The sequence below is a fragment of the Streptomyces sp. TM32 genome, from assembly GCF_004122755.1.
In the GTDB taxonomy this organism is placed as follows: Bacteria; Actinomycetota; Actinomycetes; order Streptomycetales; family Streptomycetaceae; genus Streptomyces; species Streptomyces sioyaensis.
On record NZ_SDIG01000023.1, the window covers coordinates 1 to 57,671 of the forward strand.

Genomic DNA, 57,671 nt, shown 5'->3' on the forward strand with positions numbered 1-57,671 from the left:
GCCAGACCCGGTGGGCGGGTGGTCCCTGGCCGTCGAGGCGGCGGACGATGACGTCCAGGACGGTGTCGGCGAGGGCGTCGTCGGCCTGTGCGGGGACCTCGGGGGTGGGCTGTGCGGCCGGAGTGGCGGAGGCGGCGGGGACAGGGACGGGGACGGCGGTGAAGAGGGCGGCGCGCTGCTGGACGGGGAGTGCGCCGTGGTCCGTGTGGCTGTTGGGTGAGCGGTAGGGGCCCGAGACGTAGGCGGCCTTGAAGCGGGTCATCTCGTCCGTACCGCATGTGAGGTAGCCGGAGCCGGGGACGGAGGGGAGATGGTAGGCGTCGGGGACGCCGAGGGCGACGCGGGATTCGGCGGCGGAGAAGGTGCGCAGGCCGATGCGGTAGGAGAGGTAGGTGTCCAGGCCGCGCAGGCGGCCCTCCTCCAGGCGCTGGGAGGCGAGGAGGAGGTGGACGCCGAGGGACCGGCCGATGCGGCCGATCTGGATGAACATCTCGATGAAGTCGGGCTTGGCGGTGAGCAGCTCGCTGAACTCGTCGATGACCAGGACGAGGGACGGCAGCGGGTCGAGGGGGTGGCCGGCGGTGCGGGCCTTTTCGTAGTCGTGGATGTTGGCGAAGTTGCCGGCCTGGCGCAGCAGCTCCTGGCGGCGCTGGAGTTCGCCGCGGATGGCGTCGCCCATGCGGTCGACGAGGGAGAGGTCGTCGGCGAGGTTGGTGATGACGGCGGCGACGTGGGGCAGGGCGGACATGCCGGCGAAGGTGGCGCCGCCCTTGAAGTCGGCGAGGATGAAGTTGAGGGTTTCGGAGGAGTGGGTGACCGAAAGCCCCAGGACGAGGGTGCGCAGGAGTTCGGATTTGCCGGAGCCGGTGGCGCCGATGCACAGGCCGTGCGGACCCATGCCGTTCTGGGCGGCTTCCTTGAGGTCGAGCATGACGGGTTGGCCGGATTCGTCGATGCCGAGGGGGACGCGCAGGCGTTCGGCCTGGGAGCGGGGGCGCCAGGTGCGGGCGGTGTCGACGTCGGCGGGGTCGCCGAGGTCGAGGAGGTCGGTGAAGTCCAGGTTGGCCAGGAGCGGTTCGTCCTCGTCCGTGCCGTCCACGTACAGGGGCGCGAGCTTGCGGGCGAGGGTGTCGGCGCGTTCCAGGGAGAGCAGGTCGGGGGTGCCGTCGTAGGCGGAGACGGCGGACTCCATGCGCAGGCGGGCGGGGTGGACGGATACCGACAGGCCGCCGCGGGGTTCATCGAGCTCGCCGGAGAGGACCTCGATGACGGTGACGCCCTGGAGGCCTTCGGGGGCGGCGAGAGCAGAGTCCGCGGGGACCATGCCGCCGTCCAGGATGACGACGAGGTGGGGCCGGTCGAGGAGGGGTGGGGCGTCTTTGCTGAAGCGGGGGCGGTCGGCGAGGTGGCCGGCCAGGAGCGATTCGAGTTCGTTGAGGTCGTCGCTGAACAGGCGCCGGGTGCCGGCGCCGTCAGCCGCGCCGGGCAGCTGGGTGTGGGGCAGCCACTTCGTCCACTCCCAGCGCCCGATCGCGTGGGGGGCGGCCACCACGGCGACCAGGAGGTCGGCGGGGGAGTGCAGGGTGACGAGCTGGCCGATCAAGGCACGGGCCGCGCCCTGGGCGCAGGCCGGGTCGCCGGAGACCGTGAGGTGGTAGAAGGCGCGCAGGGAGACCGCGACCGGCATGTGGTGCAGCGAGCCGTGGGCGGCGAGGAAGCGCTGCATGATGCCGGCGGTGAGGGGTTCGAGTTCGTCGACGGGGGCGGTGTCGGGGGCGACGAGCGGGGTGGCCAGTTGCTGGGTGCCCAGGCCGATGCGGGCCTGGGCGAAGTCGGCGTCGCCGATGCGGCGTTCCCAGACGCGGCTGCCCTCGGCGACGATGGACCACAGTTGGTCGGGGGCGGGATGGAGGTAGTGCTGGGTGCTCTGCTGGGCGGTGGCCGTACGGCGGATCCGACGGCGAGTCTGCGCCAGGTATTTGAGGTAGTCCCGGCGGCTCTGCGCCATCTCGCCCTGGGTGCCTCTGCGGTAGCGGACGACCTGGGCGATGACCATGCCGATCGTCGAGACGAGCATCAGCGCGCCCATGATGCGCATGAAAGGAGGCATGCCCGGCATGAAGAAGAACACCACCGACGAGCCCATACCGATCATCGGCAGGAGCTGCATCAGCACGCCCTCCTGCTGGCCGCGCGGCAGCTCCGGCGGGGCCTGCAGCTGCAGTTCGTCCGTGGCAGGGCCGGGCGGAAGCGCCCGCGGCGGGCGCTTGACGACGATCTGGCTCACCGAGCATCAATCCCTCGATACGGAGGAAAGTTCCGTACCGGTCGCCCCCTGGCGACGGCGCCCCCCGCATCAGGCGATCCTACTGCCGACTAATGTGACGGGTGGGGAAGAGCTTCAGGTGCAGTGACGCAAAGGTGCGGTGGGATAAACGTGCGGTGGCACGATGGCGCCCCGGCACAGGCCGCGTACGGAGCGACCGTGACGGTGATCAAGTGAGTGAGCGGCCATGTGACCGAGTGGCCGGATGACCAGGTGAGCAGGGGGAAGAACTGAACACGGTGAGCATGAGCGCGGGGACCGGCTTCCGCAGGGTCGCGGTGGTCGCCCCCGACAGCCGTATCGACGTGGCGCTGCCCGAGAACATCCCGGTCTCCGACATCTACCCGGAAATCCTGCGCCTGACCGGCCAGCGACAGCCCCCGGGCGCGCCGACCGGCTACTACCTCTTCCGCGTCGACGGCAGTGCGCTCGACAGCGCCCGTACGCTGGCCGACCAGCGCGTCATCGACGGCGAGATGCTGCATCTGCGCCCCTTCTCACAATCGCTCCCACCGGCAGTCTTTGACGATGTCTCCGATGCCGTGGCCGCCGCCGTCACCCGCGACCGCCGCCTGTGGAACGACGGCCTGCTGCGCGGGGTGGGGCTGGCCGGGGTCGGGGTGCTCCTCGTCCTCCTCGCCCTCGTGCTGTGGTCCGCCGACCCGGTACGGCACGACATGCAGACTCTGCCGGGCGTGATCGCCGGCACGGCCGGTGTGCTGCTGGCCGCATTCGCGGGGGTTCGGGCCCGGGTCTACGGGGACCAGCCGTCCGCTGTCGCACTCGGCCTGGGCGCGCTGCCGGTCGTGCTGTGCGCAGGCTCGGGGATCGTCGGCCCGGACGCCGGCCAGGGGGCCGGGCGGCTGCAGTTCCTGCTGGGCTGTCTTGCCGTGCTCGTAGTCTCCGTCGCGCTGGTCGCGTTGTCGCCGTACGGCGATGCGCCGTTCATCGCTGCCACGTTCGTCGCGGCCGTCGGCACCCTCGCCGCATTCCTCGCCATCATCAGCGAGGCGACGGCTGTCCAGACCGCCGCCGTCTGCGCGCCAGGGATCATCGGCCTGATGGCCTTTCTGCCGGGGCTGGCCACGCGCCTGGCCCGGCTGCCCATCGGGTACGTCACTCCGCGCAGCCTGAGCGAGGAGCGGGAGACAGGGGCAGAACTGAGGGGCAGTGAGGAGCCCGTCGGCCTGGACCCCGTCGACGAGGAGCGCGTCGCCGCCCAGGTCCGCCGAGGCCATGAGCTGCTGCTCGGGTTGCTCGGCGGGTGTTGCGCGGTCCTCATCTGCGCCGCGGGCATCCTCGGTTTCTCCCACTCCGCATGGGCACAGCTCCTCGCCCTCGCCACCGGCCTGGCGACGCTGCTGCGCGCCCGGCTCTTCCGCTACACCACCCACGTCGCCTGCGCGGTCGTCGCAGGCCTGGCCGCGCTCTCCCTCCTCGTACTGGGCGTGGCCTTCAACCCACCCACCGGGATGCTGAACGACTTCCTTACGGGAGACCGCACCCCGCTGGACCTGCGTACGCTGTGGCTGGCGCTCATGGTCCTCAGTGCGGTGGCGCTGGTCACGACGGTCGCGCTGAGCGTGCCGAAGAAGGGGCTGACGCCTTTCTGGGGCCGGGTGCTCGATCTCGTCGACGGATTCCTGCTGCTGTCCCTGATGCCGCTGTGCCTGGCGGTCCTGGACCTGTACAGCCGGGCGCGGAGCATGACGAGCGGGTGAGGGAATCGAGGGGCCCGAGGCCCGAGAACATGCAGGACCGGGCGGCTGCGGAACGGCCGCAGGGGGAGCAGGGGAGAAGCGCAGCGTCATGGCATCACGGCGGGACGAGCTCAACGGCTACACCTTCGCCAAGAAACGGCTGGTGGCCGCCTTTCTGCAGCCTTCCCCGGACCGTACGGACGAGGGCGCCCCGAGCCCGCTGCGCGCGGTGCTGCCAGGTTTGATCACCGCCGCCCTGATCCTGGCCGGATTCGGCGCCTGGGGCATGTTCCGACCCAAGGCACCCAAGGGCTGGGACACCCCCGGCGCACACGTCATCCTGGGCAGCAAATCCACCACTCTGTACGTGGTGCTGGAGACGGACGGCAAGAAACAGCTGCACCCCGTCCTGAACATGGCTTCCGCCCGGCTGCTCCTCAAACCCGACCGGTTCGACGTCCTCAAGGTCGACGAGAGCGAGCTGGACAACGGAAAACTCCCGCACGGCCCGACTCTGGGAATCCCGTATGCCCCTGACCGCCTCCCAGACGGCGCCGAGGCGGCGAAGAGCAAGCGCTGGGCGGTCTGCGAACAACCCGGCAGCAACGGCAAGTCCGTACAGAAGGCCACCTTCCTCTTCGCCGACCGCGACACGGACAAGGTGGAGGGAACGGGCCGGCTGCACGGCGGTCATGCTCTCTACGTCCAAGAGGCCAGGGGATCCGGGGAGTCCGGCGGGGCGCGCTATCTGATCGACCCCAAGGGCACCAAGTACCTCATCAACGGCGGCAGAGACACGGAACTGCTGCTGCGCGCCCTGGTGGGCAGCCGGCAGCCTCAGCAGGTCACCAAGGACTGGCTCGCCACCTTCCACGACGGCACACCGATCGCCTTCCCCACCCTGCCCGGTACGGTCAACCAGCCTGCCCACGTCGAGGGTCTTGGCGAACGCGAAAACCGCATCGGCATGGTGCTGCGCGCGACAACCGGCGCCGGCACCCAGCACTACGTCGTGTTGCAGGGCAAGGTCGTCCCCGTCTCCGACTTCGTGGCCAAGCTGCTCCTGTTCTCCCGGCAGACGGCCCCGCTGGAGCAGCACAACCGTCCCACCGAGGTGGATGCACAGTCCTTCACCCCGCAGGCCCAGCACCTGTTCGCCGAGAAGCAATGGCCGCAGCAGATCACCGAGCAGGTCAACACCGCCACGGCACAGGGCGATCGCCATACGGTCTGCAGTGTGCTGCGTGCGGTGTCGAAGACCGGCGGTACGGAGCTGAGTACCTGGGCCGGAGCGGACTTCCCCCAACAGATCGCCAACGGCGGCACCAGCGCGTACGTCACCCCGGGAACAGGCCTGTTCTACAAGCAGATCCAGCCAGGAGACGCCGCCTCAGGGGCACATTTCCTCGTCACGGACACGGGCCTGCGCTACGGCGTTCAGACGAACAACGACAGCAGCGCCAAACAGTCCGGCATCGGCACCCCAGGCACAGCCAAGGAACAGCACTCCGGCGAGCGGTCGCAGGAGACCAACCGGGCGCAGATCCTCCTCGGTTACAAGGACATCAAACCGGTGCTGGTGCCGACGAGCTGGTCGCAGTTCCTGCCGATGGGGCCCCGGCTGGATGCGAACGCCGCCCGCCAGCCCCAGGGATCCTGAGAAACAGGGAGACACAGTGAGGAGGACAACACCCACCGCCTGGGCCGCGGCCACCCTGCTCGTGGCCCTGATCGGAAGCATTGCATCCGTGGCTCCACCCGAGGTCGCTCACGCAGCGGACGGGGAGGGCGTGACCCCGGTCCCCCAGGGGAACGGCATATGTACCTTCCCCATGAAGCAACAGATCAAGGAACGCCCCTGGGCCCTGCAGCGCATCGTCTTGGACCAGCTGTGGCAGGACACCAAGGGCCGGGACACGCACGGCCGCCCGGTACGCGTCGCCGTCATCGACACCGGCGTCGACAACACCAACCCGCAGCTGGCCGGCGCCGTCGACACCAAGCACGGCTGGGACTTCCTGCACCACACCAAGGGCGGAAGAAACGCAACCGCAGGAGATCCGAAGGCGCCGACGGACGGCACGTACGACCCGGTGGGCCACGGCACCAAGGTCGCCGGCATCATCGCTGCCCGCCCCCGAGCGGGCACCGGCTTCGTCGGGCTCGCCCCCGAAGCCACGATCATCCCCCTCCGCCAGAACGACGAGAACGGCAGCGGCACCGCCGCCACCCTGGCCCAGGCCATCCGCAAGGCCATAGCCGCCGACGCAGGCGTCATCAACATCTCCCAGGACACCACCAAGCCGCTCTCCCCCAACTCCGACCTGGCGGCCGCCGTTAAGGAAGCCCGACACAGGAACATCGTCGTCATCGCATCCGCCGGCAACGACGGCCTCGACGGCCAGCTCAAAGACACCTACCCGGCCGCGTATGACGGGGTGCTGGCCGTCGCCTCCTCCGACCGCAACAACGAGCGCGCCCCCTTCTCCCAGAGCGGCGACTTCATCGGGGTGGCCGCCCCCGGCGTGGACATGGTCTCCACCGTGCCCAAGGGCGGCCAGTGCGTGGACAACGGCACCAGCTTCTCCGCCCCCTACGTCGCCGGCGTCGCCGCCCTCCTGAAAGCCAAGCACCCGGACTGGCAGGAGCACCAGATCGTCGCCCAGATCGAGCAGACCGCCGAACGCACCGTCAACGGCAAGGACACCTTCGTGGGCTGGGGAGTAGTAGACCCGGTGCGCGCCCTCACCGAGGACGCCCACCCCATCGACCGCCCGAGCGCGGACAGCGGTCTGGCCAAGGCCGCGCCCCCTGACCCCACTGCCTGGCCCGACGGCGAGAGTCCGCAGGAGCGGATGGAGCGGTACGCGACGTATGGCGTGGGGGCCGGCGGCGTCGCGGTTGCCGTCATCGCGGGCACGGCGGTCGTCTGGCGGGATGTACGCAAGCGGGATGCACGCGGGCGGGCGCCGCGCGTCAATGAGTAGCCGTACTCACTTTGATGGGGCCGCGGCCCATGAGCCACACGGCGCGAACGACTACGCTTCCGGACATAGGAGAGAGCTCCCCGAACGCATGGACGCAAGACACACGGTCGTTGTCAGAGGTGATGGATAGAGTGGCTCCTGACGTTGGTGACTTACGGGTAGCGGTATCCGGGGGGAAGGACACCATGCGGGCCGACGAGACAACGGGCATGCAGGTGAACGGGGCAGCGCCACAGGGCAAGAGCGCCGATCTGGCCGTCGAAGCCGAGACGCTGGAGAAGTTCAAGAAGCGGGTGGATGACCTGCTGGCGCGTTTGAAGAAGTCGAACGCGGACCCGGGGACGCTCGGCCACCGCACGATCGCCCATGCTTCCTTCGGCCAGGGATTCGCCGAGGCGCAGGGCCTGGCCGGCGCGTACGAGAAGGTGCTGTCCCAGCTGGAGGCGTTCTCCAAGGCGTTCGGCGACCAGATCGAGACGCTGAGCATCGGCTCCCGGGTCGCCGAAAGCGGATACGAGGCCATCGATGCCGACGTGAAGAACCGCCTGGCAGCGATCCAGCGCCGCACCCAGGAGCTGTACCAGGCACCACGACCGGAGCATCGGCCCATGTCTTCCGATGCCGCAGGCTCTGCCGCAGCCGGCATGGGCGACGGGCAGTCCGCAGGCGCCGACGGCATCTGACGCGAGGGGAAGAAGAGAGGGATGGCGGGGAACTCCAGCTCGTCCGGCAACAGCAACTTCGAGAACGCAACGCACCAGGCCCTGTACGACATGGTGGCCAGCGGGGACCACATGGTGATCTCGTTTACGGGTGCCTGCCTGGTCCAGGCAGGCAAGGAGATCGACCAGATCGCCACGGAGCTCAAGGCACACGTCGAACGCGTGCAGTGGGAAGGCGAGGGCGCCGACGCCTTCCGCGAGTGGAGCCACGACACCGTCAAACAGAGCCACAACCTGGCCCACTTCGCCTCAACCACCGGCAACGCCATCTCGGATGCCGGCACGGCGTTGTGGGAGGCGAAGACGATGCCTAAGCCGAAACAGGACAACTCCGTGAAGCTGGACAGCGCGGCATCGCCTACAGCGCGCAGCGCGACGGGCGCTCCCCTGATGACGGACCCGGACCGCGAAGCGGCGGTGGCGGCGATGAACCGGCTGGCCTCGTACTACCGCACGGCCCAGGAGAAGATCGAGAGCCAGGAGCCGCCCAACTTCAAGCCGGCGTCGGGGTTCGTACCGGATCCGCCGCCCTTGAAGGACGGAATCAGCAAGCGCTACACGTTTGTCGATCAGTCGGGCGGCAGTAGGGCTGGGTATGGCGCAGGTAGTGGGACCGCTTCTTCGACGGGGAGCAGCGGCAATGAGCAGCACGCAGGAGTCTCCCGCTCGACTGCCGGTGGTGCGCAGCACGTTCCGCAGGTTGGTACGTCTGTCGACTCTACGGCCCCCGTTGTCGTGCCCGGTAAAACACCGTCGCAGGGGGGCACCATCCCCGCCACTCCCGAGCACTCCGGCATTCCCTCCAGCCCCGTCGTACCCGGTCTGCCGACGATCCCTGGGCCGACTAAGGCCCCCTCATGGAGTGGAGGTACGACACGGCATCCGCAGCCGGATACCGCCCGGCCGGGCGTGACGCAGGAACGCCCCCGCAGCGCTGGGGAGAACGGTGTTCCTGGCGCAACCACTCAGCGGGGCGGCACTGCATCTGGACGTCCCAGATTGCCGGGCGGGACGGTCATGGGGGAGGAGCGCGGCGTGATCCCGCCCAGATCGGCGGGGACTGGCGGGAGCCCTTCCACCGCCGGAAGCGGGGCGAATGGCGATGGCTCGGGACATTCTGGACAGCGAATTGCCCCTCCTCGCAGGGAGGCTGTCGGAGCGCCTCGGGGGGCAGTCACGGGCGAGGATCGCAGCGCCATGGCGCGTGGCGTCACGGGCGGAGGCCGCCCGGGAGGCCCCAGCAGCGGTGGGAGCCGGGGCGTTCCTGGACGACGTTGGGCGTACGAGCCCGGTGGCACCGTAGGCCCGGCGCCAGGCGGATCGCTGATCGGCGGCGAGCAGCGACCCGCGCCGCCCAGCTCCGCGATAAGCCAGGGCGGTTCAGGCGGTGTAGTAGAGGGCACCGCGTCTGGAACACCGCCGTTCACGGAGCGTAGCTCGGCCGCTGAGCTGGGCGAGGCACGCGGACGAACTCAGGCACCGAGTGGCCGGATATCTGAGTTCACACCAGGTGGCTCTGGTCTGGGACGAGGTAACTCCACCGACAGGCTGCTCCCCATGCCCGGAGGACCGTCGACCTCACGGGGCAGGCGCAGCGGCGAGCAGCGACCGGACTATCTCCACGAGGACGATCAAACGTGGGTGGCGCAGGACCGATCGGTCGTACCTCCGGTGATCGAATAGATCTGACGTGATCGCTCAACGACCCGGACGAAGGGAAGGACACCGCACCGTGAATCGGGCGGCAATTCGCATGCGGCGGAACCAGTTCCGGCTGGCTGCGCTCGCCTGCCTCTCGGCCCTCTGCCTGGGCTTGCTAGCGCCGACCGCTGCCGCCGCGGACATGAGATCACGTCAGTGGCATCTGGACGCGATGAAGGCCGAACGCATGTGGCAGGTCAGCACGGGAGAGGGCGTCACGGTTGCTGTGATCGACAGCGGCGTCGACAGTTCCGTACCCGAGATGCGCGGCCAGTTGCTATCGGGCAAGGACTTCTCGGGCAAAGGTCAGGGCGTAAACCACGACAATGAAGGCCATGGCACGAGCATGGCGATGATCATCGCTGGCAGGCGGAGCGGAGACGGGCCTTGGGGGTTGGCGCCGGGCTCGAAGGTCCTTCCCCTCAAGTACGTAGGTGGGTATGGCCTCGTCAACATGGCGAAAGCCATCCGCTATGCGGCGGACCAGGGGGCGAAGGTCATCAACATCTCCCGTGGCAGACCTGCCGTTAAAGAAGCGCAGGTCGAGCTGCAACCGGCGATTGACTATGCGAACAAGAAGGGAAGCCTGATCTTTGCGGGCACGGGTAATGACGGGGATAATGGCAACGCCCCTGTCTACCCAGCAAGCCTCCCTGGAGTTGTCGGAATCGGGGCCGTGGACAAGTCCCTGAAAGTAGCCGAATTCTCGACCTATGGGCCGCAGGTAGCGCTAGCGGCTCCCGGAGTTAGTATTCCCACTCGCTGTAGTGCGGCGCTCCGGTACTGCGTCGAGGATGGAACCAGTGATGCCACTGCCATTGCTTCGGCCTCGGCGGCATTGATCTGGTCAGCACATCCCAAGTGGACCAACAACCAGGTTCTGCGCGTCATGATGGAGACCGCCGGCAAGCCGGAGGATGGCAAGGTGCCGAGCAAGTACCTTGGTTACGGGATCGTCCGTCCTCGCAAGGTACTGCTTGACAAAGAGGGCGACCCCGGACCGGCCGATGTCAACCCGCTGCTGACGGCACGTAGTACGGCCTCACCTTCGCAGACGCCTCAGTCAGTGCCAAACGATGGCCACGCTGGCAGGGCGCAGAATCAATCCGGCCAGACGGCGAACAGTGACTCCGACGTGTGGCCAATCATCGTCGCTGCCGGGGCGGTGGCTGGGGCAGCAATTATCGGCGGGCTGATGATTGCTCGGCGCCGTAGAGCCCAGCTCAACAGTTAGTTAGGAAGGGAGACGGCGGGTCGCACGACTAGAGTGACCAGTGGTCAGGCTGACTCAATGGAGCAGCCGTTAAGTGAAGTCGAGAATTGAAGAATCGCCTCGGCTTCATAACTTACTCATGGGGGAAGGTGGATCATGGCAGGGAACACCACACTTACGTATGCGGAGATCGAGAAGCTCAAGAACGAGATCCTGAGCGGCAGCCATTCGATGTCGGCGCAGCTGCGCACTTTGGTGAACGCCATCGCGGCCGTCGAAACGGCGTGGACGGGGCAGGGCGCGAGCGCCTTCCGACAGGCGCAGAACGCACTCAATGAGGACCACGCCGCTCTGCGCAGGATGCTCGACGGCATCAACGACGCTGTCGCCCGCACCAGCGTCACCAGCGACGCCAATGATGCCGAGGTGCTGTCCAGCTTCCGGGGCATCGACGTCAACGGTGGCGCGGCGGGCGGACGCCTGGACCCCGGCGCTGCCAGCGGCATCAGCAACTACTAGACGCTGCCACTAGGGCTGGGGTATCGACGCCCCGGCGGGCACGTCGCGACCACCGAGTAGCAACTCCGAGAAGTGGGGGAGAGTATGGCCGGCGACCAGAACCTTCGTGTTACCTATGGCGCTCTGGAGCAGACCGCTGCCGACATCGAGCGGGCCGCAAAGGAACTGCAGGCCGAGCTGGACAAGATCTGGGGCGCGGTCAAGCGCGTCTCCGAGTCCTGGGAGGGCGAGGCGCACCAGGCGTTCCAGGCCGCAGAGCGGCAGTGGAACTCCCGGGCGACCCACATCCAAAGCACGCTGCAGCAGGTATCGGCGAAGATCCGCTCGGGCAGCGCGGACTATCAGGCGACAGACCGTAAGGCCGCGGGCTTTTTCCACTAGCCACTGAGGTCGGCCCGATCGCAGGTTCGGGCCCTGGCTGTGGGGGGGACACCGCTCAGCGGAAGTCCACCCCACAGCGTTGTCTCCTGCGCAGCGAATCGGCCCAATTCACGCACCACCGAGGCCGAAGGTATCCGTCGCGGTACTTCTTGAGAATCGCGTTGCAGCGCGGCGGTCGGGAAAGCACGACGACGTTCAGTGAATTCGCTGGCACACTGAAAGTGTCGTGCTGACGCAGGGAAGACCATCCCGGTGGACCAGTCCGAGGTAAAGGGTGAGGCGTGATCGTTGATACACGTCACCTTGAACTCGTACGTTAGGCCGTCGACTTTGGGCTCGGGATCACTGAGGTCGTTTCATCCTGAGGTGTCTGACCTGCAACTTCAGGATGAAAACCCTCATTGGGCACGGGAAGCTACCGCAGCGCTGGCCTGCCGTGGCTGACAACGATGGTCGCATGGCCGCCGGCTCCTAGTGAGCCTTCCGCCCTACTGCCTTGTGTGCGCGAGACCGTGACTGGCTATGGATCTGCCACGATCAATACTGGTCGACGGTCTTTCCCTTGGGCACCTGGAAGCAGGCCGAGATGAGATCGACGTAGATCTTGGACTTAGGCCCGTCGGTCTTGGCTCGAACGGTCTCGTCATAAAGGTGGATGTTGACCGAGAATTTCCTCTTCGTGGAGTCAGCGACCAGCTCTAGGCTTTTGCTCGGACTCTTATCTGGTCCGTAGCTTACGATTTTCCAGCCATTTTTGGGGAGCTCCTCCTTGAGGCGCGTCATGGCCTTCTTCATGTCCCCAATGGGTACGCCTGTGAGGGACCACGGATGGTGGATTGTATAGAACCTATCGGCGTTTTCTTCTCCGCATACGGCAACCCCTGGTCCGGGTTTGCTCACTTCGCCTTGCAGGCCAATGGCCCTGAGGATTTCGCCAGAAAGTCCCGTTGCTTCCTGCTTAACTTCGGAGATCTCTCTGGCCTCAGGCGTGTAGCCGGGGTCTTTGTTGGTATCGGTCACGCTGGAGCATCCAGTTAGTGCGGTGATCGCGGCCAGTGGGAGTATGACGAGTGACTGCTTCAAGGCGCCTTGTCGGGGTCGAAAATGATTAGCCATCGGTAACTACCTTCTCGTACTGGCCCACGACGACGGCTGCCTGATTCTTCAGACTCATCGACTCGGGTTTCCAGTAATTACTATGCCCCTCCGTGTCAGTGCTCATCTGATTGGCTCCGAAGAGGTCGTCGCTGGGAATGATGCCGACACCGCCTCCGAACTTCCATTGGCTTCCACCATGGCCCCATCGACCCAAATCCGGAACAGCGTCGCCGTCGGCTTCTTCATTCCATACATGCCCCTGCGGGACGTCCAAGTCTGTGGCCTTGCCCACCTGGACACCGGGGCTTCCCGCGAATACCACGTCATCGGCATTGAGATCGCCCTGACGGGCAGCGGAGCCGACGAGTGTGGTGCCGTAGGAGTGGCCGATTGCAGTGAGGTGGCCACCAGATCCCGATTCATGCGAGGTCTTGAGGCCATCGATGAAGTTGTTGAATCCCGGTGCCCCCTCATCCGCGAAATGGCTCTGAGGAGCATCCCTCCCCAACTTTTGCGGTGCGTCATAGCCGAGCCATGTAACGGTTGAGACTTCCTGGCCGTCCGCTAGTGCGTGAGACTGTTTCCAGAGGTCAGTCATACGCTTGATGTCGCCTTCGATCCCGCTGAGGTTCGATGTCGTACCTGGTACGTAGACAGCGGTGTGGTCGGCCGTGTCGGGATTGCCATTGGCGATAACCGCGCGCCCGGTGCCGTTCGGACTAAAGCCCAACAGGTAAGCATCGGGGAGGTCGTCTTTGGCAGTGGAGTCGAGGCGCTTCTGGATGGCATCCATTCCCTTGAGGGCCGCCCTGACCTCTTCAGCGTGGTACTTGTTGTTCCAGGCCGTCCACTCATCACTCTGCACCATGCTGGCATAGGGGCCACCGACAGATACCCACTCGGGCCAGGGCTCCGGCGGCATCGCGTCGAGCCGAGTCTGGTAAGCGGCCCGTGTCTCCGTGAAGACGGCCCGGTTGGCCTCGTCGCGAACGTCGGACGGGATGCCATCCAAGGCGCCGATGCTCGCCGGGAACAGTGCGGTGTAGTCGGCCCTCTCGTCCGCGGAGAGGCTCTTCCACCACTTGGCGTTCTCGGCAGGAGACTTGCCATTCGGGATGTCATCGGGCTGCAGGTATTTGTCCGCGGCCTGGAGGGACCTCATGTCCCGCTGGGCGTCGGCCCAGCCCGAGGTGGTGACGTCGAGGTTGTTGTCCGCCTTCAGACGGTCGAAGATCTGGGAGTAGCGGGCGTCCGCCTCGTTGGCGTCCTGGATGGCCGCACCGATGCGATCTGCGTACGCCTGGGCCTTGGCCTGCTGGGGGTCGGAGGTAATCGCACTCACGGGGCCGCCTGCCCATGTGGTGTGCTCAGGATTGAATGGAACCTTCGCTCGCTGAGAAACCCAATGGACCGTGCCGTCCGGTTTGACCGTGAACTTCTCCGCCTCGGCATCCGCCAGTGCGTCGTTCAACTTCTTCTGTGCCGCACGTAGCTCCGAGGCCAGTCCGTTCAGGGCGGTACGGATCAGACCACTTTCCACCTGGGTGTACTGGAAGTTGCGGCTGAGTCGTTGCAGGCGCACCAGTGCCGCATCTCGCCCCTTGCCCTCCAGACTGTGCCGCAATGTCGCAAGGATCTCGTTGTCCACCCGGTCCTTGGCCTCGCCCGCGGCGCTGCTGACCTTGTGCCAGCCGTCGGCGGCTTCCTCGAACTCCGATGGCCTGAGCGTTCGCAGCTGTGAGAGGTTCACCGTCAGTATGCCCTCCGGTCCTGGTGAGGGTGACCGGCGCCGGCGCTCTTCATCGGTACGGTCTTCTGCTCGCGGAAGGCTTCACTGATCGCACCGTCACTCGTGTAAAAGGCATCACCGGACTTCTGCAACTTGTCCCTCAGCTCTTCGCACTCCCGGCTTACGAGATCGAGCCGCCGTTGCCATGACTGATAGGCACTGAAGTGTGAGGCTGTACTGCGCAGGCCATCGACTCCCCTGTTCCCGCTCCCGGCCCCGTCCTGCTTGCTCTCCAACTCCCGTAGCGCGGCCTTCAGGTTCGTCTGAAGCGACCCCACGCCCTGGGCGCCTTTGTGCCATACCTGCCGGGAAGAACGAAGAGTGCCCTGCCCACCCGAATTCCAGCTCGCTCCGCCGGTGCCGGCCAGGTTCATGCGGACCGAATTCTCCCGCTTGAGCTCGGCCCACTCTTCCTCGAACGTCACTCCGCCCCCTGTCAAACCACGTGCTTGTCGATGTCACGCGCGGGTGCGAAGGTAGCAGCCGTGCAGGTGCCCGCACGTGAGTATGAGTACTCAAATGCTGGCAGATCATGCCGGCTGGTAGTTCAGTCGACTGCGACCAGTTCGCGGGCGCCTGGTTTGGTGCTGCGGTGCAGGTGGGTGAACGGCGGCGGCACGTCGCCTTCGTTGTGGCAGAACCAGCACTTCGCGTTGCAGATGGAGGTCAGGGAGACCCTGAGCTGTCCTCGCAGTGCCGCGAAGTTCCGCAGCGCGGTCCAGTCCACATCGGCTCTCGGGAGCGGAATGGCAATGTCTGCTCCTTTCGTCGGGCGCTTCTGGTTCGGTGGTTCACCCCGGGCGGGGATCAGTGAGGCGGTGCGGTTGCCGCACCGGAGGGTCCGACGCGCCGCGTGTGCTGCGCTGGCAGCTTCAGAGGCTCGTATTCGCCTTGAAGGGCCGGGGCGCTGAGACGTATACGGCGTCCCTGACAATCGTGCTGGGAGGCGTCAGGACGAGAAGCTGCGAGGGCGAGCAGTGGGCGGCAGAGGGATAAGCGGGTGGGTGTTCTTGGTTGCCCGGCCGTGGGCGCGGCTCACCACAGATCACCGTCCGAGATCCGCTGCGACCGCGTCCGCATCACCGTCAGCGAGTCCGGATCCTCTGCCGGCCACTCCCTACGCCCCGCAGTTCTCAGGTACGGAATGCCCTTCCTGATGTCGGTGACGATCGCCCGGCGGCCAGTCGTGTACTCAACTTCATCGCCAACCTGCGGACGGTGACTCGGGCTAGTCATGCCCACCGCCCATGATGCCGATGATGAGGACAAGAGCAAGCGCGGCCAGGCACATCAGATAGGTGACGGTGCGGCGCTGATGCGGAGTCACGGGGCCTTCCCTTCCAGAATGGCGCTCAGGGTCGGCTGGTCGGACTCGTCGAACGTGGTGACCGTCCGGCCTCCGGCTGCGATGACGCGCTGTTGGAGCAGCAGACGGTGCGTGGTGTCGGTTGCCAGCCTTTCCCCGGTGTGCACAAGGCACAGCACCTCGACGAGGTGGTCCGCCTCTGCTCGCATGGCGGACAGCAGCGCGGCCAGCTGCGGGCGGTGCACGGCGAGTGCGTGCTCGCCGAGCTCGACCCAGCACCCGGCAATGGCCCAGCCCATGCCCTTGGCGTAGTGGCGGCAGCCCTCCAACCGCATGTGGAGCTGTCGGCGGGAGCGGCTGGCGCAGCGGTCGTAGACGAAGGCCAGCGGGGGCATCTTGGCTGTCATCGCTGGCTCTCCGCAGTGTGCCGGGCCAGCAGGTACTGGCAATCCCGAGCGAGCTGATGCACCTGGACGTGAGCGGAGAGTGCGCCGTGCCCGAGACCCTGCCTGGTCTGTTGTTCGATTCCGTCGAGCCGGGCCGTCAGTCGAAGTGCCTCGATGCTGTCGGGCCATAGCTGCCGGGCCGACTCACGGAGCTCGGGGAGAAGGTGAGTGATGTGCCCACGCAATTCCTCTTCCAGTTCGATCAGTGCGTCGGGCTCCGGCCGGCCGGAGCCGAGGCACAGCGCGAGTTCGCGTGACGGCCCGAAAGCCCGTGCCGCTAGTCAGTCACTCGGCGTCCCCCGACTCCTCCATGCCGTCGAGGAGCCGCCGGGCGAGGATGGCGAGCGTCTCTCCGTCCTGCGTAGCCCAGCGGGCGGTGCCCTGGTTTGCGACCGGACGACCTTCCCACGCGGCCAGCTCCCACATCCGTGCGATGAGACCGCTCGGCGAGTACGCGTTGCCGTCGGCGGCCCAGACGATCGGACGTGCCCGGTTGGTGTTGGTCCACTTCGCGAGTGCCCGGCGCGGGTTCGCGTCGAGCCATGCGGCGAGCGCGTCCTTCTCCGGCTGCAGGTACAGGGCCAGGTGCAGCGGTGCCCCTTCCTCCAGGGCGCCCTTGTCGACGATTACATGCACGGCGTTGGGCCTGCGGCGCTTACGGGGCTTGCTCTCCTCGCGCCGGTACTGCGCGGCGGCGTCCTCGGTCCCGCCGCCTTCGAGCGCTGCCAGAGTCGCGGTCACGAGGTCGGCGGCCTGCCCCGGATCGGCGCACACGCGTTGCAGGCTCGACCGGGTTCCCACTCCGTCCAGAGCCTGTACGAGCGCCGGGACGACACGCTTGACCAGGTCGGGCACCTGCTCCTTGGCTTCGGCGGCCCAGGTGAGCGACTGGTCCGGCTCGCCCATGCCGGCGTCCTGGGCGAGGAGTTGCCGGAACACCAGGTGGGTGATGAGGAACGTGCCGTCGTCGATGACGGCGGCCGCGCGCCCGGCGTACTGTTCGCGTTCCGCACGCAGAGCCGTACGCACCGCCCGCAGGACGTTCACGGCGTTCCAGGTCTCGTACACGCTGGGCACGGACCGGAAGAGAGGGTCGTAGATGCCGCTGCCGCCCCGTTCCCACAGCACGTCGGTGGTGCCGGACGCGACGAGCCGGGCCGCGAACCTGCTGCCGCTGTGGGCGCAGGCGAGCGCGCACGCGGCTTCCACCACGGAGCAGCCCTCGTCGTCCTGGGGTTCGAGTTCGCTGCGGCGCACGCTGTATACGAGGCCCAGTTCGGCACGGAACTCCTTGATGAGCACCGCCTGGACGGGTTCGAGGGCGATCCGGTCGCGCTCGGTGATGTGGTTCTGCCGGTTGGTGGCCTGGGTGGTGCGGCTGGCGAACTCGGTGTCGCCACCGGTGACAATGAACCGGACGGTGACCTGGGCGAGTCCGGCTTCATCGGACTGCTCGGCCGCGTCGATGACGGAACGCACCGTCTGTGCACCGTTCACGACACTGGCGCCCTTGGCGGTGATGCGGACGGGATGGCGCTCGGGGAACTTCTGCGATCCGGGCACCGCTTCCAGGGAGTCGCACAGGACAGTGACGCCGTTGTTGAAGTACCAGAAGTGGGACGGCTCGCCGGTGAGCGTGTCCAGCAGCTCCTTGTTGATGGGGGTGAGCCCCAGCGGGTCGCGGATGTTGCGAGCGAACAGCTCGTTGCCATGCTCGGCCCAGGTCGCGACCTCTTCGGCCTGTATGACGCCCTCGTAGGAGAGGTAGGGCGAGGGTACGCTGAACCAGGGGTGGAGCGTCGCCGTCAGTGTGACGGGATCGCTCTGCTGGTCTTTCAGCACCAGGGCGTGGATGTCAGGGGCCTGCAGGAAGCGGTGGTCGACGTACTCGCCGTGGGAGTTGAACTCTTTCTCGCCGTTCTTGATGACCTGCAGCACACCCGGCGAAGGCGGCTTGGTGCCCATGAGGGCGATCACCTGGGTGATCCGGGTGCTCTTCTCACCGATCAGGTCGTGTGCCCGTTTGGCGAGTATTTGGCCGCGGGGGTTGAACTGGGCCGCCTCCCCGGAGTCGATGAGGGTGAGCCCCGCGAAGAGCTTGTGCACCGCGGTCTCGTCCGCCTTGGCCGTCCCTTCGGGGCTCCATTTGGCCTGCACGAGGTAGATGTGCGCGTTCGCCTCGTCGATGGCGATGGCGTCGATCCCCTGGTCCTGGCCGCCGTCGATGACACAGTCGGCCGCCCGCTCGGGGGTCCAGCCGGTCATGATGCGCACGGCGTGCGCGGCCAGGGCGCGAGAGCGGAACGCGGGCTGGATCTTGTCCGGCGGCCGGTTGCCGAAGTCGCTCACATCGATGAGTCCGGTGTACGTCATGTCGAAGGCACGCGCGGTCTGGCGGACCGGGGCGGGCACGGCGGGCTGCTGGGGAGTCGCGTTCATGGTCTTCCTGTACGGCTGGCGGGGAGCGAGAGCTGCGAATGAGGACGGCACGGGGAACGAACGTCAGCTGAGCGAGTCGAGCACCACCTGGAAGCTCCTCTGCGCGTCGCCAAGGTGATCCACGATCGACTGGGCGATCTCGCGCGGGTCGCCGAAGTCGTCGGCCGCGTCGGCGGGATGCGCCTTCAAGTCGAGGCTGGCAGTGCGGCTGTCCAGTATCTTGCGCACGGCGTTACGGTCGTACCGCTTGAAGCGCAACGATTCGACGCGCCCCACGCGCCCCTCCTCTCCGGGCCGGTACGCCGCCAGGAACTCCGCGAAGTCCTCCTCCGTGAGCGGGTTCTCGGTGTCGGTGTGGTGCAGGTCGCGGGCGTCGTACACCCACAGCTCGTCGGTCGCCGGATCGCCGTTCGGGCGCAGGACGGACTTGGTGAAGAACAGCACGTTCGACTTGGAGCCGGTGTCGTGGAACATGCCGGTCGGCAGCCGCAGCAGGGTGTGCACGTCGCAGTTCCTCAGGAGCGCCTTGCGGATGGTGGCCGCCGCTCCGCCATGGAACAGCACACCATCGGGGACGAAGATGGCTGCTCTGGCCCCCTGCGGCAAAGTGATCGCCAGATGCTGGAGGAAGTTGGCGGGGAGCGTGGCGTTCTGAGCCCAGAAGTCGTCCCGCCGCTCGGTGTTCGCCTCGACGTTGCTCTTGAACGGCGGGTTACAGATGGCGACGGTGGCGGCCACGTCCTGCTCGTACCGGCGTACCAGGCGTTCCTTCGTGTCGAGCGAGTCCGCGCGCAGTATCGGCGGTACGTCGTGGAACTGACGCCCGGTGTTGAGGAGGACGTTCATCGTCGCCAGACGGCACATCTGCACGTCGATGTCGGCGCTCGCGATGGCGGCGGCGTCCACACGGTCCCCGTGCGCGGCCATCTCGCGGTGGGCGGCGATGAGACTGGTGCCGACCCCGACGGCCGCGTCGATGACCCGGTCCCGTGGAGTGGGGGCGAGCGCCTTGGCTATCACGGTGAGCAGGTGGGGCGGCGTGAGGAACTGACCCGTCTCCCGCTTGGCCCGGATGTCGTCCCGGCAGTCGGCTATCAACAGCGAGAAGGCGGAACCGAGCTCGTCCCGGCGCACATCCGACCAGCGGTACGGGTCGAACTCTTCGACGATCAGCCGCCCAAGATCCGCCATCTTGTCGGCCGGCCAGGGGCGGGAGTCATGGAAGAGGACACTCGCGATGGCCCGGCGGGGATCCTGCGGGTTCGGCTTGCCGAGTTCGGTCATCAACCCGGTCAGGGCACGGTGCAGATCCTCACCGCCGGCGAGTACGAGGCTCGGCCAGCTGCCCGCCGGCGCGATCGGCGGGCTCGCGAACACCCCCGTCCGCTGGGCACGTTCATGGTCGAACTTGAGGAAGAGCAGATACGCGATGTGCTCGGTGAACTCCAGCCGGGTCAGCCCTTTGAGACTCGGCTTCTGTTCGAAGAACCGCTGCCAGCGCCGGAAGATACCGTCTGCCGTCCAGTGCCCCTCCGGCCCTCTCGCCCCGATGTTCTCGCGCTCCGTCGCCATGCCCCACCCGTTCTCGAACGTCCCTGTCCGAGTGGATACGCCGACGGGCCACTCCCCTGGTCCGGCAGCGCCGGATCCGGTGACGAAGAGCTCCGAGAACACATCGGAACCGGCCGATCGGACCGCAGGCGATCAACTCCCTTCCAGGGTAGGCGCAAGGGCGGCGTCCAGGGGCCCCGAGCAGTACTTTTTTCGGCCTGCCAGACCTTGTTCTCCTACTGAGCCGGAATCCAGCAGCGCACCTGCTTACCGACCGGCGTCCCCGTTACCCGCCACCCCGGTGCGAGCAGATCGACCAGCGGCAGTCCCCGCCCCGACTCCGCCTCGGGATCGTCGAGCCGTACGCCGCCCCGCACGGGCAGCATCCGGCGGTACCGGTCGTGCAGCCTGACCCGGACACCCCGCCCCGCGTCCTCACCGCACCCCAAGGACGTGACGCCCACCTCGGCGACTAGCGGAACGAAGTCACCACACGCGCGGACCGCGTTCCCGCACAGCTCGGACATCACCAACTGCGCCGAGTACACGAGGTCTTGACTGACCCCGGCGTCAGCGAGCGTCTTGGCGATGAGGGTGCGGGTGGCGCGGAGGTGGTCGGGAGTGGCGGTGAGGTGGAGGACGAAGCCGGAGGGGATGGGGGTGTGGTACCAGCCGAGGGAGTGGGGCATGGGCACTCTTCTGCGTCGGGGGCGAACTTTCCTCGCCTCACGATGCCTTGAGGGCAGCCATCAACTCCCCAGAATCGCAACCTTTCTACCCCGATGGGTGACGGTTTCCCTTTGCTTGCCGTCAGGGCGTGGCGCAAATGGCACCATGTCGGTATGCCGAACGCCCCTTTGGCCCCAACCGTCAGGCGCCGTCGACTTGGAGGAGCGCTTCGCAGGCTCCGCAACGAGGCCGGCCTGAGCCTGGACCGCGCCGCCTCCGCGATGTCGTGGCAGAGCCCGAAGATGTCGAAGATCGAGAATGCCGTACAGGCGATCCGACCCGCTGACCTGGACAAGCTCCTCACGATCTACGGAGTGGACGACCCCGAGGTTCGCGACACTCTGGAGCAGCTGCGAAACGATGCGGCGAAGAAGGGCTGGTGGCAGGCGTATTCGCAGGTTGTCGGTCCCCTGTATGCGGACTACATCTCCCTGGAAACGGATGCCGAGATGGTCTGCTCATGGTCGCCCCTCCTGATTCCGGGACTGTTGCAGAGCGCCGCCTACGCGCGCGAGACGATCGCCGGAATCACCACCACCCGAAGCGCCGACGAGGTCACTGCCTTGGCGGAGGTGCGGATGGCGCGCCAATCCGTGCTCAGTCGGCCCGGCGCCCCTCTGGAGTTCTGGGCGATCATCCACGAGGCAGCCTAGCGCCTGAGGTTCGCGAGTCGGCCCGGCACCATGCGAGAGCAGCTGCGCAGACTCCGCGAGAATGCGGAACTTCCCAATGTGACAGTGCAGTTGATGCCTCTCGACGCAACACCCCACCCAGGGCTTGAAGGCGCCTTCTCGCTCACCAAGTTCCGGGCACCGCTGCCGAGCGTCGTCCTCTTGGAGAACCCAGGCGGAGCCACGTACGTTGAAGGCGAGGACGCGGTCCCCTTCGAGCGGGCGTACGAGCGCATTCGCGCCACCGCCTTGCCCGCTGAGGACTCACTCGTACGCATCGCCGAGCTGGAAGAAGGCTTTCGGAAGTGACCGACCGCAAAACTGAGCTGTACGACCAAGACCTCGATGGTGCCGTCTGGCGTAAGGCCACAGCCAGTGGAGCCGAGAACGACTGCGTCGAGGTCGCCGAACTGCTGCACGGCGCGCGGGCCGTACGTGATTCGAAGAACCCGGAGCGGGAACCGCTGCGGTTCACCGCGTCGGAGTGGGCCGCGTTCCGGGCGGGTGTGATCGCGGGCGAGCTCTGAACTCGGAGAGACGCGAACAGCGGATGGCCCGGTGGTTCACGGTGAACCACCGGCCCGTCCGCTGGCTCTAGTCCTCGTCGGCCGACGGTGGCACGTCCTTCTTCAGTGCGCGGGCCACGGCCGTGAACTGGGCCAGTGCCACTTCGAGTTCGTCGATGATCTCCTGGGCGATCACGTCCGGTGACGCGTACTCCGTAGTCCCGGCGGTGTCGGACTTGAGCACCGTGAGGTCAAGATTGACCTTGTCCCGGGCGATCAGCTCGTCGTAGTCGTACGCGCGGAAACGGTCGCTCGGGGTGCGCTTGCTGAAGTCCCTGCCGCCGGAGTGGTACGCGGCGACGAAGTCGTCGAGGTGCTGGCGGCCCAGCTGGCGCTGCTTGAGCGTGAAGCGCTGGTCCGTGCGGAAGTCGTAGACCCAGAGCTGGCGCGTGCCGGGGCGGCCTCCGGTGCGCTGGCCGGTCTTGTCGAAGAACAGGACGTTGGCCTTGACGCCGTTGGCGTAGAAGATGCCGGTGGGTAGCCGCAGCAGGGTGTGGACGTCGCAGAGGTTGAGGAGGTTCCGGCGGATGGTCTCGCCGGCGCCGCTTTCGAAGAGGACGTTGTCGGGGAGGACCAGGGCGGCTCGGCCGTTGGTCTTCAGCAGGTTGTAGATGTGCTGGACGAAGTTGAGCTGCTTGTTCGTCGTCGGCGCCCAGAAGTCGGTGCGGGAGGTGTACGACTCGCCGGTCACCGAGCCGACGCCGAAGGGTGGGTTGGCGAGCACGATGTCGTAGTGCCGCTTCGGCGGGCGGGCCAGGGAGTCCTGGATGGTGATGAGCGGCTTGGCCTCGGAGCTTCCGATGCCGTGCAGCAGCATGTTCATCAGGGCGAGGCGGCCGGTCTCGCGAACGAGTTCGTAACCGGTGATCGCGCCGGTCTGGAGGGCGCGCCCCTTGTCGCCGTAGAGCTCGTCCTCGTAGCTCTGGACCAGGTGGGCGTGCGCCGCAATGAGGAAGCCGCCAGTGCCGCAGGCCGGGTCGGTGATGGTCTCACCAGGCTTCGGCCGGACGCAGTCGACCATGGCGTCGATGAGCGGGCGGGGCGTGAAGTACTGGCCGGCGCCGGTCTTGCGGTCCTCGGCACCGCGCTGGAGAAGGCCTTCATAGGCGTCGCCCTTGAGGTCCTGGTTCTCGGTGGTCCAGGTGTAGGGGTCGATCAGGTCCTTGATCAGGCGGTCGAGGACGGCCGGCTCATGGATCTTGTTCTGCGCCTTGGTGAAGACCTCACCGAGCATGGTGCCGCCGCGCTGGCCGAGATCCTTGAGGATGAACTCGTAGTGGTCGAGCAGCGCTTCGGCGGACCGGGTCGTCAGGCTCTTCCAGTCCCGGCCCTCGGGGACGAGAGGCTTCTCGGGGACGTTGCGCCGGAAGGCCGCCGGGCGGTTGGCGCGCTCGTCGGCCATCTTCAGGAAGAGGAGGTAGGTGAGCTGCTCGACGTAGTCGAGGGTCGAGACGCCGGAGTGGCGCAGCAGTTCGCAGTACGACCAGAGGCGGTTGACGAGGGTGGACGTTGAGGCCGGGGTGGCGGGGGCATCCTTGGTCTTGGCTTCAGCCGTTCGGGGGACGGGAACCTCACCGGGTGCCGAGGAGGCCACTGCATCAGTGGGGTCCGTGGGGGCTGGCTTCTCGGTGCTGCTGCTCATGATGGTGCTCACAGAGGGAGTGTTTCCTGGGTGCCAAAGGAAAGCGGTCGGCCGGGGGCCTGGGGAGCGGTCGGGGACGTCGCACGAGGCACGCTCTTACGCCTGGTCGGCTTGTCGTCGGCAGCCCGCAGCGCGCGGATCCGGTCGAGGAGGACAGGAGCGGGCTCGTCACCGGGGTCCTGGGAAACCAGGACCCCGGTGAAAGCGGCGTGAAGGAGGGCGTTACGGAGCTTCGAAGCGCTCGCCCGCCCGTCACCCACCGCCTCCCCCAGTCCACGCAGATCCTCCTCCAACTCCTGAACAAGGGCAATTATATTCCGCTGCGTACCAAGAGGAGGAATTGGAATCTTGAGGTTCTGAATCTTTCCCTTATTGAGCGCCGGCTGATTGCCACCCGAAGCTTCCCGACGAGTTTCCACGTAACGCGCCATAAGAAAGTAGTATACGAACTCGGGCAGGATGTCGGTTTCAGAAACGCGAATCGATGCGCAGTTCTGATTATGCGCTGCAGCAATATCAAGGATTGCCGCCTGTCCCCTAGTTCGCCCTTCGCCAATCATCGCAATCATCACAGTCCCGGGCGGATGAATTCGACCCTCAGGATTAGCGATCGAATCAATCGTGATTGACTCTTTCGTGGATGAAATGCGAGCGAAAGACACCTCTCCGCTACTCACCCAGGGGATACCATCACCCCAGTAGGAAGAATTACCACGTGCGGGAGTCGACCCAACAGCAACCTTGAAAAGATTCCCTATAGTTGCCCATCGCCATTTATCGGGGATGTCCCAAGGCCCCTCGCTCAGGGCAACGGCGTCCGGCACCAGGTCCTGCGCATCGCCCTCAGAGAGATCCTCGGAAGCAAGTTTTCCACGCAAGGCACTACGGAGGACGGCTTGGAGCAACTGTTCCTTTTTTTCATCGGCGGCATCCAGCGACCTCTCTCCCGCCTCGATGTATGTCAACTGCTCGTCCAGTTTGGCGACGATGCGGTGCTGTTCACTCAAAGGCGGAAGCAAGGTAGGGAAATTCGAGAATTGCTCCCAGTAAGCCCGAGGGCGGTCACCCTTCGGGTTTTTCTGCATAACATAGCGGACGAAATCAGGACTCAAAAGCCGATGCAGCAAGAAGCGAGAATCGATGGCTCCACTCGGAGGGAAAACAATAAATTCCCCCGAGCAAATGCCATCAAAGTCGGCAAGAACCACCTTGTTCAGATAGGGTCGCAACCGCCCATACAGGAGATATCCTGGCCTTACGATGGGCGATGAACTTTTGATCGAAGCAGCCGAGCCGAAGTTCATCACCCGCCCCGTATGCGACTCGACGTTATCCATCCCCAGATACGGAAGGTCGTCTCCCGCGGTCGGTTTATACCTATCCGAAATCGGAGAGATGATCTCTCCGAGTGTTGTGCGAACCCACCCCCGAGGCAGCTCGCTCGTGACATCCCCCTCGGAGCCCGAACCCCCCGGCTCCACGCCCGAGTCGGTCGTCACGCGCTCAGCTCCCTGTCCAGCTCATTGATGATGTGTTCCGCCCGCGTCCCCCCGAATTCGGCGATGAACCCGTCCGTGCCGTTGCGCGAGGTGAAAGGGGCGTAATCGAGGTCAGCGGTGTCGAAGCGTACACGCTCGGCCGTCGCCGCGGCGATGCGGTCGAGCCACCAGCGCTGCCGTTCGGTGAAACGCGCGCCCGTCTGTTCCTGGCGGGCGATCCAAGCCTGATAGCGCTCGCGCACGAGCTCCTCGTACGGGCAGGGTGCCGGGACGCCCTGTGCAGCGCCGCCCGCGAGTTCGTAGCGGAGCAGGGCGAGCAGATCGGAGGCCGTGTGCTTGCGCTGGGCTCCGTCTGTCACCGCCTCGCCGACCTTCTCGTACGCCTTCCACAGTCTGTCCGGAGTCCACGCGCGCGGAGGGCGGGCGATGCTGCGGGCCACGTCCTTAAGCCGGTCCATGGCGACGCCGGGCGGCACGTCGGAGCCGGCGCTGAACGCGACGGATATCGCCGCGATCTCGTCACGGTTCTCCGCGATGTAGCGGCGCCAGTCGCGGACCGTCTCCGTCGCCGTGTCCTCGTCGTGGGCGACGGCCCCCGCGCGAAGCAGCTCGTCGGTGCCGTTCTCGTCGTAAAGGATGTCCTTCGCGCGCCGCATCTCCAGCAGGCGGGCGCGTAGCGGGGGTGTCGCGGCGAGGGGGCGGACGGACTGCTCGATGAGGTCGCGTACCGCGCGCTCGGGGTCGCGGCCCGCGCGCTCGGCGGCCTCACGGACTTCCAGCTGCCGGTCCGCCGAGACGGCTTCGACCATCCCGTGAACGATCTTCTTCAGTTCCAGCCCGCCGCTCAGCCGCTGGATCTCGGCGCGCTCCTCGTCCGTCATCTGGATGTCGAGCTTGGCGAGGCGGGCCGCGAGGGTGGAGACCTCTTCCTCCTCGATGGTGTTCGCTGCGGTCTTGCGGAGCAGCTTCTCCAGGCTGATCTGCTTCTCGGTGTGGCGTTCCAGCGGTGCCGCGTCGACCTTCGGCTTCTTCGTCACGCCGACCGCGTCGACGATCACGAAGCGGGTCTTGGGACCGACGCCGGGGGTGACCTTCTCGAAGTCGGTGAGGGACAGGGTCCGGGCGCCGCGGCCCTTCATCTGCTCGAAGTATGCCCAGCTCTTGACGTCCCTGAGGAACAGCAGGCATTCCAGCGGCTTGACGTCCGTGCCCGTGGCGATCATGTCGACGGTGACCGCGATACGCAGCTCCGGGAGGTTACGGAAGGCCGCGAGGCGCTCGGAGGCGTTGCGGGCCGCGCTGGTGATCTTCGCGCAGAAGTCGTTGCCCTTGCCGAAGACATCGCGGACGACCTCGACGATCTCCTCCGCGTGGTTGTCGTTCTTGGCGAAGACCAGAGTCTTGGGCACGTACATCTCGTCCCACCGCAGCGCGCCCGTGGCCGGGTCGTGTTTGGCCCGCTCGGGGAAGATCTCCGTGAACAGCCGGTCGTGGAAGGTTTGGACGACCGTACGCAGCTGATCCTTGCTGATGACTCCGACACCGACCTGGTTGGCGCCGTACTCGATGTCCTCGTCGATGTCCTCATAGCGCTGGCGGCGGGTGCGGCGGTCGCGGACCGGGATGGTGCCGTGTGCGATGACACCGCCCTCGGCCGTTATCCGCGTCTCGATTTCGTAGACGGAGAAGTCGACGTTGACGCGGTCGGCCACCGCCTCCTGGTAGGAGTACTCGCTGACCAGGTTGCCGTTGAAGTAGCCGAAGGTCTGGGCGACGGGGGTGGCGGTGAGGCCGACGATGGGGGCGGCGAAGTATTCGAGGACGGAGCGCCACTTGCCGTAGATGGAGCGGTGGCACTCGTCGACGACGATCAGGTCGAAAGCCTCCGGAGGGATGTCGGCGTTGTAGCCGACCCGGATGCCGCCCGGCACGTCGACGTCGTAGTCGATCTCGCCGTCGCCGCGGTCGCTGCCCGGCAGGCTCGCGCCGGTCAGCTCCATGTAGAGGCGCTGGACGGTGGAGATGACGACCTTGGAGGAGGCGAACATGCCCTCCGCGCCGAGGCGCTGGACGTTGTAGAGGTCGGCGAACTTGCGGTCGGTGTCGGGGGTCTTGAAGTTCTCGAACTCGGCAAAGGCCTGCACACCGAGGTTGTTGCGGTCGACGAGGAACAGGACGCGCTCGGCACGCGCGTGCTTGAGCATCCGGTACGAGAACGTCACCGCCGTGAATGTCTTGCCAGCGCCGGTGGCCATTTGGACGAGGGAGCGGGACTGCCCCATCCCGTGCTGGCCCTTGCCGAGCGCCACCGAGTCCTCCACGCCGCGGACCGCCGCGACCTGCGCCGGGCGCAGCGGGCGTTCGTCGAGGTCGGGCATGCGCCAGCGCAGCCGGGCCCGGTAGCTGGGGGCCTGCTCGTCCTCCTCGGCCTGGCGGACCCAGCGGGCGAGGGTGCGCGGTTGGTGGAAGGAGAAGATGCGGCGGGTACGGGAGTCCGGGTCCAGGACGGACCGGAAGCGGGTCTCGCCGCCGTCGCTCACGTAGCGGAACGGGAGCGGGGTGCGCCAGGCGTTGAGGCGCTGCTGGGCGTCGGTGAGATGGTCGGCGTAACGGTCGGCCTGTGCCTCGGCGGCGGATAGGTCGGCGCCCTCGCGCTTGGCCTCGATGACGCCGACGAGTTTGCGGTCGACGTAGAGGGCGTAGTCGGCGCGGCCCTTGGCAGTGGTGACCTCGCGAACGGCGACGCCGTTGCCCCGCCGGTCGCCCTGGACGTGGAGGTTGAGGTTCGCGCCGCCGTTTTGGACGTCCCATCCGGCCGCCCTGAGCATCGCGTCGAGCCGCTCGCGGACCTGCACCTCGGTTAGGGGTTCGCGGGAGGCCTGCTCCGCGTTGTCGAGGAGACGGGCGCGCTCGGCGACGGCGGCCGACGCGGCGGCCCGGTCGGCGCGGCTGCGGCCGATCCGCGTGGCCTCGGCGGCGGCCTGGAACTCCTTGAGCTGGTCCTGCATGGCCGCGATGGCGCGGGCCAGCTCCTCACGCTCGGCCTTTGCCTCGGCCAGCTCACGCTCGACGGCGCTCCGGGCGGCCTGTTCGGCCTGGGCCTGGGATGCCTGGTCGTGGTAGCTGAGGCGGGCGTCTTCGAGTTCCTTGCGGGCCTGGGCGACGTCCTGAAGCAGGCGCTCGTTCTCGGCGGCCGGGGTTCGGTCGGGGCTGGGCGGCACGAACGGCAGCTGCTCGCGCGAGCCGGTGAGCAGCCGGTGGTACCAGACCCCGAGACGGAAGCAACTGCGCAGGGCCCGGAAGGCGTCATCGGCGCTGTCGAGTCCCGCATGGCTCGCTTCGTTGCCGAGGGTGCGCACCTCGTGGAAGCCGGTGCTCACGTCGCCGTGCAGGTATCCCTCCCTGTCCAGCGCCCGCAGTCGGTCAAACTGGGTGCTGCCTTCCACCCGGACCCGGCCCCGGCTGACCAGGTCGGCCGCCATGGCCTCCGCGAACTGACGGGACTTGATGAGCGATGTGTTCGGGTCGCTGAAGACATGGCTCTCGGCAGCGGTTCCGTACGCCACGAGCAGTGGGAGGTGCGGCAGGAGGAACCCGAAGTTGCGGGACTGACCGGCCAGCCGGACGAGTCGGGGGTCCGGTGCCTGGGACGCCCCGCCTGCGCTGCTCATGGGGTGATACCGCCTCTCCGGAAGCGTGAAGGTCGACACTGCTTGTGGATCGTGATCGCCCGTCGAGCCTAACCGGCGGCCGGTCTTCTGCGCTGGTCTTCGGCCCTACAGCTGCAGCTGGCGTGACCTGACTCCCATCGCCATCGAATTGCCACTCGTCAGCTCCCGACCCGAACCGCCGCCGGTGGATTGACGTTGGATCTGGGGAGACCGTGAGAGGTCTCGATGGCGACCGGGATCAGGTTCTCTGGGCTGTCGCCGTGCTGGGGCAGATGCAGGTGCTGGCTGAGGCCGACGGGGGTGTCGTCGATGCGGAGCTTGTCCAGGAGGGTGCCGGCCTCGTCGAGCAGTGCGATGTCGTGGTGGCCGGTGGCCCAGTCGATGCCGCAGAACACGCTGGTCATGGCGGTGGCCTTGGGTGGGTACCGGTGGTGTGAGGTCGTCGCCGTGGCGGGGGTGCCGTCTCCCTAATGACCTGGACTACAAGTCCACGGCGGGGCCGACTGGGCCAACTACGCCGCGGAAGTCCGCCACCCTACTCACCCCGGAGGCAACACGACGCACCGTGACAACCAGCCAGCGAGTCAGCGACCTGTGATCTCACCGGAACGGACTGCCGAAACGAAAGAGATCATCGACCGCGTCACGCGGTGGGCCGCAGGCCGCCACGACGTCGTCGGTCTCCTACTTGTCGGATCGTGCGCTCGCAATGCCGCACGGCCTGACTCCGACATCGACCTCGTCCTTCTCACGACTGACGAGTCCCAGTACTCCGACAACGCATGGGCCGTCGAGCTCGCCCTCGGCAAGCTGGTCAGAACCCAGTCGTGGGGACCGATCAGCGAACGACGCTTTGCCACAGCGTCAGGGCTGGAGGTCGAGATCAACATCGGGTCTCCCGACTGGGCACAGACGGACCCGGTGGATCCTGGCACACGCCGAGTCGTCATCGACGGCGCCCGTCCCCTACACGACCCAGGCACTGTCCTTGCGTCTCTGATCCGAGCCTGCCAATCGTGACGACCCCGGCGGCAACGGCCGCCTCAAGGGGCACTCGAACAGTTCCAATACCCGACGTCGCCATTACACCTGGTGCCCGCCGCGTGGGAGCGCTGCCGGCAGGCCCTGGATCAGGCGTTGGGCCCGGTGCCAAGCGATGTGCCCGCGGCGGCGCCGGTGGCGCTCGCTCACCGGACCGCCCCGGCTGCTGGATCGTTGCTGGATCCGGTCGCCGGAATCCAAGTTCGCGCAGGTCATAGCGGTAGCGCCGACATTCCGGTTCAACGTGTGACGGGTGCCATAGCGTTGGCGTAGCGATCTGGCAAACGTGCAGGTCAGGCGGGGTCGGTCCGATTCGGGCCGACCCGTCGTCGTGCCCGGTGCTGGATCCGTGCTGGATGAACTGACGTATCGTCAGCTGTTGTCATCCCTGGCCATTCGAACCGTTGCTGGATCCGGCTGACAGTCTGGCCACTGGATCGGGACGCACTCGGTTGTGGATTTCGTCGCGGCCGGGCGGCGCGGGGCGGTCGGAGCCGCTGGGCATGCCCGTTGCCCCTGGATGTCGGCCATGGGCTGGCATGGGGCCTGTGGCGACGTAGGGCTTCGGATGGGTCGCGCAGCGTCAGTCGTATGCCATGGCGCGGAAGGTGATGCGGACGCGGGTCAGAGGCTGCCGATCGCGTTCGTCAGCCGTCGTGCCGCGGACGGTTTGCCTTCGCTCACCCGGAGGAGCCCAATCGGCTGCGAATGTCCGCGGGAAGTGGGTAGTGCACCTCTGCCGGGATTGCGGCGTCGGCTCTGTCTCGTCTTCCGGCCCGTACGTCCTCGTGGATGGCGTGTACCAGGGGCGTGATGTCGCGGAGCTCGACGATCCATTGGTCCACGTACAGATCGACGGCCTCGCCGGACAATCCCACTTGGATCGCGCGGTCGGCCAGGGGCGAGAGGTCAGTGGCGCGCTCGGGGTCCCACTGCACTCGTACCGGGCTGGTTGTCTTCAGAGACCGCCAGGCGGATTCGCTGTCGTGCAGTCCCGGTTCGAAGTGGCTCAGGCAGGCGTGGCGCAGGGCCCATTCGAATCCGGCTCGGCTGATCTGAATCGCCAGAACTCGTTCCTGGCCGGGCTTGGTTGCCCAGCCGGAGCGGTACATCATCCAGCGAAACGACGGCTTGATCCAGGTCATGCGGTCGCGTTTGAAGGGTGCCACGAACGTGCCGGCGGCGACTGCCGGCAGCGCGATCTGCGGCGGGTACGCCTGGTAAACGGTGATCGTTTCCGCGGTGTACCGGGCGCGGACGAGGCGGCTGCCGGAAACTTTCACGGGCTGGTGTGTGGGTCTCATTATCACTGTTCAGTGATTTCTTGCGCCCATTCCGAGGTGTCTGCCAGAACGGGCCCAGAGACCTCGTCCGCGCCAGCCGTGTACAGGAGCCAGCGCAATTCGTCACAAGCGAAAAAAGATTCACCCCAGCTATCGGTCCAGACGCGCACGTGTCCGTCCCCTGCCTGTGTGGCGTCCCACCATGCCCAACCCCTGAACTCGTTGTCGGGATCGAATTCGAAAAGCCACCACTGCAGGTCCCACGATTTTTCGTTGACGGCTGCGTGGTAGCGATCCATGCCGCGGCGGGAGAAATCCGCGGTCTCACCCCCGGCGGCGCCGCTCGCTACCGCGAACCATTCGGGAATGCCCTCGGTCGGCAGGTCTTCGTCGTCGAAGGACTCGGTAATGGCGAGATCGAGCGCGGCGGACAGTACCGACCGTACCCGACGGATGTAGTCCTGCGGATCGACCGCTGCAACGACATCGAAGACGGTGAGTACGGGTGGGGCTCCCTCGGTCGAGGGCCGGGCCTCCACCCGCTGCCGTTCCTGACGCAGGTCATCAATCTCGTGAAGCATCCACACTCCCATTACATAGTCTTGATCATCCTACCAGAGTTGGGTTTGATTTCCCCCATAAATTCGTCGAGCAGCTTGGCCGGAATTCCATACAGATCGGGCCCTTTGGTCGGGTCTGATATCTCTGGCTTGTCACTCTTGTACTTCTTCCAATCTTGCTTGGTGCCCTCCCAATCGTCCGGGGCGCCTTGCGGAACGGCGGTTTCGCGCACTTTTTCAAGATAGGACTTGGGCATATCGAAGGCGACGATCTCGTCGGGCCTTGATTGCCCACCCCGATATTCCGTGGTGTGCTTGATGTCGTTGCTCATGTTCACGTAGAGGGACTGCTTCCCCTGGAGGGTGACCTCGCCGTTCGGGCCGATCTTGATCCGCTGGCTTCCAGGGTGATCGGTTTGTTTCCGGTAGACGGTGATGTAGTCGGGGGAGAGGCCGAGGGGGTCCGCCCAGGTGTGCGGATTGTGTACGTAGGTGGCGGGGTTGGGGGCCGGTGCAAGGCCCAGGGGATCCGGCGTGGTGTAACGCGCGGTCTCCGGGTCGTAATAACGGTGCAGGTTGTAGTGGAGCTGGGTTTCTGCGTCGAAGTACTGGCCGGGGAACCGGATCGGTGTGTATGCGGTGTCCTCGTTGCGCCACGTGGTGGTGCCCCAGAGGGTGGACCTGGCGCGCCAGGCGATGTCGCCCGTCTCGTCGACGAGTTCCCGCGGCGCGCCGACCAGGTCGGTGACGATGGCGTAGAAGCGCCGATCGATCTCCTCTTGGGGCGCGGCGCCGGCCGGCGACTTGTGTTCGCTCTGCGCTATCGGGCCCTGGCCGTCGTAATCCCAGGTCAGAGTGAAGGTATCGGGGCGGCCGGCCACCTGCTGGGTTTCTTCGACGAGGGTGGAACCGTCCCAGGTGAAATCCGTTCGCTGGCGAACGGTGCAGCCGTCGACGCCCAGCCGCTCCTTGGCCGTCCGGCGACCCAGCGGGTCGTAGCGGTAGCGCCAACGAGTGCCGTCGGGAGTGACCACAGAAGTGAGCCGGTCCTGGGCGTCCCACTCGTAGGACCAGACATCCGGCTTGCGTGACAGCCGGTTCTTGATGCGGGTGGTGACGCGGCCCTGGGCGTCATAGGAGTAGCGGACGCGCCCGGCCGTGATCAGCCTGTTGTGGTCATAGGTCCGTTCCCCCCGCGCGTCATTGCCCGGGTGTCGGTCAGGCCACTGCCCCTCGGTCTGGTTACCCGCCTCGTCGTAGGCATACTGCTCCGACCACCCATGCGCCTTTACGGCGATGACCCGCCCACCCGCGTCCAGCTCGTAGGCCCGGCTCCCGTTCAACTGGTCGGTGACAGCGGTGAGATGGTCATCGGGTCGATAGGCGTACGTACGCGCCTGGAGCTGCCGACCGCGTCCCGTGAGCGTCTGCGTGGCGATGCGGCCCCGCGGGTCCCAACCTTGGGTGAGCGTGATCGCGTCCCCGAAGTGCCGAGCCGTCTCTTGGCCCGCGTGATCGAAGTCGAAAGTGAACGCATGCCCGGAGGCGGACATCGCGGTGCGGTTGCCGACGGCGTCATACGTCCACGTGCTGACGGCTCCGGAGGGGGTAGTGCGTCGAATGCGGCGCCCCAGGACGTCGTAGGCGGAGGAGACGGTGCGACCGTCGCATTCCTCCGCCAGGACCCGGCCGAGCTGGTCACGCTCGTAGGTCACCGTCGATTCCCGGCCAGCGGCCCTCAGTAGGTGACCGGCCGGATCGTAGAGGAACTCGACGGCATCGTCCTCGGTGTGCTTCAGCGCGATCCTGCCGAGGGCGTCACGCTCGTAACGCGTGATCTGCCCCAGGCCGTTGGAGCGTGAGACGAGCCGGCCGGCGGCGTCGTGGGTGTACTGCAGGGTGCGGCCGTCGAAGTCGGTCTCCTCGACGAGGCGTCCGGCCGGGTCGTAGTCATACGTCCAGCGCAGCCCGCGGGGGTCGGTGACTTCGGTCAGCCGCAGGTGTGCGTCGTGGGTGTACGTGTAGCGGGCTCCGTCAGGAGTGATGCGGGCGGCCAGGACGTCGAAGTGGGTCCACTCGTAGTGAGTGGTGTTCCCGGCCTGATCCGTGTAGCTCGTGCAGTTGCCCTCGCCGTCATACGTCCAGTTCTCCTCGGACGCGTCCGGGTGGATACGTGCCGTCAGCCTGCCGTCTGCCGTCCATGCCAGCCGCGTGGTGGCGCCCAGGGGGTCGGTGATGGTGATGACGCGCCCAAAGGGGTCGCGTTGACAGCCTGTCCGAGCGCCGGCCGGATCAACGGTGCTGAGCACCCGGCCCGCTTCGTCGGATGACAGTTGAGTGACCTGGCCCAGCGCGTCGGTGACCGAGGTGAGGTGGCCACGACTGTCGTAGGTGTACCGCGTGGTGGCGCCGGTGGGATCCACGACAGCGGTCCGGTTACCGCGTGAGTCGTACTCCTGCCGCCACACCGCGCCATCCGGCGCTGTGACCTCGACGGGTAGGTGCAGGTCGGAGTAGGCAACGGTGGTCTGTGTGCCATCCGGGCGGTGTATGGCTGTCGTTCGCCCGTGCTCGTCATGGTCGAACGTGGTCCGCCGGCCGAGGGCGTCTGTGACTGCCGTGATCCGGTGATGACGGTCGTGTTCGGTGCGGATCGTGTTGCCGAGCGGATCCGTCTCGGCGACGATCTGTAGCCGATCGTTCACCGTGTAGCGGGTGGTGTTCCCGTCGGCGTCGGTGGCGGTGGTGACGCGCAGCCCGGTGACGAGATCGGCGGCACTGTAGGTGAAGCGAAGGCTGACGTGCCCGTCCTCGCCGCCTTCGGCGGTGCAGCGGTCCTGATCGTCGTAGTGGTACTCGTAACGGCGATGGTTGCTGTCCGTCCACGATGTGACGCGGCCCCGGGCGTCGTAACCGAAGCTCAGCGGCTCCCCGCCGGCGTTGGTGACGGTGGAGAGGTGACCATCGGTGTAGTGGTACCGCCTGATCAGCTGGTCGCCGCCATCGGGTGCCGCCCCTGCGAGGTGGAGGGCGGTGATCCGGTCGTCCTCCGTGGTGAGGAGGAGGCGATGGCCGGCTCCGTGGCGAATGGCGGCCGGTGCTCCTGTCCGGTCGTCGTAGTCGAATGTGATCCGGTTGCCGTTGCGGTCGCTGATTTCGTCCAGCAGTGCCAGTCCGGCATCGTGTGCAGCCGGGAGGAAATACCGTGTATGGCCGGTGTCGGGCCGGTGCAGAGCCCAGTCACCCTGCTCGGTCAGCGTCAGGGGCCATTGCGGCCCGTGGACGGGCAATACCTCCTCGCCCGCTTCGGGGAGCGGGTAAGAGAGGAGAAGACCGTCTTCGGCGACGAAGATGATTCCCTGGTCGTCGATCTCCAGGCGCTGGTCGGCCGTCGACGACCACGAGGGCCCGAACCAATGGCCGGCCCGATAGCCCGACTCCACACGGCGGGTGAAGTCCAGGGGCAGGATTCCTTCCAGCGCGATATCCCGCTGAGGCAGGAACATCTTGCCGCTGGCCATGTCCACGGGGTCGCTCTTCCCGGAGTTGACCGTGTCGGACGGCCGTGTGTGGCTGTTGGGATGGCTGTTGTCGGTCTGCTCACGACCGGGCCCCTTGCCCCGCTTGTTTCCGGCGGACTTGAGAGAGGTGCCAGGGCTGTGGTGGGGTGCCTTGGGGTCTTTCGTATGGCCCTTGAGGAGTTTGTCGAGTTCCGAGGCGTGCTTGGCGTCGTTCTCGGCGTGGTTGGTGGCGACCTTCTTCAGCCGTGTGCCCGTCCCGTGGTACAGGTCCTGGACTGCCTTGCCCGCATCCTTTCCCAGTGTCTGAGCCAGCTTCGCCGCGCCGTGCTCCAGTGCCTTGACGATCGGATTGCTCATTCGAAGCTCACCCCCGCGGCCTTCGTCTCGAACTCGGCGGCATGCGACGCGATCGTCCGCGCATGCCCGTGCAGCTTCTCCGCGCGAGCGTGCAGCGCCTCCGGGTGGATGGAGAAGCTTTCCGCCGCACGGCCGCCGCCCCCGCCGGCGGTGACCCCGAGGGCTGTCTCGGCGGCCTGGAAGACCAGGCCGCCCACCGCCTTGCCGACCGTCTCGACAAGGGGATTGACGGCCGCCTCGATGACCTGGCCGATGATGTACTGCTCCAGCTGCTGTACCAGGTAATCCATGAGCTTTTCGGCAGCCTCGACGACCAGCGCCTCGGCCGCCTCCGCGATGCCGAGGGTGGCGACCGCGGCGGCCTGGTCGGCCACGAAAGTGATCGCCAGCACCGTCAGTTCGGCGATCGCCTCCAGCTTCATTGCCACGATCGTGTCCGCCGCGATATCCAGAGCGTCGGCCACCGTGTGACAGGCGTTGACCAGCTCCGTCATGTGACTGTCGGACATCTGGCCCCATTTGGCCAGCAGCGCCTCGTACGACGCGCCCTGATACACGTCCTCCAACTGCTTGACCGTGGCAGTGGAATCCTTGTGGGTGTCATCCACCTTCTGCGCGAAATCCCGTACGTGAGATCCGAATTCGCGGACCTTGTCCTCGTTGATGTTCGGCCAGTTCACCCCGATGAACTGAAGGAACGACACCACCTGCTCAGGCAGCTCAATCGCCATGCTGATCCCCCCGATCGCATCCATGACAGCTCATCAGGCGACTTTCAAGAGAGAGCAATGGGAGGGTAAATTTGCGCCCTTGAGGTCGCCATCAGTGCATACGGGGGCAAGAGTTCTGGTGATCGCCAAGCGGGGCTCGTGGGGCAGGCATACCCAGCCGGCCACCCGCAGTCCTTCAACGACCTGAGCACTTCCGGCGAGAGGTTGGGCTGCCCGACCTGAGCGGCTGCCCGGCTGCAACGGGCCGCTGGAGGGCAGCGATGGTCGCTCCGCGGGGCCGGAAGGCAGGGCCAGCGCGGCCGCTCCGGTCGGTCGGGCAGCGGCTTCCACCTGATAGTCGTGATCATCGACGGGCATACGGTCGCCGAAGCTCTCGTAGACGGCGAAGCGCTGCGCCATTCCACGGTCGCCGACCCGGCAGCCGCCCGGCTGTGGCGGCCTTGCCCGTCGCGTGGGAGCGCTGCCGGCAGGCCTTGGAGCAGGTGCTGGTCCGGCGTCGGCCGACGCGCCCGCGGCGGCGCGGCCCGGGATCGCCCACCGGTGCGCGACGTGTAGCCGCCGCCGAGCCACAGCACGGCGACCACGACACCGAAGAGCGGTATCAGGTTGAGGGCCATGCCGGCCACGCCGACGGGCACGTGGGACACCGCGTAGTTGTAGGCGAGGTAGCCCAGCGTGAAACCGACCAGTCCGATCGCCATCGCGGCCACGATATGCGGCAGTTGCGTGGTGTCGGGAACCTTCTCGGAGCCGGCGCCCCATACGAGGCCATGACGGGAATCGTGAAGAGGAACCCGAATCCGAATTGGCAGGCGGTGAGTTCCAGTGCCGACGCCTCCGCGGCGAGACGGCTGACCACGATCACCGACGCCGACGCCCCCAGGGCTCCCAGGAGCACCAGGGCGTCACCGATGCTGCCGCTGAGGGTGAAATGCGCACCGGTCAGCAACGCGGCGCCGACGGTGGCGACGAGAACACCTGCCACGCTGCGGCGGGTGACCGCTTCCTTGATGAAGATGACGCCCATGACCAGGACCAGCGCGGATTGCAGGCCGTCCAGGAGTATGGCATCCGCCGCGCCGGTGTGCTGCAGTCCCAGAAACTGGAGGTCAACTCGCTTGACTGTCAAGGGGTTTGGTCCTGCCGCCACACCCCTCGAAGAGCTGCCCTTCGGCGCCCGAGGCTGCATCTGTCACGATTGATGAATGCCCCGGCGGTAAAGACCCGACAAAGCTTGGCCCGGGTGCCACGGAATCCGTACGGTCGCCTTTCCCGGGAAATTCCGATGCCGTACTTGTTCCGTCGTCGCCGCGACAGCGTGGAACTTCGACATCAGTGGAGATCGGGGCCTGCGCGGCCGGTGCGTCCGCTGTCGTGGTGGGCCACCTCGGCATTTCGAAGCCGGAGCCGACGGTGCGAGGCACGTCCGGCCGCGCGCCATGCGCGCCACCCCGGGCGAGGTAGGGCTCTCAGTTCGGTTCGACGTGCCCGCGGAACCGGCATCGGGCACGGTGCTCGATGCCGGTTCCGCAGGTGGGATCCTTCACCAGGACGTGGTGCGGCGCCGGGCTACGGTGCCCAGACGTCGTAGATCGGGACGGCGTTCTTGTCGTTCGAGGTCATCGGCGTCAGGCCGAGCGCGTCTTCGACCGTGCGGGTCACGTTGTAGTGGTTGTAGTAGGTGTTCGACGTCGACCCGCCCGCCTTCATCAGGCCCGGGGACCCGACGAGGATCGTGGGAACGGGGTTGGCGGGCGTCCAGTTCTTGTCCTCGTCCCAGGTGATGATCAGTAGCGACTTCTCCTTCGTGAACGCGGTGGAGTTGAGGAGCTTCGGCAGGTTGTTCTTCATCCAGGTGTCGCCGGCGGTCACGCACGTCGAGAGGGTGCCGCAGTTGTTGTGCATCGTGTTGTCGCTGTTGGGCACGAACCACACGTAGTTGGGCATTTTCGTGGTGGTGCTCGCGAGGTCCGTCCAGAAGTCCGAGATCGGCTTCAGGTGGTTCTGGCAGTACGTGGTGTCGTTCCCCACGCCCTTGAAGTAGAGGAACGGCAGGTCGTCGGGGTCGTACGGGGACTTGGCGGTGAGGTCGCAGCTGCTGTTCGTGCCCTCGATGTAGCCCTTCCACGTCTTGCCCGCGTCCTCGGTGATCGAGCCCAGGTGCTTCGCGTTGATGCCCCCGACGCTGCTCAGCGAGGAGAAGTTGTTGCCCTGGATGCCCAGCTGGCCGGAGGCCAGCGCGACGTAGTTGGGGTCGCTCGGGTGCATCAGGCCGTGTGAGTTGGTGAGGGAGATGTTGTTGCAGGCGAGCTGGGAGAGGTAGGGGGCAGGTGCCGTGTTGGGAGAGGCACAGTTGGGCTTGTTGTTGCTCGTGCCGAAGATGTCGGTGGGCGCCTTGTTCTCCATCATGACCATGAAGACGTGGTCGAGGGCCGGAACCTTGCCCGCCGCAGCGGGGGGCGAACCGACGTAGAAGTGCACCGGCACGCTGTACAGATCGCCGAGTTTGGGGTCGGTGGCGAGGTCGGTGTTGTATCCGTCCTTGTACAGGTAGTACGCCACGTACCCCCCGTCCGCCAGGCCGCTCGTCGGTAGGGTCACCGTCCCTGAGGCGTGGGGTGCGTAGGCCCACTTGACGTGGTGCGCGCTGTCGACGGGGTCGGTGTCGCGGTAGATGCCGATCCAGTTGTTCGCGAGTCCCCACTGGTCCGGCACGCTGTACGTGGCGGTGATGGTGTCCCCGGCCGTGTAGCTGGACTTGTCGAGGCTCAGGGTGGGCCCCACCCAGAAGTGGCGGCTGGCCAGTTGGGTGTAGCCACCGTTCTGAAGGAGGTAGGCCACATACTCCCCTGGAACCAGGGTGGTGCCGGCTGCCTTGTTGCTGTCCCCCTCGGACTTGCCCGGGGCACCGCTGACGGCGAAGGTCAGCGTCCCTGAGGAACTCTGGGCATCGGCCCACTTGACCGAGCTGACCGATCCGGGCGTGTCACCCGCCTTGTAGATGCCCACCCAGTTGTTGTTGTTCGCCGTGGTGGTGTAGGAGACATTGATCGTCGTCCCTTGCATGTACGTCGTCTTGTCAAGGGTGAGCGTGTCCGCAGTGGCCGAGGCGGGTGCTGCGTTGAACGCGATGAGCAGCGCTACGGGCGTGAGCAACCAACACAGAAGTCTGAACCGGGTGCGTCTTCGGGAGCCAACCATGTCTCCACTCCTCATGATGGGGGCGCGTGCATGACGATGGGGTGATGTGGCCCCAGGGTGGTTGGCTCACCAGGGGGCCTGTGGGGATGCCGCCGGCCCGTGAGGGGGCACGTCGCGCGGCTGTCACCGGCGTACGGCGGTAGTGAGGTGGGGGATGGGGTGCGGGGGCGTCGAGGTGGATCACGCCCCTGTGACGCCCCCACCACCACGCCACTGTCGACCTGGCTGTCACACGCCACTGTCGAACTGGCTATCGGTCGGCCGCACCTTACTGCGGGGCGTCGGGTTGTTTCAATGGATGCGACGGAAATCGTATGGCGCAACGCCCTTCGCGGTGCTATGTGCTCTTTTACCGCGCGACGGCAACCGCCCCGAGAACGGGGCACGTCCGCTGCGTGGCGGCCACACGGCAGGTCGGACAGCGCCCGGCCACCGGGCGGATCGAGGCTGCTCAGGACCGGCCGTGCCGCAGGATCCCCGGGGCGGCGCACCACGCGCCGGGAACCGGCGGTCCGTTGACTCCAGGGGCTCGACACAGCAGTCCCCGCACGTCACTCTGATTGCCTCACGGACGGCTCTCGCCAGGAGGTGGTGCCGTTGTACCTTGCCGACAGTCGGAGTTCTCCGCCCTCGCCCACCCCCGCCGTCCATGGACGGCGGTCCGCCGTGCCCGGCACCGTGCTGGCCCTCGGCACCGTCAGCCTGGTCACCGATGTGTCGTCGGAGATGGTCACCGCCGTCATGCCGCTGTACCTGGTGGTCGGGCTCGGCCTGTCGCCGCTCGGCTTCGGCTTCCTGGACGGGATCTACAACGGGGTCGGCGCGCTGGTGCGGCTGCTCGGCGGATACCTCGGTGACCGGGGCGGAAATCGCCACAAGGCCGTGGCCGCCGCGGGATACGGGCTGTCCGCCCTGTGCAAGCCGCTGCTCCTGCTCGCCCACACGGGGCCGCTCATCGGTGCCGTGCTGGCGGTGGACCGCACCGGTAAGGGGCTGCGCACCGCTCCCCGGGACGCCATGATCTCCCTGGCCACCGAGCCGGCACAGCGGGGCCGGGCCTTCGGCGTGCACCGGGCCATGGACACCACCGGGGCGCTGCTCGGACCCTTGGCCGCTTTCGCCGTGCTGCGCCTGGCGGTTGACGGCTACGACGCCGTGTTCGCGGTGAGCGGGTGCGTTGCCGCGCTGGGCGTGCTGATCCTGCTGCTCTTCGTGCCCGGGCACCGGCGGACGGTGCCCGGTGCTCCCCGACCGTCCGGGTCCGCGCGCGGATGGCGGGCCACGCGGGAGCTGCTGAGATTGCGTGGACTGCGGCGCCTGACTGTCTGCGCGGCGCTGCTGGGGCTGACCACGATCAGCGACTCCTTCCTGTACTTGCTGATCCAGCGCCGACTCGGTCTTCCCGCGGATCTCCTCCCGTTGCTCCCGCTGGGCACTGCCGCGGCGTTCCTGGTGCTCGCCATGCCACTGGGCATGGCCGCCGACCGGATCGGCCGACGCCGTCTCTTCGCCATGGGCCATCTCCTGCTGCTCGTCGGGTACGGACTGCTGCTGGTGCCGCTCTCCGACGGGTGGCCGGGGGTCCTGCCGGTGCTCGTGTTGCAGGGGGCGTTCTACGCCGCCACCGATGGGGTGCTGGCCGCGGCCGCCGCCGACACCCTCCCCCCGGACCGGCGCGGTGCGGGACTCGCCCTGGTCGGTACGGGCCAGGCGCTGGCCCGCTTCACCGGCTCACTCGCGTTCGGTGCCTTCTGGTCCGCCTGGGGCACCGGCATCGCACTGGCCGCCGCCACGGGTGGGCTCGCTGTCTGCACCGCGGCCGCGATGGTCGTACTGCGCCTCACCGACCGCCACGTGACGACGGAGAGTGCCACGTGATGCCGTTGTCCAGCCGCTCTGTCCGCACCCGCATCCGACACCTCCGGGAGGGCCGGCCCTGCGAAGGGCCGACTCGACTCCCGCAGAAAGGCAGGGCCTGATGACCGGCAAGGGCCGCCTTCTCCTTCTCCTCGGCGCCGTTCTCGTGTTGGGTTCGGTCGCCGCCTTCGCCGTGCACCATGCCGTCGAACGGGCCGGCGGCCGCGGACGTCCGCAGCCACCGGCGGCCGCCGACGGCCGGGTATGGCTGGCCGCGCCCGCGGGCACGGGGCGGCGCATGATCTTCCGTAATACGGCCGGCGGCTCCCACCGCGACGCACTCGCCTCGGTGCCGACCGACCGGCCGGAGGCACAGCGCGCCACGTCGCAGCTGAAGTGCCTGCGCTTCTCGGCCGCAGGCGGCACCGGGATCTGCCTGCAGAGCGCGCCGGGGCCGCTGCGGGCAAGCTACCGGGCGGTGGTCGTCGACGAGCGGCTGAACGAGCGGCGCAGCTACCCCCTGTCAGGGGTTCCCAGCCGGGCCCGGGTCTCGCCGTCAGGGCACCTGGTCGCATGGACGGTCTTCGTCAGTGGGGACTCCTACGGCGCCACGGCCTTCTCCACGCGCACCTCCGTCCTGGACACCCGCACGGGGAAGCTCCAGGACAACCTGGAGGAGTACGACCTGAAGGTGGACGGCAGTTGGTACCGGTCCCTCGATGTGAACGTCTGGGGCGTGACCTTCGCCGACGACGGCCACTTCTACGCCACGGTGTCCACCCGCGGGCAGACCTACCTGGCGAAAGGCGACATCGCGGCGCACTCGCTGACCACTGTGCACGGCAATGTCGAATGCCCCTCGCTCTCCCCGGACGGCACCCGGATCGCCTACAAGAAGCGGGTGCCCGGCCTGCCGGCCGACTCGCCCTGGCGGCTGTACGTGCTGGATCTGCGGACCATGACGGAGACGGCAACGGCCGAACACCGCAACGTGGACGATCAGGCGGTCTGGGCGACGGACACCACCCTTGTCTATGCCCTGCCCGGGAAGTCCGGGACGGACCTGTGGACCGTGCCTGCCCATGGCAGCGGAACACCACAACGGCTGGCGAGCGCGGCGGCGACACCGGCTTTCATCGGTTGACCGCCGGAATCCTGCCGTTGCGGCCTCGCCGAGGCCGCCGGCTGTGCGCAGGGTGCGCGGGGGCCTGACGCGGCGCGGGACGGGTCCGTGCCCGCCCCGCGCGCGCAGTGGTACGTCAGCGGATCTCGTCCGGCTTGACCACGAGCCAGTTCTTGTCGGCCGTCACCGGCTGGCCGAGCTCCTCCTGCCGGGCCGCGTTGGCCTTCTGCATGTCCTGGATCTGCGTGAAGTACGTGTCCTTGCGGTTGACCCAGACCCGGGTGCCGCCGTGCTCCACGTCGGTGGAGTGGAAGAGCATCGGGCCGTCGCTCACCGGGGTGTCGCCCGCGACCAGGACGGGCTTGCGCCACTGGTCGATGTACGTGTTGATGGCGGCGGGCTTGCCCTCGTACCAGGTCAGCGGGGCCCACAGGGCCGGGGTCAGCTTGTCGTTCGCCAGCTTGCGCGGGTCGTAGCGGCCCTCGGCGATCTCCTTGCGGGCGGTGGTGAGGTTCCCGGTGGCCGGGTCCTTGAGCAGCATGGAGACGCCGATGACGTGCTGCGGCTTGACGCCGTAGCCGTACTTGGGGTCGGACAGCAGGTCCCGGACCAGCTCCTCGCCGGCGGCGCTGACGACGTAGACGTCGATGCCGTGGTCCTGGAGGGCGTGGTACAGCTCCTGCATGCCGCGGTAGACCTGCGGCGGCTGCACCTGGGTCTTGGTCAGCCGGTCACCGTCGTAGTACTCGGCCGGGATGGGCTTGCCGTAGGCGAGCAGGCCGTCGACGTAGCCCTTGAGCTGCTTCAGCGTGAAGCCGGAGAAGATCTGGGCGACCCAGGGGTAGCAGACCTGGTCGTCGATCTCGCAGAGCCGGTTGTAGTAGCTGTAGAGGCTTTCCTTGTGGTCCGCGGTGTCCTTGAACGGGATGAGCTTCAAGGAGCGGTCCATCGTCGCGCGCTTGAGCTTCCCCGTCATCTCCAAGTAGGGGAGCAGGGACTCCTCCAGGTCGTACCGGTAGGTGGTGTTGTCGGCGTCGAAGACCGCGTACGCGCCCTGGTGGGCGTGCTCTTCGATGACCTTGCCGAGCTTCGCGGCGACCGGAGCGGGCCAGTGCTTCAGCCGGGCCGCCGCGGCCCGCCCGTCCGCGCCCGCGGCCGTCGCTTCCTGGCGCGGCCACAGCGCGACGGCGCTCGCGATCAGCAGCGCTGCCAGCGCGCTCATCACCGCCAGCAGGTTCAGCCGTCTTCGCCCACGTCGTGTCATCTGGCCCCTCCTCAAGGAGAGTGGAACGTCCGCCCATCGCTCCGCCGCCTCGGAGTGAGGCGGGACGCTAACGAGGCTCGGTCACCACGTCAAGTGGGGGAGATCACGGCTCACGGCTCTTGCATTTCACAACAGGGATCGGCAGGGGAGCTCGACCCTTGGCCCGGAGGAGTGCGGATCAAGGTGTCGCCCGACGGCGGGCCGCCGGGCGCGGTGAGGGGGTCGTGGTCTGCCGCCTGATCGAGAACGCCGGCTCGGGGTCGGCGCCGGGAGTTCTTGATGGAGCGTCAGGAATGGTGCAGGGGGCCTCACTTCAGCAGTGCGGGCGGCCCGGCACACGTCCCGGCCGTCCGCTGTCCTACGGCCGGCGCACGCAGTCACCGGTCGGATTCACCGCCGCAGGCCCCCCGCCGACGGGCCCTGCCGGGGGTGTGCAGTTCGAACCAGACGGTCTTCCCCGCGGCGGTGTGCCGGGCGCCCCAGCGGGTCGAGAGCTGGTCGACCAGGTGCAGCCCCCGGCCGTGGTCCTCGTCGGTGCGGGCGGGTGGACGGTCGGCGGGCGGGGCGGCGGGGCAGCCGTCGGCGACGTCGCAGCGCAGCGTCCGGTCAACGGGGGAGTGGGACATCCGCAGGTGGAGGGGGCCCCAGGCGTGCTGGACCGCATTGGTGACCAGTTCGCTCACCAGGAGCTCGGCGATCTCGACATGCTCGGGCAGCCCCCATCGGGCCAGCTCGGTCCGGATGATCCGCCGGGCCTGCGGCACGGCGCGTACATGCGGTTCGAGCCGCTGCGAGACCACTGTGCCGCGTGCCCTCCTCAGGTACCGGGCCAGCTGAGCGACCCGAGCGGCGACGGTTGCCGCCTGCCGCCCCAGCAGACGGCACAGCGGGAGCAGTACGCCGTCACGTACGGCGACACAGCGGGTGCGAAGGGCGGTCATCATGACGAGGCGGTCCGGCGGAGCGGAGTCCACCGTAGGGGGAGGCCGGAACGGCAGGGGTGAGGGCTGCCGTACGGGAGCACTTGCGTGCGGCCCGGACCAGGGGGAGATGTACGGAGCCAGGTCTGTGCCCGCCGTGTGCCGTCGGGCTGCGCCCGGGCGCGATGCCGGTTCCGGGACCATGTGTCTGCCCTCGCTTCTCTCCGGGACCGTGGCCGGCCGGTGGAGTCGGGCCACGTGGGCTCCGGTGGGGCACCCGGGAGCGGCGCGGTGTGCGCACCACGAACCGGGTCATCGTCCACCCCACCTCTTTCCGTGCCGTCGGCTGTGTCGGGGAGCTGACGTATGCCTCTACCGTGCCCCCGGCACCCGGTGGCAGTCGTTAGGGGAACCCCCTAGTACGACCCCCAAACGGGGCGCCGGGTGCGGGGCGGGGGGACTCAGCGTGGCGGGCCGCTCCCGGGCGTCGTGGGCCTACCGCTCCGACGTCACGGCCGCGAGGTGCTGAAGCTGTCGTGCCAGGCGGCCGACCGGGTCGGTCTGCCCGGCGACCCGGTCCAGGGCCCCGGCCGGGAGGGGACCGCCGGCCATGGTCCGCACGGCCTCGGTGAGCTCGGCGAGCGCCTTTTCCACCTGCTCCAGCCGGATCTTCAGCAGGATGTTGTTGACCCTGGAGGTCAGCAGGAGGTGGTCCAAGGGCTTCGGAAGATAGTCCTCGGCGCCCATTTCGAGGCAGCGGATGACACTGTCCAGCTCGCCCACGGCCGACATCATGATCACGGGCGTGCGGCTGAGCTGCTGATCGTGCTTCATCAGATCGAGCGTCGCGTAGCCGTCCATCCCCGGCATGAGGATGTCGAGCAGCACCACATCGAAGTCGCCCTCGCGCAGCATCCGCAGAGCCTGGAACCCGTCCTCGGAGGTCGCGGTCTCCAGCCCGGCCATTTCCAGGCGATAGGTGAGCGCCATGCGGTTCGTGCGGTCGTCGTCCACGACCAGGATGCGCCCTTTCGTTCTGGTTCCGTGGGTCACGTTGGTTGCGTCCGTGATGGCGTTGCTATCGGTCATGGCCAAGCTCCGCTCTCTGGGCGACCAGCCCGTCTCTCGCGGCGCGGTACTCCGCTTCGATGCGGTTCACCAGCGGTGCCGCCGCGCCGGGATCCCCGCCGGCGCCGAGGTCCTCCGCGTCCTGGCACGGCCGGACGAGACGCGGGAGTCCAAAGGTGTGCGCGTGGGACTTGAGCGTGTGGGCGGCTCTGCGGAATGCGGTTGCGTCCCCCTGGTCGAGGCCGCGGCGAAGGCTTTCGATCAGTTGGGGGGAGTCCTCCAGGAAGGCGTCGATGAGCCGGCCGGCGAATTCCGTGCCGAAGGAGCTGATCAGGCGCGCGAAGGTGGGTTCGTCGAGGACGGGCAGGGCGGACTCCTCGGTGTCGGCCGCCGGCTCGGGCCGTGCCGTCTCCGCGCCGGCCGCGGGCGGCACCGTTCCCGGCTCCGCTGCGGGCGTTTCCGTCTCGGGGCCCGGTGCGGGCTGCGTCGTCGTCGGACTCCGCGCGGGGGGACCGAGCGGCACCCGGTCGAGTGCCTCGGCGAGATCGACGCCGCGCAGGGGCTTTCTGAGGTAGTCGTCCATCCCGGCGGCGAGGCAGGCGTCGCGGTCCTCGCTCATCGCATTGGCGGTGAGGGCGATGATGTACGGCCGTTCCGCCGCGGACAGGGTCTGGTGGATCCGCCGGGAGGCGTCCAAGCCGTCCAGCACCGGCATCTGCACGTCCATGAGGACCACGTCGTAGTGCGTGTGCTCCAGTGACTCCAGCGCCTCGGCTCCGTTGCCGACGGTGTCCACCGAGTGACCGATCTTCCGGATCATCCGCATGATCAGCTGCTGGTTCACCAGGTTGTCCTCGGCCAGCAGGATGCGCAGGGGAGCGAGGCGGCTCTCCTTCACCTCCGGCTGCTGCGCCGTGCGGGACGGTTCGACGGGCAGCGTGACGCCGAGCAGCGTGCGGCAGAGGTCCGTGTAGAGCTCGGCCGCCCGGATGGGTTTGGTGTGGTAGCCGGAGAACTCCGCCAGACTCTCCTGGGTCGCCATGGGGCGGCCCGCGGACGTCAGCAGGTACAACGGCAGCTCTGCCATGCTCCGGTAACGGCGGATTTCTTCCGCGAGGGTGATGCCGTCCATGTCCGGCATCTGCATGTCCAGAATTCCGACGTCGAACGGATCGCCCTGCCGGACCCATTCGAGGGCCTCCCGCGGGGATCCGGTGGCGCGTACCACCATCCCCCAGGCGCTCGCCTGGCGCGTGAGAATCATCCGGTTCGTGGATTTGTCGTCCACGACCAGCAGGTGTTTTCCGCGGAGCTCGACACGGGAGATCACCCGGCTGGAACGCATCGCTTCGGGGATTTCCCGGGTTTCCACCGTGAAGTGGAAGGTCGACCCCACGCCCAGTTCGCTCTCGACCCACATCGTGCCGCCCATCAGCTCGGCCAGCCGCTTGCTGATGGCGAGGCCGAGTCCGGTCCCGCCGAAGCGCCGGGTGGTGGACGTGTCGAGCTGCTCGAAGGGCCGGAACAGCTGGCCCAGACGGTCCGCGGCCATGCCGATTCCGGTGTCGCACACGGAGAAGTGCAGGCGGATGATGCCGTCCGTGCCCTCGGGAGCGGGCGGGGAAGGCGTTTCCGGCGGCTGGGGGACGGAGCCCGGTTCCCCGTCGGCCCGGGCGACCTTGAGGACGACTTCGCCGGATTCGGTGAACTTGACGGCGTTGTTGAGCAGATTGATGAGGATCTGGCGCAGCCGGTCGATGTCTCCGATGATTTCTTCCGGCAGTTCCGGATCGATGAGGTACGCCAGGTCGAGGTCCGGCTTCTCCGCGGCCATCGGAGTGACGAAGTCGAAGGCCGATTCCACGCACTGCCGAAGCTGGAGGGGCTCCAGCCGGAGATCGAGTTTTCCGGCCTCGAACTTGGAGAAGTCAAGGATGTCGTTGATGATCGTGAGCAGGCTGTTACCGCTGTTCTGGATGACCTGAGCGAATTCGGTCTGCTCGGCATCGAGCGGGGTGTCCAGCAGGATTTCGGTCATGCCGATCACCGCGTTCATCGGCGTGCGGATCTCGTGGCTCATGGTCGCGAGGAACGCGCTCTTCGCCTGGGTGGCGACCTCCGCCGCCTCCTTGGAGGCCTGGAGCTCGGCGGCGGCGCGGGACCGTTCCAGTACCCGTCCGAGCTGGGTGCTGACGTTGAGCAGCAGCCGCAGCAAGGCGTCGTTCGGGTCCATGGCCTCCGGGGTCAGGAAGTCGAGGACCGCCGCGACGTCCTTCCCGATGACGACCGGGACGGCGATCCTGCCGGTCACCCCGGCACCCTCGGCGACGCCGGGCGACGTCGGGCGGGGCCCGGTGGACGCCGCGGTGATGTCCCGTATCCAGGCCGGGCGGCCGGTGGCGCGCACCGTGGCCGGCAGGCCCGTCGGCGCGTACAGGCCGGCCGCCGCGGCGATGTCGCGCAGCGGCACCCGCAGGTTCTCCTCCTCGACGTGCCGGATGGGCGACGTGGTGAACTCCGGCTCCGGAGCGGGCCGGCCGGTGTGCGAGCCCGAGCCGGGCGTGGACTCGACGAGGTGGACGTGGCCGACCGGCCATCCCATGTGCCGGCACACCAGGTCCAGGACCGTCTGCACCGCGTCCTCCCAGCTGTCCGCCTCGTTGGCGGCGGCGGCCACGTGCTGGAGCAGGCCGAGCGACTCGGTCTTCTGGTTCAGCTCCGCGGTGCGCTGGCGGACCTCCTCCTCGACGGCGGAGTAACTCTCCTGGAGCCTGCCGGCCATGACGTTGAAGGCGGTGGCCATCGCGCCGATCTCGTCGCGGCTCCGTACCGTCGCGCGGCGCGTGAGGTCGCCCGCGGCCAGCGCCCGCGCGGCCTGCACCACGGCCGCCACATTGCCGGTGATGCGTCGGGAGAGCAGCGCGACCACCACGATGATCACGGTGAGGACCGCGGCGATGCCGGCCAGGACCCGCAGGTTGCGGTCGTGGAGGTTGTCCAGGCGGGCGTTGAGCATGTGGTCTTCCTGGTCGAACAGGGCTTTCCACAGCTGCGAGTTCGCCCGGACGGCGCCGGTGGCCCGGGCCCACCAGGCTGCCCGCGGGAGGGTACTCGGGCCGCTGCGCGTGAAATCCCGGTTCACGGTGCCGGTCACCTCGCGGACCGATGAGGTGGCCTTGGCCAGCAGGGGCTGGATCGCGGGGCGGAGCCCGGTGTGGGAGGTGGCCCCGAACGCCCGGTTCAGATCGCTGTTGAGCTGGAGGAGGTTCTGGTTGAGCACCGTGGTGTCGTAGGCGAGGCGTACCCGGTTGGCGGTGGACCGGTTGCCCTGGGCCAGTATCGCGTCGCCCCGCTCCGTCATCTGGTAGAGCTGGTTCATCATCTGCGGCTCGCGGAGCAGCAGCCCGGCCATCGTGTAGTACGTGTCGAGGTCGGGGTCGAGAATCAGCTTCGAGGTGTCGCCGACGTAGGAACCGAGCGCCAACAGGTTCCCGATGAGCCGGGTGTAGCGCGGCACGTCGGCGCGGACGTCGGGCGGAGCGGACGCCAGCCGCGCCCAGTCGTGGCGCAGGGCCGCGGGCGCCAGCCCGCTCTTCCCCTTGGCGGAGAGGTCGGGGACGGTCGTGCGCAGCGGCTCCCGCAGCCGCCGGTCGACCCGCAGGAGCGCCGCGAAGTCCGCGTTGACGGCACGGTCGGCCGCCGCGACGCGGCTCCTCGGGACGGACTCCCCGGTGATCTCGCGGTGCAGCAGCGCACGGCGGTCGGAGACGTCCTGCACCAACGCGCTCAAGGGACGCAGGTACTGAACGCCGCTCAGCTCGGTCCGAGCAAATTCGATCTTGCTGTTCTGCTGGTCGACCAGGGAGAACGTGGCCACCCCGAGGGGGACCATGAGGGCGATGCACAGGGCCAGCAGCTTGTGCCAGATGCGGGGCGCGAAGCGCGTTCCGCGGCGGCCGCGGGCTCCGCCCTGCGGCCCGTCCGGGGCGGCGGGCGGCTTCGCGTCGGGCACGGCGGACACGGGTTACTCCGGTTCGGCCGCCGCGTGGGTCTGCTCCGCGTGCCCACCGAGCTGGCGCCGGCTGGTGACGCCGAGCTTCCGGTAGACGCTGGACAGGTGGACCTCCACGGTCTTGGCCGTGACGAACAGCTTCTGCGCGATCTCCCGGTTGGTGTGCCCGGCGGCGGCGAGGTCGTAGACCCGTTGCTCACTCGGCGTCAGCGACTGCAGACCGGTGACCGCATGGCGCCGCGGGCGGATCCCGGCCACGTGCAGCTCGTCCTGAACCTGCTGGACGAGGGGCGCCGCGCCACGGGCCTCGGCGATGTCCAGGGCGTCGCTGAGCAAGGTCCGCGGCTGGCTCCGTACGCCGTGCCGGCGCAGCGCCGCCCCGTAGTCCGCCAGCGCCTTGGCGTACTCCAGGCGGGCCGGGGAGCACTCCAGCCGGGTGACGGCCTGGCGCAGGAGACCGATGTCCGCGTCGCCCTCGCTCAGCGTGCCGGCGATGCGCAGCGCGCGGCCGAGGGCCCGGGGCGCGCTCCAGTAACGGGCCAGTTTGAGCTCGGCGTCGGCCATGGTCCGGGCCTCGTCGTCCCGGCCGAGCAGATGCAGGCACAGGGCTGCCTCCGACCGCCAGGGCACGAGGGCGGGGTTGTCCCCGCCGGCCGCGCTGAACGAAGCGCCCGCGGCCAGCGCGGTGTTGAGGGCTTCTGTCGTGTGGCCCTGGAGGCGCAGGAGGTGGGCGCGGCTGTACAGCACGTAGTACATCAGCCCGGTGAGCGGCGCGGGATCGGGAACTCCGGTCCACTCCAGGGTGGCCTGCGCACGCGACAGCGCACCCTGCTCGATCTGCACCTCGGCCTGGACGGGGCCGAGGACCAGCCGGCGCAGATCCAGCGAGGCCGCGTCGACGGCGCGCATCGCGTCCGCGGCGTCCGCGGCGGCCTCGTCGAGGTTGCCCTGGTACAGCCACGCCATCGCACGGTGGGCCAGGGCCCCGGTCAGGTCGTTGACCGACCCCTGCCGGTGCGCCTGCTCGACCGCGGCGTCCAGGCTGCCCAGGACCTCCCTGCGGTCGGCGCTGATCAGGGCCAGCCAGCCGAAGGACAGCGACATCTGTCCGTCGGACGGCCCGGTCGGCGCGTCGTGGAGCGCGCGCTGCGCCCGGACGACCGCCCGCGGGTCGCCGATGACCGCGTCGTGCCCGGCGATGACGCAGTCCAGGTACCGGCCGCCCATGCTCTCCCTCGGTTTGGGGGAGCGCAGCGCCGCGACGCGGCCGAGGATGTCCTTCCGCAGGTCCGGCCGCCCGGGTTCGTAGAGCGGGATCGAAAGGATGCAGGCGTTCAGCTGGTAGAGCAGCTCGGTGTCCTGCGGTGGCGTATCGGCCAGGGCCTGTTGCCAGATCGCCAGGGCTTCCTCGGCACGCCGCAGCGCGAGCAGCGCGCCGCCGAGGGCCAGCGCGATTTCGGCGCGCTGCCGTGAGGGTCCGGCCAGTTCGTGCGCCTCGGTGAGATACGGAACGGCTGCCGCACTGTCCACCCGCCGCATGGCGCTGCCGAGGGCGAAGAGAAGATCCAGCCGGTCACCGGTCGGTGGGGGCTCGGCCAGGGCGCGGCGCAGATACGTCGCCGCGGTCTCCGGGGAGCCGCGGGCCAGGGCGCTCCGCGCCGCCGACCACAGCAGGGTCACGGTCTCGGCGTCCCCGGAGGGCAGGGTGCGCAGCAGGTGCAGGGCGACCTTCTCGATCTCGGCCTGGGAGTCCTGGAGCAGGTGCGCGGCGGTCCGGTGGGCGCGGTGGCAGTCGGCCGGGGTGATCTCCTCGTACACGGCGGCCCGTACGAGCGGATGCACAAAGCCCCACCGGGGGTTCAGCACGTCCGACGGCAGGGCGGTGTGGAGGATCTGGGCGTGTTCGAGGCTCTTCGCCGCCTGCAGTGCTTCCTCCCGGTCGAGCCCCGCCAGCTCCGCCGCGTGGCTGAGCTCCGCGCCGTCCCCGAGCACCGCGATGGCGCAGGTCAGCGGCCCACAGCTGGGAGGGAGGCGCCGCATCCACATCGCCACCCGCCGGGCGATCGCGCGCGGGCCCAGGGCGTAGACCTGCGGGATGTGCGCGGCGGTGGGCTCGACGTGCTCGCCGGCGAGTGCCTCGGCGAGCTCCTTGAGCAGGAGGGGATTCCCGCCGGTCGCGGACCAGCAGGCGGTGAGGAATTCGTCGTCCTCCGGTTCGGGTGACCCGGATTTCGCGAATTCACCGATGACGAGCGAGGCCGATGCTTCGGCACTCAACCTGGACGGAGAAACGAGCACCGAGGGCGCTGTGGTGACGATCTGGTCGAGTGTGTGCGACGTGGAATCCGCTTCAAATGGTCTGAGGGTTCCCACTACGCAGGCCGGGATGTCCTCAAGGCGCGGTATGAGGTAATGGAGAAACTTCAGCGAATCGCTGTCCGCCCAGTGCAGATCGTCGACCGCAATCATGAGGGGCTGCTCGTCGGAGATGTCCGCGGTCAGCCAGTACAACCCGTGCAGCATGGAGAAGTCCCCGCCCGGGGAGCGTTCGGGAACGACTCTCTTCAGTACGACCGCCGCCTGACCCGCGGTGCCGGACAGAATGCGCTCCCGATCCGCCGCCGTCATCCGTGCCAGGAGCGGTTCGAAGAGCTGCCGCACCACTCCGAAGGGGAAATCGATTTCGAGTTCCGAACCTCGCGCGCCGGCCACCTGAAAACCGGCGGAAACAGCGATCCGCTTGGCCTCGGACAGCAGACTGGTTTTTCCGATTCCGGGCGCACCCTCGATCATCACGGCTTCCCCATGGCCGTCACGGGTCGCATCCATCGCCGCCCGCAAGACCTTGAGCTCGCCGCTTCGCTCGTACAGTCCGGCCATATGCGGCATACATCCCAGTATGCGCGCCAGGGCCATGGGGATGCCCGTTGCGGGGGCCCGTGGACCCGGTGCGGCCAGGGGTCCGGCGGCGGCGCTCCTCCGGGCGGGCCGGGCGCGGCCCCTGGTGAGGGCAGGTCGAGGTCACCGTTCGTGACAGGGCGGGGGCGGTGACCCACGGGGTGGGCAGGGCTATCGTGCGACGGTGTACGAGGTTCATCGAGAGCGGGAGTCGCAGTGGTCCTGCCGTACACCGACGCGATCCAGCAGCTGGTCGACGCGCTCGCGGCGCGGATCCAGCGCTCGGTCGCCGTGGACGACCGGCGTGGCGGCCTCCTCGTGTCCAGCCGGCACTTCGGGGACGAGGACACGCTCCGTGTCGACGTGGTGCTGTCCCGGCGGCTGCCGGACCGTGTCGCCGCGTACCTCAACGGTTTCGGCATCGCCACCTCCGACAAGCCCCTCTCGGTTCCTGCCAGCCCGTCTCTCGGGCTGAAGGCCCGGCGGTGCTACCCGATTCGTGATCACGGCCGGCTGCTCGGTTACCTGTGGCTGATCGACGAGGAGGCGAAGCGCTTCGACGACGAGGTGGGCGCGTGTGTGGTCCAGTTGTCGGCGCGGCTTCGGGAGCGGTCGCTCCAGGTGGCCGAGGACGAGCGGCGGCGCCGGACCGTGGTGGCCGACCTCCTGCTCGGGGGTGCGGGCTCCGCTCGCGCCGCGGCGGACCTGGTCGGCGAAGGGCTGGTCGGCGCGGAGGACGAGATCGTGGTGATCGCGGCCGATGCGACCACGGACCCGGAGGCGGTCGCCGCCGTGATCGCGGAGACCACCGCTCGGGGCGGCCGCGACGGGCCGGCGGTCCGGGCGTTCGCGACGGTGGCCGCGGACCGCGGTGTGGCCCTGGTGGCCGGCCGGGACGAGGTGGCGCGCGCGGCGGCACGGCTGGCCGAGACGGTGCGGCGGGACGTGCCGCGGCGGGACGCGGAAGAGGGCGGCGCGTTCGTCGGCCTGAGTGCTGCCGGCCGCCTTGAGCAGGCCCCTGACCTGTGGCGTCAGGCCGTGCTGGCGTCGTGGGCCGCCGCCGGGCTGCCGGAGTCGGCACCGGTCCTCTCCTGGCGGGACACCGGCGTTTACGGCCCGCTCATGCTCGCCGCGACGGCAGCTCCTGAGCTGGTGGTACCGCCGGAGATCGCCGAGCTCGGCGCGGGCGGACGCACCGACTCCCTGGCCCACACCGCCGAGGTGTTCCTGGATGCCGCGGGGGACACCGCGGCCGCGTCCGAGCGGCTGATGATCCACCGGACGACGCTCTACTACCGGCTGGCCCAGATCGAGAAGAAGACCGGGTGGGACCTGAAGAACGGCCGTGACCGGTTGACCTTGCACCTGGGGCTGAAGACGCAGCGCCTGCTCGACAGCGGCATCCCCGCTTTGCTACGGGGAGAGGAAAAGCACCGGGGAAGTTCCTGACCCGTGGCGATGCCGGCGGGGGCCGGGCGGCCGGAGACTCCGGGGAACCCGGACGACGGCCGCCGGGTGCGGACCGACACGCGAAGGACCCTCATGACCTTCCCCACCGACCGGCAGCGTCTCGCGGATCAGCTCACGATCGGCTCGGAGCTGATCTATCTGCCCCGACAGGACGTCGAACACCTCGGGCTGACACGTGACGCCATCCTGGAACTGACCCGCCAGGCCCTGGTCGAGCACGGCCACCGCCGCTACGAGATGCCGGCCAAGATCGGTGTCCACCCGTACGACAACGTCTTCCACCACGCCATGCCGGCCTACCTGCCCGGGCCGGGGATCGTGGGCATGAAGTGGATCGCGTGCTACCCGGACAACCCGCGCACGTGCGCTCTTCCGCAGACCACCGGGCTGCTCGTACTCAACGACGTGGACACCGGGGTGCCGTTGGCGGTCATGGACTCGGCGTGGCTGACCGCCATGCGCACCCCGGCGGTGACGGCTCTGGCCGCCGCCGCGCTGCACCCCGACGCCACCACGTTCGGGATGTTCGGCTGCGGCGTGCAGGGAATCGAGCATGTCCGTTACGCGGCCCTGGCGATGCCCAGGCTGGAGACCGTCCACGTCTACGACACCAACGGGGCCGCCGCGGACGCCCTGATCGCGACGCTGCAACCCGAACTGGAGGTACGGATCATCAAGGGTGCGTCGGCCGAGGCGGTCACCAAGAGCGCGGAAGTGCTGAGCTCTGCGACCGTCATCCTGCGCCGGCCGCTCGCGGTGGTGAAGGACGCCTGGGTCACCACCGGACAGACGATCCTCCCCTGCGACCTGAACACCTTCTGGGATCCGCGTACCACCCGGCGCGCTGACAAGTACCTCGTCGACAGCGTCGAGGAGCATGAACTGTTCGCGTCCATGGGGTACTTCCCCGACGGCCTGCCCGAAGTGGCGGCCGAGATCGGCGAGGTGCTGGCGGGGGTGCGGCCCGGCCGTGAGCACGCCGACGAGATCATCGTCAACAGCAACATCGGCATGGCCGTCTGCGACATCGCGGTGGGGAACGCACTCCTGCACCGCGCGCTGGAGCGCGGTGTCGGAATGCGGCTCCCCCTCTGATCTCCAGGGGTAGGGGGCGGGGTTTTTCCGCCCCCTTTCCAAGGACGTTCTCGCCCGAAGGCCATTGGGCGTCAGCGGGCGTCGCGCCGACGGATGTCAGCGTTCCGTAAGAGTTGAATTGTTCCGCGACGGCCACGCGCCGCGTTGGAATGGAAAACATGAAACTGCGAGTCTTTCCGCCGGAATTCAAGGGCAGATTGCACGATGCCCGCACGGCGACCTCGATCGGCCGGTGGCTGGGGTCGGCGTTCGCCGTGTGCTTCGTCACCGGGCTGTTCAGCCACCTCCTGCAGCATCCGCCGGACTGGCTGGCCGACAGCATCCCGAGCCGCCCGGCTTGGGGATATCGGCTCACGCAGGGGCTGCACGTCGCCTCCGGCATCGCGGCGATTCCCTTGTTGCTGGCGAAGCTGTGGGCGGTGTATCCGCGGTTGTTCGAGTGGCCGCCGGCGCGGTCGGTCAAGCACGCCCTGGAGCGGCTGTCGGTCGCGGTGCTGGTGGCCGCTTCGCTCTTCGAGTTGGCCACCGGGCTGCTGAACACGGCCCAGTGGTATCCGTGGCCGTTCTCGTTCGTACCCGTGCACTACGCGGTGGCGTGGCTGGTCGTCGGTGCGCTGCTGCTGCACCTGGCGGTCAAGGCCCCCGAGATCAGGGCGCATTGGACCCGCCGGTCGTCCGGGACGCTGGCCCTGCCGGTGCAGGACGGTCCCGATCGGCGCGCGTTCCTGGCCGCGGTGGGCGCCGGCGTCGGGGCCGTCACGCTGACCACCGTGGGCCAGTCCTTCACCCCGCTGAAGGATCTCGCGCTGTTCGCGCCCCGCCACCCCGACAAGGGCCCGCAGGGGCTGCCGGTCAACCGGACCGCCGCCGCGGCGGCGGTCGGCGGGATCACCGCCGAGGCGTACCGCCTGGTGGTGGCCGGCCCGCGGCCGTACACCCTGACCCTGGACGGGCTGCGCGCCCTGCCCCAGCACGAGGTGGAGCTGCCGATCGCGTGCGTGGAGGGCTGGAGCGCGTCGGCCCGCTGGACCGGCGTACGGGTGGCGGACCTGCTGGCGGGTGCGGGGGCGCCGGCGCATGCGCGCGTACGGGTGGAGTCGCTGGAGCCGAGCGGCGGCTACCGGGTGTCGGAACTGGGGCGGGAGCACGCCCACGATCCGCTGACGCTGCTCGCCCTGCGGGTGAACGGTGAGGAACTCCACCCCGACCACGGATACCCGGCGCGGCTCATCGCCCCGAATCGGCCGGGCGTGCTGCAGACCAAATGGGTCGGCCGACTGGAGGTGCTGGCGTGAAAGCGCTGCGCGTAGTGGCCGGGGCCGCCGGTGTGGCGCTCATGGGCGTCGGGGTGTCCCTGGTGACGGACGTCCGCGACCCGCTGGACGTGCTGGTGTGGCTCGGCGGAGCGGTCCTCCTGCACGACGCGGTGATCGCCCCGTTCGTGCTGCTGGCCGGGTGGGTGCTGGTGCGCGGCGGGGGGCGCGGTCCGGTCCGCGGGGCGCTGCTGGTCGCGGGCGCGTTGACGACGGTGGCCCTGCCCGTGCTGCTACGGCCGGGGAAGACGGCCAACGCCTCGGTGCTGCCGCTGGACTATCCGCGCAACTGGCTGATCGCGGTGGTGACCGTGGCCGTGGTGACGGCGCTCTGGATCGTCGCGCGCGGGTTCGGGCGCGGTCGTCGGCGGCATGGTGCGTGACCTTGGTGCGCGGCCCCTTCTCCGTGGGGCGAGCCGACGGCATGGGGCGAGCCGTCGGCGCGGACGCGCGGGCGCACGGAGGCCTTACGAACCCCTGACGTCCTCGCGCCGAGCGGCCCGCCACCGGGTTGGCCTCCCTACGTTTGGTGGCATGTTGATCCTGGTCAAGCGAGGTGCGGGCGTCCGTGGCTCGCACCTCGCACTGCCCCATCACCGCCTCGGGCGCCGGGTGCTCGTCCGCGGCGTACCGATGTCCACCGACCGCACCGGGGCCGTCCAGCGCCGCCGGCTCGTCGAGGCCGGACTGACGGACGGTGACCTGCCGTTGCTGCGCGACGTGGACACCGCCGCGGGCGTCGCCGCGGTGGCCGCCTGCTGCCCGCCCGGATCCCGCTTCACCGCCACCCTGGCCTCGCTCGCGGAGACCGTCCGATGAGCGGCACGGCGAACGGGAGGCGCACTGCCGTCGCCGGCCGGACCGCGCCGGTGGAGCGCACCGTGGCGGAGGAGAACCCCCGGCAGGTCACGCTCCGCTCCCCGCTCCGGGCACCGGTACGGCGCGCCGACCGGCTCCCTGCCGTCGAGTCCGGGGAGCCCTGGACCCACGACCCCTACGGG

At 68.1% G+C, this 57,671-nt stretch carries 39 protein-coding genes and 4 pseudogenes (1 of these 43 running past the window's edge); 18 read left to right on the forward strand and 25 right to left on the reverse strand.

Annotated elements, in window-relative coordinates; all coding sequences use genetic code 11:
- Positions 1-2,287, reverse strand: a 2,287-nt coding sequence (gene eccCa, locus EST92_RS08275; protein ID WP_129280287.1) for a type VII secretion protein EccCa, incomplete at its 3' end; no start/stop codon positions are given.
- A gap of 284 nt (positions 2,288-2,571) precedes the next feature.
- Here eccCa and eccD point away from each other — a divergent pair.
- The 7 genes from eccD (at position 2,572) to EST92_RS08310 (ending at position 11,549) form a co-directional block, all read left to right on the forward strand.
- Positions 2,572-4,047, forward strand: a complete 1,476-nt coding sequence (gene eccD, locus EST92_RS08280; protein ID WP_129280288.1) for a type VII secretion integral membrane protein EccD — start codon at positions 2,572-2,574, stop codon at positions 4,045-4,047.
- Positions 4,048-4,135: 88 nt separating this feature from the next.
- Positions 4,136-5,686, forward strand: a complete 1,551-nt coding sequence (gene eccB, locus EST92_RS08285) for a type VII secretion protein EccB (RefSeq protein WP_129280289.1) — start codon at positions 4,136-4,138, stop codon at positions 5,684-5,686.
- A 172-nt stretch (positions 5,687-5,858) separates the two neighbouring features.
- Complete coding sequence (gene mycP, locus EST92_RS08290; RefSeq protein WP_174243961.1) at positions 5,859-7,013, forward strand: type VII secretion-associated serine protease mycosin; 1,155 nt, start codon at positions 5,859-5,861, stop codon at positions 7,011-7,013.
- A gap of 185 nt (positions 7,014-7,198) precedes the next feature.
- Positions 7,199-7,696, forward strand: coding sequence for a hypothetical protein (locus EST92_RS08295; RefSeq protein ID WP_129280291.1), 498 nt, complete (start codon positions 7,199-7,201; stop codon positions 7,694-7,696).
- A gap of 1,771 nt (positions 7,697-9,467) precedes the next feature.
- Positions 9,468-10,670: a S8 family serine peptidase gene (locus tag EST92_RS08300; protein ID WP_254068635.1), complete on the forward strand. Its 1,203-nt coding sequence runs from the start codon at positions 9,468-9,470 to the stop codon at positions 10,668-10,670.
- Positions 10,671-10,805: 135 nt separating this feature from the next.
- Complete coding sequence (locus EST92_RS08305; protein ID WP_129280292.1) at positions 10,806-11,168, forward strand: WXG100 family type VII secretion target; 363 nt, start codon at positions 10,806-10,808, stop codon at positions 11,166-11,168.
- A 72-nt stretch (positions 11,169-11,240) separates the two neighbouring features.
- Positions 11,241-11,549: a WXG100 family type VII secretion target gene (locus EST92_RS08310; RefSeq protein WP_254068637.1), complete on the forward strand. Its 309-nt coding sequence runs from the start codon at positions 11,241-11,243 to the stop codon at positions 11,547-11,549.
- Between the two features lie 537 nt (positions 11,550-12,086).
- On the opposite strand, the gene EST92_RS08315 is transcribed toward EST92_RS08310, so the two are convergent.
- The 8 genes from EST92_RS08315 to EST92_RS08355 form a co-directional block, all read right to left on the reverse strand.
- Positions 12,087-12,569, reverse strand: a complete 483-nt coding sequence (locus EST92_RS08315; RefSeq protein ID WP_129280293.1) for a hypothetical protein — start codon at positions 12,567-12,569, stop codon at positions 12,087-12,089.
- Positions 12,570-12,657: 88 nt separating this feature from the next.
- Positions 12,658-14,397: an alpha/beta hydrolase gene (locus EST92_RS08320; protein ID WP_129280294.1), complete on the reverse strand. Its 1,740-nt coding sequence runs from the start codon at positions 14,395-14,397 to the stop codon at positions 12,658-12,660.
- Between the two features lie 2 nt (positions 14,398-14,399).
- Positions 14,400-14,861, reverse strand: coding sequence for a hypothetical protein (locus EST92_RS08325; protein WP_129280295.1), 462 nt, complete (start codon positions 14,859-14,861; stop codon positions 14,400-14,402).
- Positions 14,862-14,983: 122 nt separating this feature from the next.
- The gene (locus tag EST92_RS08330; protein ID WP_254068639.1) at positions 14,984-15,163 is read right to left on the reverse strand and encodes a hypothetical protein; all 180 of its coding nucleotides are present in this window, start codon (positions 15,161-15,163) and stop codon (positions 14,984-14,986) included.
- Positions 15,164-15,759: 596 nt separating this feature from the next.
- The gene (locus EST92_RS08340; RefSeq protein ID WP_129280297.1) at positions 15,760-16,149 is read right to left on the reverse strand and encodes a recombinase family protein; all 390 of its coding nucleotides are present in this window, start codon (positions 16,147-16,149) and stop codon (positions 15,760-15,762) included.
- 324 nt (positions 16,150-16,473) lie between these two features.
- Positions 16,474-18,627, reverse strand: coding sequence for an AIPR family protein (locus EST92_RS08345; protein ID WP_129280298.1), 2,154 nt, complete (start codon positions 18,625-18,627; stop codon positions 16,474-16,476).
- 63 nt (positions 18,628-18,690) lie between these two features.
- Positions 18,691-20,199, reverse strand: coding sequence for an N-6 DNA methylase (locus EST92_RS08350; RefSeq protein ID WP_129280299.1), 1,509 nt, complete (start codon positions 20,197-20,199; stop codon positions 18,691-18,693).
- 215 nt (positions 20,200-20,414) lie between these two features.
- A complete protein-coding gene (locus EST92_RS08355) occupies positions 20,415-20,867 on the reverse strand; it encodes an ATP-binding protein (protein WP_129280300.1) in 453 nt (150 codons plus the stop codon).
- 153 nt (positions 20,868-21,020) lie between these two features.
- Here EST92_RS08355 and EST92_RS08360 point away from each other — a divergent pair.
- Together EST92_RS08360 and EST92_RS08365 are read left to right on the forward strand one after the other, a co-directional pair.
- Positions 21,021-21,887, forward strand: a pseudogene (locus tag EST92_RS08360) (helix-turn-helix transcriptional regulator).
- Complete coding sequence (locus EST92_RS08365; RefSeq protein ID WP_129280301.1) at positions 21,884-22,105, forward strand: DUF397 domain-containing protein; 222 nt, start codon at positions 21,884-21,886, stop codon at positions 22,103-22,105. Before EST92_RS08360 ends, EST92_RS08365 begins: the two are co-directional and overlap by 4 nt.
- Positions 22,106-22,172: 67 nt before the next feature.
- Here EST92_RS08365 and EST92_RS08370 read toward each other — a convergent pair whose 3' ends face one another.
- From EST92_RS08370 to EST92_RS08385, 4 genes and pseudogenes are all read right to left on the reverse strand, one after another.
- Positions 22,173-23,786 carry a class I SAM-dependent DNA methyltransferase gene (locus EST92_RS08370; protein ID WP_129280325.1) on the reverse strand — a complete coding sequence of 538 codons (1,614 nt, stop codon included), beginning with the start codon at positions 23,784-23,786 and terminating at the stop codon, positions 22,173-22,175.
- Between the two features lie 8 nt (positions 23,787-23,794).
- On the reverse strand, positions 23,795-25,123 hold the full coding sequence (locus tag EST92_RS08375; RefSeq protein ID WP_129280302.1) for a restriction endonuclease subunit S: 1,329 nt from the start codon (positions 25,121-25,123) through the stop codon (positions 23,795-23,797).
- Between the two features lie 158 nt (positions 25,124-25,281).
- On the reverse strand, positions 25,282-28,956 hold the full coding sequence (locus EST92_RS08380; protein WP_129280303.1) for a DEAD/DEAH box helicase family protein: 3,675 nt from the start codon (positions 28,954-28,956) through the stop codon (positions 25,282-25,284).
- A gap of 206 nt (positions 28,957-29,162) precedes the next feature.
- A pseudogene (locus EST92_RS08385) lies at positions 29,163-29,360 on the reverse strand (IS110 family transposase); the annotation flags it as partial.
- Between the two features lie 190 nt (positions 29,361-29,550).
- On the opposite strand from EST92_RS08385, the gene EST92_RS08390 reads away from it, so the two are divergent.
- A complete protein-coding gene (locus EST92_RS08390) occupies positions 29,551-29,976 on the forward strand; it encodes a nucleotidyltransferase domain-containing protein (RefSeq protein WP_129280304.1) in 426 nt (141 codons plus the stop codon).
- Positions 29,977-30,677: 701 nt separating this feature from the next.
- On the opposite strand, the gene EST92_RS08395 is transcribed toward EST92_RS08390, so the two are convergent.
- The 7 genes and pseudogenes from EST92_RS08395 to EST92_RS08425 all read right to left on the reverse strand — a co-directional run bounded on the left by EST92_RS08395 (position 30,678) and on the right by EST92_RS08425 (position 39,605).
- Entirely contained in the window at positions 30,678-31,280 is a 603-nt protein-coding gene (locus EST92_RS08395) for a DUF4291 domain-containing protein (protein ID WP_254068641.1), read from the reverse strand.
- Between the two features lie 23 nt (positions 31,281-31,303).
- On the reverse strand, positions 31,304-31,861 hold the full coding sequence (locus EST92_RS08400) for a hypothetical protein (RefSeq protein ID WP_129280306.1): 558 nt from the start codon (positions 31,859-31,861) through the stop codon (positions 31,304-31,306).
- An 11-nt stretch (positions 31,862-31,872) separates the two neighbouring features.
- Positions 31,873-35,718, reverse strand: a complete 3,846-nt coding sequence (locus tag EST92_RS08405; protein WP_129280307.1) for an RHS repeat-associated core domain-containing protein — start codon at positions 35,716-35,718, stop codon at positions 31,873-31,875.
- Positions 35,715-36,473, reverse strand: coding sequence for a WXG100 family type VII secretion target (locus EST92_RS08410; protein WP_254068643.1), 759 nt, complete (start codon positions 36,471-36,473; stop codon positions 35,715-35,717). The genes EST92_RS08405 and EST92_RS08410 overlap by 4 nt, the downstream gene beginning before the upstream one ends.
- Before the next feature lie 123 nt (positions 36,474-36,596).
- Positions 36,597-36,896 (reverse strand): annotated as a pseudogene (locus tag EST92_RS32040) (UDP-N-acetylglucosamine 1-carboxyvinyltransferase); the annotation flags it as partial.
- Between the two features lie 154 nt (positions 36,897-37,050).
- Positions 37,051-37,578, reverse strand: a complete 528-nt coding sequence (locus EST92_RS08420) for a DMT family transporter (RefSeq protein ID WP_161981717.1) — start codon at positions 37,576-37,578, stop codon at positions 37,051-37,053.
- Between the two features lie 440 nt (positions 37,579-38,018).
- Positions 38,019-39,605: an alkaline phosphatase family protein gene (locus tag EST92_RS08425; protein WP_161981718.1), complete on the reverse strand. Its 1,587-nt coding sequence runs from the start codon at positions 39,603-39,605 to the stop codon at positions 38,019-38,021.
- Between the two features lie 642 nt (positions 39,606-40,247).
- Between EST92_RS08425 and EST92_RS08430 the strand changes: the two genes are divergently transcribed.
- Complete coding sequence (locus tag EST92_RS08430; RefSeq protein WP_129280327.1) at positions 40,248-41,528, forward strand: MFS transporter; 1,281 nt, start codon at positions 40,248-40,250, stop codon at positions 41,526-41,528.
- 100 nt (positions 41,529-41,628) lie between these two features.
- Entirely contained in the window at positions 41,629-42,651 is a 1,023-nt protein-coding gene (locus EST92_RS08435) for a TolB-like translocation protein (RefSeq protein WP_129280311.1), read from the forward strand.
- Positions 42,652-42,766: 115 nt separating this feature from the next.
- Here the strand turns inward: EST92_RS08435 and EST92_RS08440 are convergent, their stop codons facing one another.
- The 5 genes from EST92_RS08440 to EST92_RS08460 all read right to left on the reverse strand — a co-directional run bounded on the left by EST92_RS08440 (position 42,767) and on the right by EST92_RS08460 (position 52,783).
- The gene (locus EST92_RS08440; protein ID WP_254068645.1) at positions 42,767-43,894 is read right to left on the reverse strand and encodes a haloacid dehalogenase-like hydrolase; all 1,128 of its coding nucleotides are present in this window, start codon (positions 43,892-43,894) and stop codon (positions 42,767-42,769) included.
- A gap of 377 nt (positions 43,895-44,271) precedes the next feature.
- Complete coding sequence (locus tag EST92_RS08445) at positions 44,272-44,838, reverse strand: ATP-binding protein (RefSeq protein WP_161981719.1); 567 nt, start codon at positions 44,836-44,838, stop codon at positions 44,272-44,274.
- Between the two features lie 471 nt (positions 44,839-45,309).
- A complete protein-coding gene (locus tag EST92_RS08450) occupies positions 45,310-45,903 on the reverse strand; it encodes a response regulator (protein ID WP_129280313.1) in 594 nt (197 codons plus the stop codon).
- Positions 45,893-49,903 (reverse strand): response regulator, encoded by a 4,011-nt coding sequence (locus EST92_RS08455; RefSeq protein WP_129280314.1) that lies wholly within the window; start codon positions 49,901-49,903, stop codon positions 45,893-45,895. The genes EST92_RS08450 and EST92_RS08455 overlap by 11 nt, the downstream gene beginning before the upstream one ends.
- Positions 49,904-49,906: 3 nt before the next feature.
- On the reverse strand, positions 49,907-52,783 hold the full coding sequence (locus EST92_RS08460; RefSeq protein WP_161981720.1) for an AAA family ATPase: 2,877 nt from the start codon (positions 52,781-52,783) through the stop codon (positions 49,907-49,909).
- Positions 52,784-53,008: 225 nt separating this feature from the next.
- On the opposite strand from EST92_RS08460, the gene EST92_RS08465 reads away from it, so the two are divergent.
- The 6 genes and pseudogenes from EST92_RS08465 to EST92_RS08490 all read left to right on the forward strand — a co-directional run.
- A complete protein-coding gene (locus tag EST92_RS08465) occupies positions 53,009-54,241 on the forward strand; it encodes a helix-turn-helix domain-containing protein (RefSeq protein WP_129280316.1) in 1,233 nt (410 codons plus the stop codon).
- Positions 54,242-54,334: 93 nt separating this feature from the next.
- Entirely contained in the window at positions 54,335-55,357 is a 1,023-nt protein-coding gene (locus EST92_RS08470) for an ornithine cyclodeaminase family protein (protein ID WP_129280317.1), read from the forward strand.
- Positions 55,358-55,515: 158 nt separating this feature from the next.
- Positions 55,516-56,652: a molybdopterin-dependent oxidoreductase gene (locus tag EST92_RS08475; RefSeq protein ID WP_129280318.1), complete on the forward strand. Its 1,137-nt coding sequence runs from the start codon at positions 55,516-55,518 to the stop codon at positions 56,650-56,652.
- The gene (locus EST92_RS08480; RefSeq protein ID WP_129280319.1) at positions 56,649-57,053 is read left to right on the forward strand and encodes a hypothetical protein; all 405 of its coding nucleotides are present in this window, start codon (positions 56,649-56,651) and stop codon (positions 57,051-57,053) included. Before EST92_RS08475 ends, EST92_RS08480 begins: the two co-directional genes overlap by 4 nt.
- 232 nt (positions 57,054-57,285) lie before the next feature.
- Positions 57,286-57,489, forward strand: a pseudogene (locus EST92_RS08485) (glycosyltransferase); the annotation flags it as partial.
- Positions 57,486-57,671 carry the beginning of a class I SAM-dependent methyltransferase gene (locus tag EST92_RS08490; RefSeq protein ID WP_129280320.1) on the forward strand. Its footprint extends 678 nt past the window's final position, so 186 of the gene's 864 nt are visible here — the first part of the coding sequence; it begins with the start codon at positions 57,486-57,488; its stop codon lies beyond the right edge, outside the window. The pseudogene EST92_RS08485 and the gene EST92_RS08490, both read left to right, overlap by 4 nt.

Bases quoted from the DNA above. Each gene is read 5' to 3' on its own strand.
- eccD (WP_129280288.1), top strand. From the start codon at position 2,572: ATGAGCGCGGGGACCGGCTTCCGCAGGGTCGCGGTGGTCGCCCCCGAC.
- eccB (WP_129280289.1), top strand. From the start codon at position 4,136: ATGGCATCACGGCGGGACGAGCTCAACGGCTACACCTTCGCCAAGAAA.
- mycP (WP_174243961.1), top strand. From the start codon at position 5,859: ATGAAGCAACAGATCAAGGAACGCCCCTGGGCCCTGCAGCGCATCGTC.
- EST92_RS08295 (WP_129280291.1), top strand. From the start codon at position 7,199: ATGCGGGCCGACGAGACAACGGGCATGCAGGTGAACGGGGCAGCGCCA.
- EST92_RS08305 (WP_129280292.1), top strand. From the start codon at position 10,806: ATGGCAGGGAACACCACACTTACGTATGCGGAGATCGAGAAGCTCAAG.
- EST92_RS08340 (WP_129280297.1), bottom strand. From the start codon at position 16,149: ATGACAGCCAAGATGCCCCCGCTGGCCTTCGTCTACGACCGCTGCGCC.
- EST92_RS08345 (WP_129280298.1), bottom strand. From the start codon at position 18,627: ATGAACGCGACTCCCCAGCAGCCCGCCGTGCCCGCCCCGGTCCGCCAG.
- EST92_RS08350 (WP_129280299.1), bottom strand. From the start codon at position 20,199: ATGGCGACGGAGCGCGAGAACATCGGGGCGAGAGGGCCGGAGGGGCAC.
- EST92_RS08355 (WP_129280300.1), bottom strand. From the start codon at position 20,867: ATGCCCCACTCCCTCGGCTGGTACCACACCCCCATCCCCTCCGGCTTC.
- EST92_RS08370 (WP_129280325.1), bottom strand. From the start codon at position 23,786: ATGAGCAGCAGCACCGAGAAGCCAGCCCCCACGGACCCCACTGATGCA.
- EST92_RS08375 (WP_129280302.1), bottom strand. From the start codon at position 25,123: ATGGATAACGTCGAGTCGCATACGGGGCGGGTGATGAACTTCGGCTCG.
- EST92_RS08380 (WP_129280303.1), bottom strand. From the start codon at position 28,956: ATGAGCAGCGCAGGCGGGGCGTCCCAGGCACCGGACCCCCGACTCGTC.
- EST92_RS08400 (WP_129280306.1), bottom strand. From the start codon at position 31,861: ATGCTTCACGAGATTGATGACCTGCGTCAGGAACGGCAGCGGGTGGAG.
- EST92_RS08405 (WP_129280307.1), bottom strand. From the start codon at position 35,718: ATGAGCAATCCGATCGTCAAGGCACTGGAGCACGGCGCGGCGAAGCTG.
- EST92_RS08410 (WP_254068643.1), bottom strand. From the start codon at position 36,473: ATGGATGCGATCGGGGGGATCAGCATGGCGATTGAGCTGCCTGAGCAG.
- EST92_RS08435 (WP_129280311.1), top strand. From the start codon at position 41,629: ATGACCGGCAAGGGCCGCCTTCTCCTTCTCCTCGGCGCCGTTCTCGTG.
- EST92_RS08440 (WP_254068645.1), bottom strand. From the start codon at position 43,894: ATGACACGACGTGGGCGAAGACGGCTGAACCTGCTGGCGGTGATGAGC.
- EST92_RS08445 (WP_161981719.1), bottom strand. From the start codon at position 44,838: ATGATGACCGCCCTTCGCACCCGCTGTGTCGCCGTACGTGACGGCGTA.
- EST92_RS08450 (WP_129280313.1), bottom strand. From the start codon at position 45,903: ATGACCGATAGCAACGCCATCACGGACGCAACCAACGTGACCCACGGA.
- EST92_RS08460 (WP_161981720.1), bottom strand. From the start codon at position 52,783: ATGCCGCATATGGCCGGACTGTACGAGCGAAGCGGCGAGCTCAAGGTC.
- EST92_RS08470 (WP_129280317.1), top strand. From the start codon at position 54,335: ATGACCTTCCCCACCGACCGGCAGCGTCTCGCGGATCAGCTCACGATC.
- EST92_RS08475 (WP_129280318.1), top strand. From the start codon at position 55,516: ATGAAACTGCGAGTCTTTCCGCCGGAATTCAAGGGCAGATTGCACGAT.